Source organism: Bacillus cereus group sp. BfR-BA-01310 (assembly GCF_022664325.1).
GTDB classification, from domain to species: Bacteria; Bacillota; Bacilli; order Bacillales; family Bacillaceae_G; genus Bacillus_A; species Bacillus_A paramycoides.
Window position 1 is genome coordinate 1 of sequence record NZ_JAKUHD010000003.1, and the last position, 56,379, is coordinate 56,379.

A 56,379-nucleotide genomic window follows, 5' to 3' on the forward strand; every position below is an offset into this window, starting at 1 on the left:
AAAAGCACGTCACCCTTTCTCATTAACATAAGAGAATAGTAACGTACTTTCAACTTCAAGAATAGTCTGAATCCTTAAGTTGATGGATGTGGGGTACCGCCACATTGCCATCAAGCTAAGATTTTAAAGTACCCCCTAAATGGAATTTTTTTATAGCACCGAAGTTCATTTTTATGATTTTTGGGGAAGAATGTGCTTCTTAACTTGATACCGCAAAAAAACAAACAGGAATGACTATTAAGTCATTCCTGTTCCTTAAAGAAACCTTCTATGGTACTAGCAACTTCCTTGAATGCTTCACCTTGGAAACTAGAAATTGATAATCCTCCAATTATATTTTTCTACTGTGAATTTACACTATCCCAGTTATCATCCCAATTTTCAGTAATATGCTTATAAGCTTTAAAAGGTTTATCACGACTTGGTGAAACATATTTTAAAGCATCTATCAACTCTACAAACTCCAAAACACTTCAGGCCCTTCTTTTAGAACTGGAGTTACCTCTTCGTTGCGAGATAAAACTTCCATTTAGGTGGTGCTATTAAATTTTAAAAGCTAAAACAAGCATAACCCCGTTCTAAATTTAGGACGGGGTTAAAATATAGTTGTTTAATTTCCGATATAAGATACTTCACTGTACTCAAAAATATAACAATAAAGTCGATTAAAAATCTAAGGTTTATTCAGCAATAGCGCCCGATTGCGGAAGATCAAGAAAATGATTATGATTGCTGCTTATAGCTTGTTGAACTAACGCACCCGTTACTTTAAGTGAATTGATTCACAATCTTACTGGGAATTTACCTAAAAAAGCTGAATTAACTTAATAAAAAAAGGACTCCCTTTTTGGGAATCCAATTCATTCAGTGTCACTTTGGTTAAAGTCTAATCTTCTTGGTTCGCAACACTGTCATTAGCCTCATCGGCACCTTCGCCGACTTTGTTACCCATCGCTCCTCCTGCAACAGCTCCTGCAACGGTACCAAGTGGACCAAGAACAGAACCCAAAGCAGCTCCAGCGACAGCACCGACACCAGTTCCTACCGCTTCGCCAGCATCATTATCGACACGGTTACGTTCGTTTTTATCAGCCACTCATCTCACTCCTTATTTAGAATAGGCAAGTGCATTCCAGCACAATACCTTACATATTTTGACCTATAAGGACAGATTTATGCGAAGTTTCTTAACATATAAAAGGGTGAAGGAATTGTTGTTGAATTTTACGAAGCCTTTAATAATTTTTGTAATTCGTTATACGTCGAAAAGACGAAGTCTGATTGGAGACTTCGTCTTTGTTTATATAGGGCATCAAGCGTTTCGATTCCTTTTATTGTACGTGAAGCATGGCGAAGTGTTAGAATCCTGAGGATCTAGCAAACCGGCGCTTTACATGGCGATGATCTTGTTCTATGTAATTATTGAAATGTTTGATTGTAGAATGAGTAGTACTTTTATAAAAGTCATTCACCTTTAATTTTTTGAGTGAACAAAGTAAAGAAAGGGCCTTATCTGTTGTCAGAACCGTTGGTTCTCCAAAAGTTTGAACGAGTCGTTTCATAAAAGCATACGCAGATTGTGTATTCCGTTTCTTAAGTTGATGGGTATGGGGTACCGCCAGCATTTTGGAAAAAAACACGCTAAGCAAAAAATGTAATGAGCTGCCCATATGGACAGCTCATTTACATAATTATCGATCGCGGAAGTTGAATTTTGTCCTATTTTTCTTTTTATCATATTCTTTTGTTAACCACGGCTTATTCACTTTTATTTTAATTAGCTTTCAGCAATACCGTAAGCAAGCAATGAAATATACCCGATTATACAAATTGCAATAATGTTAAGTATTATTAGTAGCCATTTTATTAAACCTTTTTTTGCTTTTAGTCCCAAGAAAGTTCCTAATAATGGGAACAGAAACATGGAAATAATAAATGGTTTACCTAATGTTCCTAACGACACACCACTCAACATTGTATAAAACAAAACAATGAAGATTACTAAAGTAGCAAGTGAAAAAACACTATATTTATTCATATGGGTTCACCTCCCGAAAGTTAGTTGTTATTTCCAATGTATAATATTCAAATCTTGATACAATTACTATTTAATTCCTTCTACAATGCCATTTAGTTGAACAATATTCTTTTTAACCGCTTATTTTATGTCGGAATTTGCTTAGCGTACAGAATTTGCGCCACACCATTTAGTCTACCTACGGAAATAGGTGGGCTTTATAACGCATAAGGAAAAGACACTCATATAAGAGTGTCTTTTCTGATAGCTTTTTTAGCAGAAGCAAGCAGCTCCAACGATGATTACTTTTGTTTTTAACTAATTTATTCTAAAAAGACTACGGAAATTATCGATGTACAATATGCTTTTAACTTGCCGTGCTGGGGTGTGAGAAATAACCTTTTTGCGGAAGATAATATGAGAAGTTTGTTAGAAGAATGGAGAAGAAGGGGATTACCGATTATTCATATTCAGCATGTGAATAAAGAAAATATGGAGTCAATGTTTTACCCTCATGCAGAACAGTCCATTTTAAAGAAGAAGTGAGGCCAATACTAGGTGAAATCATTATACAAAAGTCTGTTAATAGTGCGTTCATTGGGACAAATTTAGAAGAGCAATTACGAGAGAAAGGCTGCAAATCTGTAGTGATTGTCGGATTAACGACAAATCATTGTGTAGAGACGACAACACGGATGGCAGGTAATTTAGGTTTTTTAACATATTTAGTGAGTGATGCGACGGCTACTTTTAACCGTAAAGGATCAGATGGTAAAGAATATAGTGCAGAAGATATTCATAATATGACGCTTGTGAACTTGCATGATGAATTTGCTACCATCGTTACGACGAAAGAAGTGTTAAAAACTATTTCGATAAAATAATTGCAGAATTATGTAGAAAAAAATAAGAATATTTCGTATAATCTAAGTATAATTATTTTGAAAATAGGGGTGGCAGCATATGGAGCAAATTCCAGTGAAGAAAATAGAAACGGTACTTGTTTTAGCAGAAAACGATAAACAAAAGCAAAAGGAATTTTATGAATTGCTCTTAACAACGGAGTTTTATGTTGCTGGATCAGTAGAGGCAGAAGATGCGGCGACGGAAGGAACACTTCGTTTACGTCATTTCCAAGGAGAAGGCAGATGGATCGTTCCGTTCTTTACACAATTGGAGTTTGTAAAAGATGTGTTGCCAGAGGGAACTCCCCTTATTACGATCCGTGGTCAAGAATTATTTGAAAGCATCGATAAAGATGCAACAGCAGTATTAAATGTCGGTACGGATATTACTAAAACATTTATTCCAGAAGAGATTGCAGATATATCATCAGGACGCATTTTTAACTATTATAAGTAAAAGGAAAAGCTAAATAGCTTTTCCTTTTTAATTTGTGCAAGGTATTGCTATGCCAGAAGAAATAGAAACGGTATTATTGTTTGTATTAATTGTCGCCGGAACACCAAGAGGAATGCCGATATTTGGGTTTATATGTCCAATTGGTAAACCGAATAGTGCAGGAATGTTATACGGTGCGAAATATTCATACAAGATTGATTGAAGGGATTGAGAAGGCTTTGAGGGCATACAATCATGACAGCTAGTAAAAATAACACCAGTGCATGCATTGAACTTTCCTGATAAACGCAACTGATTTAGCATACGATCGATTCGGTATGGCTCTTCTCCAATATCTTCGATTAATAAAATGTTATTGTCTATGTTTATTTCATAAGGTGATCCAATTGTACTAGTTAGAACTGTTAAATTCCCTCCAACTAATGGACCTGTCACTATACAATCAGATGCTACAATGCATTCTGAGGCAGATAAAATAGATGAATACGGAGAAAATAGTTGATGAAAAGAAGAAAGAGAAAGGGAGTCGACACCTTTTCCTAGTTCTTCAATCATCGGCCCATGAAAAGTTACAAGCCCCGCGCGACGTGAAAAAGCAATATGTAAAGCAGTAATATCACTATATCCCCAAAAGACTTTCGGATTCATTCGAATAAGTTCGTATTGAATATGGGGGAGGAGACGAGCGCTTCCATAACCACCTCGTGCACAAAAAATTCCCTTTACGTCAGGACGTGAAAATGCCTCATGTATATCATCAAGACGAATTTGATCACTTCCAGCTAAATAGCCATACTTCTCGTATACGCTCTTACCAATTAGGACAGATAACCCCAGTTCCTTTAATACTTGCACTCCTTTTAATATATTTTCGATTGTTGGTGGGCCTGATGGGGCGATAATCATTACAGTGTCACCTTGTTTTAATGCATTTGGATAAATCATTGTCTTCCCTCCTTCTCTTTCAATATATTCGCGTAGTGATGGTTCAATCCTTGTAAAAGAAGGGGAATTCATGTGATATAAAGAAGGTATAAGGAGAGTAGGAGGGAAAATGATGTTTACAAGCCGAGTTACAGAGATATTACAAGTGAAGTATCCTATCATTCAAGCGGGGATGGCGGGTGCCATTACGACGCCAGAACTCGTTGCAGCTGTAAGTAATAGCGGAGGATTAGGTACGCTTGGAGCTGGCTATATGAGCCCAGAACAAATTCGTGAAGCTATTTATAAGATAAGGGAGTTAACGGATAAACCATTTGGTGTTAATTTACTTTTAACAAAAGAGTTGAAGATAGAAGAAGAAAAGATAAAAGAGGCGAAAGCATTACTTGCGGCGGTGAATAAAGAATTGGGTATAGAGGAAGAGCAGGTGCTAAAGCTGCCGAAAAGCTATAAAGCACAATTACAAGTATTATTAGAAGAAAAAGTACCAGTCGTTAGTTTTGCATTTCAAATGTTAGAAAAAGAAGAAATAGATGCTCTAAAAAGGGAAGGAATAAAGGTCCTCGGAACAGCTACTCATGTTGCAGAGGCGAAAGCACTCGCAGAATTAGAAGTAGATATTATTGTCGGACAAGGCAGTGAAGCTGGTGGGCATAGAGGAACGTTTATCGGTAAAGAACAAGATGCAATGATTGGCACGTTTGCGTTAATTCCGCAATTAGTAGCAGCAATACCAAATATCCCAATTGTAGCAGCTGGTGGCGTGATGAACGGACAAGGCATTGTTGCGGCATTTGCATTAGGGGCAGAAGCTGTTCAAATGGGATCAGCTTTTTTGACGAGTGAAGAAAGTATTACACATGATGCATATAAAGAGGCAGTATTACAAAGTACAGATACGAGCACGACGGTAACGAGAGCATTTTCTGGAAAATATGCAAGAGGTATTCGTAATACATTTATAGAAAAGCACGAAGGGAAAGAAGAAAACTTACCAATGTATCCAGTGCAAAATGTATTATCTTCAAAAATACGTCAAGAATCAGCGAAGCAAAATAATGGAGAATATATGTCTCTTTGGGCTGGACAAGCATCATCATTGGCGCGAATAGAATCAGCCCGGCATGTAGTGGAGCGAGTCATGAAAGAAGCGAAGAACGTAATTGAACAATTACAAAATGTATATAGAAAAAGACCACTTGAGTAATTCAAGCGGTCTTTTCATTAGTTTGCTTTATAAAATTGCTGGATAGCTTCGTCGATGTAAACCCAGCCTTTCCAACCTAAGTGCATATGATCTTTTAAGAAGTACTTATCATACTCATGGTTTGAGAAGTCGGCAATTGGATAACCAGCTTTCTCAATTTGCTCATGAACTTTCTTATAGTACAATTCACGTCGTTCTTTCGGGAATCCAGCATAATCGTACCAAGGACCTTTTACCGGAACAGAAATGAAGAGTGGTTTTGCACCCGATTGTTTTAATAAATCAAGTACAAGTTGTAAATCTTCATATTCTGGCGATTGGTCATAAGCATCATTTTTTAAGTAGCCTTCACGCTGTTTTAACTTCTTCTTAATTTTGCTATTGAAGTAATTGTCTTCGATACCATATTCGTTAGATCCTGATTCTACTGCACCTGTTTGATCAGCATGCTTACGAGCTTCTTCCCAGTTCATTTGTTTCAATGATGGATCAAGAGTTTCTTTATGCGGCTTAATATCAAACATTGCTGTAAATAAATCTTTACGATCTAAAATATTACGATAAATATAAGCGAAAGGTTTAGCAGCAGCTGCTTTTACTTTATGCTTCGTATCATCATAAGCGATACCTTCAAGCGAAATTTTTAATAAAGTTTCTTTCTTAACGATCTCAAAGTTTAATAAACGCTCTGCAATTTGCTTTTTCATTTCAGGTTTTAAATCATCGTTGAAAATGAAGTGATAACCTTGTTGTTTTGAAAAGTTAGGTGCAAAGTGTGTTTCATCAATACCTTGTGGTACAAACCATTGCGGAGAAAGAACGAATATCATTTTCTTATCTTTCAATTGATCCATTGTAGATGCAAAGTTTAATACATGTACAAGGTCTTGTGTTCCGCCTCGTCCAAGCAGGAATGGTGTGAATCCTTCAGGCTTTACTTTGAAATAATTTGATGGATGGAAAGCATCCATACGTGCGAATTCCGATGAACCGTACATCGGAAGATATTTTGGATCTGCTAACATCTTTTGCTGTAAAATCATACTTTGAATTTTTTCTTCTTTTAAAGAAGTCGCAGCTTGTTCTACTTTCTCATCACTTACAAGTGGAAGTAGGAAGCGCGTTGGAATAAGTAAGAATACAGCAAAAAGGGCCAATGCTAAAAGCATCGGACCAAATTTTGCTTTGTTCATCGGATTTCTTCCAACTTCTTAATAACCATATTTGGTGTAGCCCACTCATCACGGTCAAAATCAGAAATAGAAACTTCAATATCTAAACGCTCTTGGAATTCAACTAATAAAGATACTACAGCGAAAGAATCAAGAATACCTTCTTCAAATAATTGAACATCTAAGTTTTCTTTCACAATATCGTTTTCACATACTTCTTCTAAAATATCTAATACTTGCTCTTTGAATTCTGCCATTTTTAAAATCTCCTTTATATCCGAAATATATTATATGTGCAACTTCTTAATAGTATAAGAAGGGTGCATTAAAAGTATCTGTTAAGGTGTCCAGAGAAGATTAGGAAACCGAAACATACAAAGTGGAACGTAATTACAATCGCAAGGACATGCGTAAATTTATTCTTTGGCCAAAACTTAAGCTTCTTGTTTTTTCGTTCGAAAATATCGAATAAGATGAACAGAGCGGCATGGTAAAGACCGTAAATAATATATTGCGCAATGGCACTTCCTTGGATGTGCCAAATTCCCATAACGAAAAAGTTTAAAAATGCACCGATATACGAAATTGTGTATCGGTTTTTAATTAACTTCTTCTTCGTTGCGAAAAAGACGAAACGCATGTAAATAAAGTCGCGGAACCAGAATGATAAACTCATGTGCCAGCGGTTCCAGAAGTCTTTAATGTTACGACTAATGAAAGGCATATTAAAGTTTTCTGGAGTTTTAATCCCCATCATATAACTTACACCGATTACGAATGCGCTATAGCCAGCAAAGTCAAAGAATAAGTATAAACTATAACCATACATGTAAATCATGTTTGAAAGAAATGTATCTTGTTTGGCCATTGCCGTATCGACAATATGCTGATTTAGTAAATAAGCAATAATAAATTTATACAAGAAACCTTGGAAAATACGATTTAGCCCTGTATATAGTAAATTTTGATATTCTTCAGCGCTAGGTGGCTTTTGAATATCTTTTTGGAATCTTCGATAACGATCGATAGGTCCTGTTGAAATCGCAGGGAAGAATAAAACGAATTCCCAGAAGTTAAAGAAAGAAAGTTCTTTAATTAAACCATCACGAACTTCAAATACCATTTGAACTGCTCTAAATGTTACGTAAGATATACCTAGAAAAACAACAAGCTTTAACTCAGGTAAAAACGTTGCAAACGGTGCGATTTTCGCCAAAATAAGAGGCAAAATCGATAAAATAACAGCTATACAAAACGTGAATGTACTATTATTTTGTTTTCTTAAAATTAAATAGCCTTTAATAAGGGCATATTGCCAAATAATAAATGCGGCTAACATCATTGCTTGCTTCGGTTTATCAGAGAAGATAATAGCAAGCATTACTAATGTTAAAACGGCATTATATTTACGCAATATTTTACCTTTTAATCCAGCTATGATAGTAGGTATTAATAAAATGCCCACTATAGCGAAAAAATAAAATGATCCATACGCGGTCATGCTGTAACCTCACTCAATAATTTTTTGCGATCTACCTTTCCATTTGGTGTCATTGGAATAGAAGATTGATACATGAATTTACGTGGAATCATGTAATTTGGTAATCGCTCATTGAGTTCTTTTTTGATTGCAGATGTTAATTTGAATTCTTTTTCAAACGAATGCTCTCCAGGAACAACAACCGCTAATAAGTAATCGTATTTTTCACCTTTTTTAATTGGAACAACAACTGCTCCTTCTACGTAAGAACACGCACGAAGATGATGTTCGATTTCTTCTAATTCCATTCGATAACCATGAAGCTTAATTTGGAAATCAAGACGACCATTATAGAATAGAAGACCATTTTCTACATAGCCAGCATCACCTGTTTTGTAGGCACGCTCACCGTCAATCATGGTAAATACTTTTTCTGTTAATTCAGGGCTTCCTAAATAACCAACGCTTACACTCGGTCCGACGATTACGATTTCACCTTTTTCACCATCTGGTGCAATCGTGCCATCTTCTTTCATAATAAGAAGGCGACAATCTGATTTACAGTAACCAACTGGAAGAGATTTGTATTTATTTACAACTTCTGCTGTAACGTGAATGCCTGTTACAGCAACAGTAGCTTCTGTAGGACCGTACGTATTCATAATTGCTGCTTTCGGGAAACGCTCAATTAATTTTCTAGCCACTTCATTTGGTAACACTTCACCGCAGAATAAGAATGTTTTCATGTTTGGTAGCATACTCTCAGAGAAAGATGCTTCCATTAAACACATTTCTGCAAAAGATGGTGTAGAAGTCCATACTTGTATATCCGATTGCTCTAAAGAAGCAAACAAGTCTTTTGGACGTGCAATCATATCTTTGTCGATTGCCCATAGTGTACCACCTGTTACTAACGACGGGTAAATATCCATTACAGATAAATCGAATGAGAAAGGTGCTTGATTTAAGAATACTTGTCCTGTTTGTAAGTTGAAATCTTCAACAGCCCACTTCGTAAAGCTAACAAGACAATTATAAGTAATCTGAACCCCTTTCGGATTACCTGTGCTACCTGATGTGTAAATAATGTAGAAGTTCTCATCATCTTTTACCGCATGTTCAGGATTTGGAGTGTTCCCTTTATGAGTAAAGAAAATATCTTTTAAGTTGTCTTCAGATACGATGCGAACGGGTAAATCAGCTACAGTTACTTCTACCCCTGATAACAGTAATTTCGCACCAGAACTTTCAGCAATACGTTGTACACGATCAGCTGGGATAGATAAATCTACAGGAATGTATGCATGCCCAGCTTTCACACATCCTAAAAAGTTAATGATCATTTCAGGTTGCATATGGCCATAAACCATAATTGGTGAACGATCATCTGGATACTCAGAAGAAATCCAATGTGCTAACGCATCAGAATCTTCCTTTAATTGTTTGTACGTAATTTTCGCATCTCGCCAAACAAAAGCGGTTTGATCAGGCGTTTCTGCAGCCCACTTTTCAATTTGTTCTAATAACTTCATAACGTTCCCACCCTAAAATTCATTGTAAATAAACGTACTTGTGTTTGTATCATGGAATCCATACAACCAAAGTAATGCAAATAAAATTGCAAGGTAATAAACCGTCTTTGCAACCCATTGTGTGAGTGGTCGAGACCATATCTCTTTTAATCTTTCCATGTCTTTCCCTCTCTTAATGAAATAATAGCTCTTTGTAGGTATCATGTCCTACATTATTGTGAAAAAAACAAAATTCCACATTTTAGGTAAAAATAAGACAAAAGGCTCTTTTTTGATATTAGCACTAAATACTAAAAAAGAAAATCCCTAACTTAGCAATTATATTACATTCAGCATGAATTTGTAATGGATTTATCATGTGAAAAGAAAGTGGTTTGTGTGAATACGTGAAAATACAATTTATGTTATTCCATTTCTGAATTGGCGTGGGTGAATAATCAATGGATACTGAGTAAAGTTTCAAGTTATAGGGCTTTTTAAAGGGAGGGGGAATTATTATGAAGAGAGAGTGGAAAAGTCTTATTTCAGAAGAAAATATTATTAAATGGAGACGGCATTTTCATAAACATCCGGAACTGTCGTTTCATGAAAAAGAAACTTCGCAATTTATATATGATACATTATGTTCATTTTCTTATTTTGAAGTAACAAGACCCACTAATTATAGTGTACTAGCAATTAAAAGGGGCGTGAAAAAAGGAAAAGTAGTTGCTATTCGAGCCGATATAGATGCCTTACCAATTCACGAGGAAACAAGTAAGTCTTATACATCGGTTAATAAAGGTGTAATGCATGCATGTGGACACGATGTACATGCAGCCATTTTATTAAGTACAGCAGAGACGATAGCAAATATGAAGGAAGATTTTGCAGGAGAAATTCGTCTGTTTTTTCAGCATGCAGAGGAAGTGTATCCTGGTGGCGGACAAGAATTGGTGGAGGTCGGCGTTATGGACGGCGTCGATTATGTAATAGGTTTGCATGTTATGTCTGGATTAGAAAGCGGGAAGATAGGAATTGTATATGGTCCAATGATGGCAGCGCCAGATGTGTTTACAATTGAAATTTTAGGAAGGGGTGGTCATGCGGCACGACCAGAGGAAACGATAGATCCAATTGCTATCGGAGCGCAAATCATTACAAATTTGCAACATATTGTATCAAGAAATACAAGTGCCTTTATGCAAAGGGTAGTTTCAGTTACTCAATTTCATGGAGGAATAGCGGATAACATCATTCCAAGTGCAGCAACTTTAATGGGAACGGTTCGATCTTTTAATCAAACATTAAGAGAGGAAGCAGAAGAGAAAATTGAGCAAATCGTGAAAGGAATTACAGAAGCACACGGAGGGGGGTATACATATACGTATCGCTACGGATATGATCCAGTTATTAATAATGAATATATTACGAAAATAGTAGAAGAAAGCGCGATAAAACTGTTTGGAAATCACAGTGTTGTGAAGCTTGAACCTTCTATGGGAGGAGAAGATTTTTCAGCGTATTTAAGAAAAGCACCTGGTTGTTTCATTAAAATAGGGACAGGAAATAAAAATATCGATACTTGTTATCCACATCACCATCCGAAATTTGATGTGGATGAATCAGCCCTAATTTATGGGGTTGAATTATTTCTAGAGACGACTATAAGGTTACTAGAAACGTATAAAGAATAAAAAAAGGCAACTGCGCTCATCGCAGTTGCTTTTATTTCTTCCGTCAGAGAGGGTTGAGAAAGAACTATGCTCATTTATAGTATATGAATAGCTCACGATCAAGCTTGTACATTTTAACTATTTTTTAAAAATAGTTATTGACTTTGATAATCAATTTCAATTAATCTAAATGCATAGTTGGAATTGATTATTATTATCAATTGAATGAATGAGGAATATTAATGAGAAAAACATTTCGCCTTCTACGAAGGGGATTAAAAGATAAAGGTAAAAATGTAGATAAGCATATTGAATGGCAACGAAATGTAATTCGTTCTGAATATGTAGAGGAGAATAGCACAAATAAAACAGAAAAAGCGATACATAGTAAAGGGAGAGATTCAGTTGAGTAAGTTAGTAATGATTTATGCAAGTATGAGTGGAAATACAGAGGAAATGGCCGATCATATTGCGGGTGCAATTCGTGAAACGGAAAATGAGATTGAAGTAATTGATATTATGGATACACCAGAAGCTTCTATCTTAGAACAATATGACGGTATTATTTTAGGCGCTTATACTTGGGGAGACGGTGACCTTCCTGATGATTTTTTAGAATTTTATGATGAAATGGAATCAATTAATTTAACTGGTAAAAAAGCGGCAGTATTCGGTTCTTGTGATTCTGCTTATCCGAAATATGGGGCAGCAGTTGATATTTTAATAGAAAAGCTACAAGAACGCGGGGCAGTGATTGTGTTAGAGGGGCTAAAAGTAGAATTAACGCCAGAAGACGAAGATGTAGAAAAATGTTTACAGTTTGGAGCTGAATTTGTAAAACATCTTTCTTAATGGCGGAAGGGAGATGTAGAGCAATTGCATGAGAAAATCTCAATCAAAACGATGACAGATTATCATTTATACGATTTTATGTGTTGTCCACATAAATTTTATTTCCGTCATATAAAAAGAAGAGAACCATCTTCATTTGAATGGCAACAAATAGCACAAATGATTGTGAATCAAATTATTAATGAATATTACACAGTACCTGCGGGTCAACAAACGAAAATTTTTCTTTTAATACTATTAGAAAAGTATTGGAAAAAAGTAAGGGTTAATATGTTTGCTTCTAAGGCGGAGTACTATATTGTCTTAGCGAAGCTAACGGATCACTTATTACAGTTTGTTGAAAGAGATGAGAGTCAGGTACCACCGTTATTTTTATATGAGAAGTTTCAAACATATATGGAAGAGTTAGGTGTTCATATTTCGTTGACGTTTGAAGTTGGTGAGTGGAGTACAGAATCATTTGTAATTAAAAAGTATGTTGTTGATGCAAATGAGGAAATGCTAGCTCTTTGTCAGAAGCTAATGACTGTTTTCAGTTATAAAGCCTTTGGTGTTATTCCTGGGAAAATTGAAGTTATCAATTTAATAGAAGGTAATAAGTATGAGTACATTCCGAAACAGGAAGATATTATAACTGGAATGGATGATTTATCTAGAATGAAAGAAATGTTGCAACAACCTGAGCACTACACAGAGCGTCATTTTCGTTCTGAGTGCATGAGTTGTGCTTTTCGTAGTGAATGTCAAGTGGAAGCGGTAAAAGAGGAAGCAGCGCAGAAGAAAAATATTGTACATTAAAGGATGCAATTTTGCATCTTTTTTTGTTATTGACATGAAAAGCTTTTCATCATTTACGGTAAATTTGTAGCAGATTTTATAAGAGGAGGAATAAGCAATGAAAGATGAAGCGACGGTATTTCAATGGTTAAAAGAACAAAATGCTCCTTTTGGAATTCAACTGCAAATTTTACAGGCGTTTCAATTGTACGAAGTTATTGTTGAAATGGATAAAAAGTTAATGATGTATGAGGAGAGAGAATATAGGGAGAGAATTTAATCTTGTCCCTGTAATATCGCTTTCAATTGTTCTTTACTCTTGTTAAATTCTATTTCGTTATTTGTCTCAATGTTATAAACAAGATTATGCAGTAAAGGGCTGTATTGATAAAAGGTAGTGATGCGGTGAATGAGTAATGGATCGTGGTGAGAAACAAGTGCACTGTATTGTTCATATACAGATATAGTAAACTCATGACCGAAATCATAATATAGTCCAGCAAAATCAAAAGCAGGATCGCCAATTTGAGCATCACCAAAATCAATAACCCCTGAAATTGTTTTGTTCTGTGTATTAAATAAAATGTGGTGATGTGTAAAGTCAGCATGAATGATTGTATTTTGAAAAGTTGATTTAGTTATACATTCAAAAAATTTTTCAAATAAACTATTTAAGGCCATTTTCTGTAAAGATGTAAGGCTATTAGTAAGATGTTGATTTAATTTCGTTTGTAGGTTTTTCCAGTAGGTAATAGTTTTTTCAGTATGGAATCCTAACGTCTCAATACGTTTTAAAGGAATGTTATGTAAAGCCGCAAGGAAAGTAGCGAGTTGTGTAATAATTGCTTCAAGTTCTTTTTTCTCTAGTTTTGCAACTATTTCAGCTGTTAACGGCTTACCATGAATGAGAGGGTAATAGCTACAAAATGGAACAGTATCACAATTATTCTTATACAATAGGTGATAATTAGGGACTTCGATTTCTTGTAATAAATGAGTAAGAATTGTGCACAGTTCTTTTTCTAACGGAATTCGCTTTGCATATTCAAGTTTTCGCGGGAAACGAAATAGTAGCTCGTCATTTATAATAACCGCTATATTATCCCAACCTTCTTCATTTTGCGTATATGAATGTATAGAAAGATCGGGCAGAGCTTCTTTTATATATTGTTTGTAAGAGTCCATAGTCGTTCCTCGTTTCTAAGTTAAAGTATTCCAATTTATAATATCAGAATTTTCTTTCTATATGTTAAAATGTAACTATCATTATGAAGGAGGGTGGGGTGTATTACGAAGAAAAGAATATTAATCATTTCTATATGTATCGCTTTTGGTTTGTTTTGGTCATATAAAGAGACAGTTTTTGCTGCCTTTAAATCGATAGATCAGTACGAGTTAAATCAGGCAATAAAGAACAAGAGTATAGAAACTTTAACGCATAAAGAAATGAAAAAGGTAGGAGAACACTTTGTCACAGCACAACTATCAGTGTTTGAGTTTGATAATAAAGAAGATGTGAAGACAAAAAGCGAAGAACTATTTGTAAATAAAGGGTATGAACAATTAATGAGAAATTATTATCCAAATCGTTTTCGGGATTTAGAGTATAAATTTACAAACGAGGAGATACATGAAGTGACGGATGAAAGTTTTTGCTATCATGCTGAGGCATATGTTGCTGGTACTGAAAATGGTAAAAGAAACGAAATGAAATTACATTATGACATGAAAATTGTAAAGGTTAATAATTTATTCAGGGTGTTAGAACAAAAACAGTATGTACAATAAATAATCCCTCAAGAAGAAGAGGGATTTTAAAGATTTTCATTTTGTTGACCAATTTCTTTTTGAGCAATGTATAAGTTTCCTTGTTCGACTTGTTTAAGGGTATTAACAGAATCTCCTGCATATCCTTTTTGTGTTTTAACAGTTCTTTTTGAACGATTGGACTCTTGTTTCTTCATATAATAGACCACCTTCCATTAAAAATAAACGAAAATGATGAGTACGAGTAATACGGCTGCGAAAATTGTAATGCCCATTAAAAAAGAGGTGTTTTTATATTTAGGTGGCTTATGTACATCTTGCCTGTATCCAGGTGAAATTTCAGGGGCGAATTCTTCATCGAATGCTTGTTTCTTTTGTTTTTCGTCCATATGTATCCACCTTTCTTTTTCATTATGTTACACGTTACAAGAAAAAATATGCATGAGGAAAACAGCCGCTATAACATTAGCAGCTGTTTTGCGTTGTATATTTTCTTTGTACTTGAAAGAGACGGATAAGAAGGAAACTTGCGCCAAATGCTAGACCGATAATAAGACCGATCCAATAACCTTTTGCGGCCCAGTCAGTATAAGTTGCTAATAGGTAGCCAAGAGGTAGGCCTATTACCCAATAAGCGATCAATGTCATAATTAAGGTAACATTTACGTCTTTATAACCACGCAACGCTCCTTGTACTGGAGTTGCAATTGCATCTGAAATTTGAAATAAAATCGCGAATATAAGAAATTCTTTTGCTAAATGGTGAACATTTGCATCTGTCGTATAAATAGAAGCAATTTCATCATCAAAGAAATAGAGGAGAATTGAATATAAAAGAGCGAAAGCAAGGGCTAACCCAATGCCGATAAATCCATATTGTTTCGCATTATTGTATCGTTTTGCTCCAACTTCAAATCCAACGGCTATCGTCATTGCCATTGCTAAACTTAAAGGGGTCATATATAACAAGGAAGCAAAGTTCATAGCTGCTTGATGTGCTGCTATTGTTGTCGTACTAAAATTACTCATCATAAGTGTTACAGCAGCAAAAATACTCGTTTCAAAAAAGATAGCAAATCCGATAGGGACGCCGAGTTTTAAAAATTCTTTCCAACTCGAAAGAGAAGGGCGATATAACTGCTTAAAAATATTGAAAGATGCGAAAGGCTCTTTCGTACGAATGATAATGACGGTAATAATTAAAATACACCAATATGTTGCTGCAGAAGCGATTGCCGCACCAACACCACCGAGTTTTGGAAAGCCAAAGTGGCCAAAAATTAATAAATAATTTAATACTACGTTAATTGGTAATGATAGTAATGTAATAATCATCGTTGTTCGAGTTTTCCCTAACGCATCAATAAATCCACGTAAGACTGTGTAAGTAAATAAAGGGATAATTCCAATTGCGATAATACTTAAAAATTGTGCTGCAATACGTTCTACAGGTTCTTCTAAACGCATGCCGTTTAAAATAGGTGAAACAGCGAAGAAACCGATAAGGATGACAACGAAACTAGCACAAATTGCTAAATATACTGCTTGTATGACAACGTGGGGAACGTCCTCTTTTTTCTTTGATCCAACGAGCTGTGCAACAATAGGAGTAGTAGCCATTAAAATTCCTGTTAATCCCGTACTAACTGGAATCCATATACTCGTTCCGATAGCAACACCCGCTAAATCAATAGGACTTGCATGTCCTGACATTGTCGTATCAAAAAAGCTCATCGCAAATAATGACATTTGCGTTACGAAAATCGGGAAAAATAGTAGTACAAATTGCTTTAACTTTTGTGAGAATGAAGTAGTTTCTTTCATAAAATCCCCTTTCAGCATAAAAAACAAACTCTTACTATCATACAATTTAATCAAAAAATAGAAAAGAAATACGCGCATGCAACATATGCAATCGATAAAAAAAGGATGCACTTTGAAAAGGGATAAGGTATTATGATAAGGTGTGAAAAAATTACATATTCGTTATTAAGGAGGCACTACTCGTGGCTGATTGGTTAATTGGATTAATCATGGGTGCTGTTGAAGGTTTAACAGAGTTTTTACCAGTTTCATCAACAGGACATATGATTTTAACAGGTCATTTACTTGGATTTGAAGATGAGAGAGCGAAAGTTTTCGAAGTTGTTATCCAGTTGGGATCGATTTTAGCAGTTGTTGTTATATTTTGGAAACGTTTATGGTCATTAGTTGGAATAGGGAAAGTAACAGATGGGCCATCGTTAAATTTATTACATATTATTATCGGGATGATTCCTGCCGGAATTCTTGGTGTATTATTCCATAGTGCAATTAAAAAAGTTCTATTCGGTCCAGGGCCGGTTGTTATTAGCTTAGTAGCTGGTGGTATTTTAATGATTGTTGCTGAGAAGTTTTCAAAACCAAGTACAGCAAGAACGTTAGATGAAATCACATATAAGCAAGCATTTACAATCGGGATGTTCCAATGTTTAGCACTTTGGCCAGGATTTTCTCGTTCTGGATCGACAATAAGTGGTGGTTTATTAGCTCGCGTTTCGCATACAGCGGCAGCGGAATATACATTTATTTTAGCCGTGCCGATGATGGTAGCTGCAAGTGCTTTAGATTTATTTAAAAGCTGGGATGTATTAAGTGCAGCAGATATACCGTTATTTGCAACTGGATTTATTACAGCATTCGTTGTTGCGATGCTTGCAATTGTTTCATTCTTAAAATTATTAGCTCGTGTAAAACTAACACCGTTTGCTTATTATCGTTTCATTTTAGCAGCGGTATTCTATTTCTTCCTTATGTAATAAAAAACCTGCCGGACTCGGCAGGTTTTTTATTTTACTACTTTTTCAATCATGCTTTCCATTACGTGCTCCCAAAGCGAAGTATCATCAGCTAATGTAGCGCGGAAATTAGTATACATTTCTTTTTGTTTTTCCTCGAATGTTGGATCTTCTTTTTCTGGCAATGTAGCACGCATAGAAGTTACTAATTCTTGTACTTTTGGAGCGCGTGGTCCCCAAACAGCTTGTTCATTTCCGTCTTTATCAATGAAAATAAAGATTGGAATTGCACGTGCAGTCCCGTTTGTTAAGTATTGATCCATTAATTCTAAATTTTCATCGCGAATTAATAGTCTCATATCAATATTTGCAACCTCAGAAATTCGTTTCATAACGGGTACACATAAAAGAGCATCGCCACACCAGTCAGCTGTTAATACGATAACACGCCAGTCATCATTTTGACGTTCTTCTAGAACGGGAAGTAATTCATTTGGAATTAAAAAGTTATTGTAGATGTGTAATAGTTCATATTGGTTTACTTTCATTTCATTTACATATGTATCAAAGGACATGCCTTTATCAGCCCATTGTTGTAAATTCATAATTAACACCTCTTTAGTATGATTTGCTTTCATTGTACCAATTTTTATATAGAAAAGCTTGTATTCTTACTCTGTCTTATCGCTTAATAATTTATTTAAGATGAACAAGAATAGTACGACACATAATTCAGCTATGTTGGACATTTGTACGCTTTCTATCCAATCATCGGCAGTATGAATGACGAACCAATCTAGCGTAATTTCGATGATTGAGAAAAGAGAAAGTGAGAGCCAATTTGGCATATTTGTCGTCATTGGATATAACAGTACTTTAAAGAAGATTAAGATAAAGTATGTAATGCCATCTAAGAGAAGGATAAATAAAAAAAAGAGTAGTAAAGCAGTTCGTGATGAGTATTCTATACCTGTAATTTGAAAGATTCCTACATATACAAAAAATATAAATGCAAAAAATATAATGAGAAAAAGAGCAATAATACTAATGATAATTGTTTTATCTTTTAGGCTGAAATTAGAGAACTTTTCCTCCTCCTCCATTAAAATCACTCCTTTTTCTGGAAAATCAATTTCATTGTATCATGAAATATATTCTAAAAAACTGCGAATTATGGGAAAATAAGATGACAAAAAGTAAGATTTCATGTAGAATTATTAATAAGGTTTTTATTTAACTAAATTAAATAAAAGGGGCTGTCAAAATTGTCTCAAAATCGAGAGCAATTAATGGAAGAACTATCGACAAATGTTTTTTCTATGTTCCGCACGTTGCGTAATGATATTGGAAGAATATTTGGTGGTTACATACCGTGGAATGAGTTCATTGTCCTTAGAATATTGAACCGCACGAATAAAGAAATGGTATCACGTGTAGCTAATGAGTTAAATGTATCGAATAGCCATATTACAGCTGTCACAGAAAAACTAATTAATAAAGGCTTTGTAACCCGTTCACGTTCTACATCAGATCGCCGTGTTGTATATTTAGAGATTACAGAACAAGGAAAAGATTTAGTTTCAAAAATGGAAAGTGAGAAAAAGAAATATTTACAGGAAAGATTTTCCGCACTTTCAGAAGAAGAAATGAATGTAATGATTTCTATTTCCAAAAAACTTATTTAAGTAATTACAAATGAGAAAACGCTTACCTATGAAAAAGAGGACCTTCCTTAAATGTGGAAGGTCCTCTTTTTCATAATAGATTATAAAATGAAACTTTAGTTAGTAGTGGCCATCCTTGCTGATTATTAGCCACACCAATCGGGATACAAAATAAAATGTGTATGAAAAAAGATAGAGCGCCATACTACTAATAAAGGAAGGAGGGGAAAATATGACGAATCGTAATGGTAGTAAAGGAAGCGGTAATCAAGGTTCACCGAAATCAGGGCAATTTCAACAGGAGTTTAGTACTGAATTTGAAACTGGTAATGATAACAAAGGAAAAGAATATCGTTCTAAAAAAGGAAGTAAATCAAAAAAGGAGTGACATTAGTCACTCCTTTTTTGATTTAGGAGGCTATAGAGCTAGAAGTACTGAACCAAATGGTTATGACTGGCTCAAAATGTTTGATAAAGCGGTGTGAATAGTATTTTGTATTTGGACAAAAAAATAAGACCATCACATATCGGATGGTCAAAGGAAGGGGACAATTTATGTCAATTTAATTAGGGATGGAAGCTATTCAAGACACTGGGGAATGTCTTATAAATTAGGGAGGAACAGCTTCGATACCTATACTATAAAAGATAGATGTGACCTGAATGTGAACATAGAGTGAAAGAGAAAGGGATTTTTTTAGTGAGAAGAAAGGGAGAACAAAAAATAAGACCATCACATATCGGATGGTCAAAGGAAGGGGACAATTTATGTCAATTTAATTAGGGATGGAAAGCTGTTCAAGACACTGGGGAATGTCTTATAAATTAGGGAGGAACAGCTCCGATACGTATACTATAAAAGACGGATGTGACTTTGATGTGAACATAGCGTGAAAGGGAAAGGAATTTAAAAGAAAATATAAATGAATTAGTTGTTACTATATTAGTTATCGAGTTATGAATGCTATGAAGTTAGAATATAAATAAAAGTTGAAATCTATGAAAAAAAGGATTATGCTCAACTATATTATGAGAGTATAGGGATTTATCCTGCTATTCATAGTTTCTTTCTAAGTTAGTCGGATAAAAGCTTCACTTAAATTAAGGGAGTTAATGACATGGAAGTAGCAAAAAAACAAGGGTTGTATAATCGTTTTATACGATTAAATCCACCGCAAATTTTAGCATTAGGCTTTTTTTGTTTAATTGTGGTCGGGGGTTTGTTATTAAAGTTACCGTTTGCAACGAAAGTACATATTAGTTGGGTAGACGCTTTCTTTACGGCAACGTCAGCAGCGACTGTAACAGGATTAGGTGTTGTAGATACTGCAAGTACGTTTACGATGTTTGGTCAAATTGTTATTATGTTTTTAATTCAAACAGGTGGTCTCGGTCTTATGACGATAGCCATTTTAATTGTTTGGGTACTAGGTAAAAAAATTGGTTTGCGCCATCGATTATTAATTGGAGAAGCATTTAATCAAACAAGTATTGGTGGTCTTGTGAAATTAGTGAAACGAGTTTTTATTTTTTCTATTTGTATTGAGCTGATTGGAGTCATCTTTTTATCGATTCGATTTATTCCAGAGTTTGGATTTGGAAAAGGTTTGTACTATAGTATTTTTCACGTTGTTGCGTCATATAATAATGCTGGCTTTGCTCTTTGGTCAGATAATTTAACAAGATATGTAGGAGATCCTATTATTAATATTGGGATTTGCTCGTTAATTGTAATAGGAGGATTAGGGTTTACCGTATTAATCGATATATGGTATAGCCGTAGTTTCCGAAAACTATCGCTTCACTCAAAAATCATGATTGTTGGAACGATAGCCCTTAACATTATTGCGATGATTGTGATTTTTGTATTGGAATATAATAATGTGAAAACATTAGGGAACTTACCTTTAAATGAAAAGTTATGGGCTTCTTTCTTCCAAGGAATTACACCTCGTACAGCTGGCTTTAACACGATTGATTATGGCGGTATGGAAGAGTCATCGATATTATTTACGATGGTATTAATGTTTATTGGTGCAGGAAGTGTATCGACAGGTGGTGGAATTAAGTTAACGACATTCGTTATTTTAATTACATCAGTCATTTCCTTCTTTAAAAAGAAGGAGGATTTTGTATTATTTCAGCGTACTGTCAAAATGTCGACAGTAACAAGAGCGTTAGCAATTGTCGTTGCTAGTCAAATCCTTATTTTTACAGCAGTATTTTTGTTAATGCTTACAGAAAATTTCAGTTTTATTCAATTGTTATTTGAGACGATTTCAGCGTTTGGAACAGTTGGATTAACAATGGGGATTACTGCAAAGCTAACGGCAGTTGGAAAATGTATTATTATGTTTGTTATGTTTTGTGGATTAATTGGCCCGTTAACACTTGTGTTCTCTTTGGCACGACCAGCGAAACAAAAAATTAAATATCCATCAGAAGATGTATTTACAGGATAAGGTATCTCGCATAATGCGAGATACCTTTTTCATTTTAAAAAAGAGAGAACAATAAGCCAATAATCGCCGCTCGGAATAAAATTGCAATGAGTGCAGCGATACCACCAATAATCGCTGCGGTACCACCAGTTACTGTAGCTCCACGATTATAAGCGTAAATGCCTAGTAGTACAGAAACAAGACCAAATAGTGTTGGGAAGGTGAAGAGTGATAATATAGATAAGGCAAGAGCGATAAAGCCAGCAGTTGATCCAGCGGCGGACGATCTTACATCATCTTTATCGTCTTTATCATAATCAATGCGCTGTGGTGCAACTTCAGCTGCGTATTCTTCTTTATAGTCACTATAATCACTATCTATTCGATCTCTTTTTTTATACTCATCAAATTTCTCAGTCAAAGTAATGACTCCTTTCATAACAAGGTTCGATAATAGTATGTATCTCTTTACCGTTTTTATCCGGGTGTGGACAGGGAGTGATATCCAATTAGAAGATGAAAATTGTTTTTTCGAAATAGGAAAACTTAGTATGACTTCCTCTATTTTGGAAAGTATAAAAAAGAATAATGAGGAAAGGGTGCTGTACATAATGGAACATCCAATTGAAAATTTAATGAAAACAGCAATGACAAATTTAAAAGAGATGGTAGATGTAAATACGATTGTTGGAAGTCCGGTTTCAACAGCCGATGGAAATGTAGTATTAACAGTATCCCAAGTTGCTTTCGGGTTTGGAGCTGGGGGAAGTGATTTTAAGGGGGATTTTTCTCATGAGAAAAATAGTGGTGGACATGGGCAACAAAAAGAGATAAAACAAGGGCATCCTTTTGGAGGTGGAAGTGGTGCTGGTGTTTCCATTAGTCCGGTGGCTTTTTTAGTTGTAGGTTCTAATGGGGTGCAAGTATTACATTTAAATAGTAGCACGCATTTAATCGAAAAAGCTTTAAATGTTGTACCAAGTACTGTAGATAAATTTGTGAACGGTCGCTAAAGGTGAACTTGCATTTTTTAGGAATTGTGATATATTAGAAAAAGTGTGCTTAAGGACGATGGAAATAATTGAAATGTAAATATATATGATGTGCGAAATAAGGGAGAGGAATTTATGATTAATATCAAAAATTTGGTAGTCGGCTTATTTATGCTAGTAAGCGGATTTGTTGTATATGTAATAAAAGAAAAAGCTCCATTTTAAAACAGACAAACCGTTGATGTCTGTTTTTTATTTGCGAAAATAGTTGACAGTTTATCTTATTGGTGTTAGAATTTTAATTCGTGTCTCGGTTACAGCTAGTGTAAAGTGAATATCTCTTATGAATACAATATGAAAAGTTTGCGAAAGATCGGGTAATCTTATCAACAACTTTTGTGAACAAACCCTATAAATTGTATTTGTAAGCTTTATATGTATACTAGTGAATCAAGGAGCGGTCAGTGGAACCGTAATGATGAGAGAGAGGTAGGGCTTTCATCCAGTATATGTTACTTTCCCGTTAGGTGAATATAAAAAAGAGGGCTCCTTGTGAAAAGGAGCCCTCTTTCTTTTGTGTATTGTGATTTGTAAAAATTTAAATGCGACTTTCAACCTGCTGACAAATTTCATCTGTTGTTAAACCATGAGCTGTAATTACTGATCCTTTTATTGATGTATCTGCAATACCCATCATATTAGAATCTTGCCCAGTTACAACACAACAATCGCACCCTTGTGCATCATGTTCTGAGTTAAGTGTAACGACTTCATGTCCATGTTGCTGAAGAGCTTGTTGAACATCTGTTAATGAGTTTTCAACGCCAATTCTAGCCATAATTCTCACCTCCTACCATCTAGTTACTAGTATGCTCAAGTTTTTAGCATATATTATAAAAAGATGGTAGAAGAGTATATGTGTTTAGTCGTTATATACGCCAGTAAGCATTTGACTAACGAATTGATCATTTAATGTATCTTGTGCTGAAGCGTTATTAGAATGAATATCAATTGAAGCAGTAAAGTTATTATATTCTCTGTTACTAGGCTCTACCTCTACGTAATTGTTGAATTTACAAAGCCCTTTCGTATCCATTAGATCAAATAGTTGCAGCATTTCTACTACCTCTTGTCTTGTTCCTTTAATTTGTACACACGCCATTTTTATTTCCTCCTTCATTTTGACAAATTGTTTTTTAAAAATAGGATTATGATTGCGAAATGAAAAATATGAATGTTATTTTTAGACAGCGTTATTTTTGTTATTTTCCCCCTTTTTCACCAAAAGTCGTTGTTTATTCCCGAATATATAAAATCGGACGTCCGTTTATTGAATACAATAGATTCGCACCATTTACCGAAAATCCTTCTCTTAAACAAATATTTTTTTTAGTGGAAATTAGCGAAAAAAATATTTTGACTTTTTGTAAACGTTAACAACGTTGTTAAATCAATATAATTAAAGATGTATGTACGATTAAAAATTATAAATTTTCTAAAAATTCACTTGATTTATTTGAAAAGGAGAGTAAACTAGGAAACAATAAAAAATTCATAGAACATAGGGGGCGCTTTCAAGTGAACGAGCAGTGGATTTTCTTAAATGGAGAATTTGTTCCAAAAGACGAAGCAAAAGTTTCAGTATATGATCATGGCTATTTATATGGCGATGGGGTGTTCGAAGGAATTAGAGTATATAGCGGTAATGTTTTCCGTTTGAGAGAGCATCTTGTCCGGTTATATGAATCAGCGAAATCCATCATGTTAGAAATTCCATATACGTTAGAAGAAGCGACGAAGATCGTTGTTGAAACGATTCAACAAAACAAACTATCTAATGGATATATTCGACTCGTTGTATCAAGAGGACCAGGGAATCTTGGATTAGATCCTGATTCTTGTACGAAACCAAATGTAGTAGTAATTGCAGAACAATTATCTTTATTCCCACAAGAATATTATGAAAAGGGAATTCCGATTGTAACAGTTGCAACGCGTCGCAATCGCCCAGATGTTTTATCACCTCAAGTAAAATCTTTAAATTACTTAAATAATATTTTAGTTCGCATTGAAGCGAAACTAGCTGGAGTACAAGAAGCACTTATGTTAAATGATCAAGGATACGTAGCTGAAGGCTCTGGCGATAACGTATTTATTGTAAAAGGAAATAAATTAATTACACCACCAAGTTCTGCTGGAGTGTTAGAAGGTATTACGCGAAACGCAATTTTAGAAATCGGTGAAAAACTTGGGTATGACGTAAGAGAAGAATTATTTACAAGGCACGATGTATATGTAGCTGATGAAGTATTTTTAACAGGAACAGCTGCTGAAGTAATTGCTGTTACGACAGTAGATGGAAGAACGATTGGTTTAGGAAGAACAGGGCCACATACGAATCGTTTATTAGAAGAATTCCGTAAATTAGTTGTAGAAGATGGAGAGAAAATTTACGAAGAAAATAAAGTTGGATAATAGCTCTTTACGACATGATAAAGCGTTGAAAGGGAGGAGTAGTTGACTGTGAAGCCTCACAGAGAGTCGGTGGTTGCTGGAAACCGATGGTTCACGTCGACGAACATCACCCTTGAGTGCTAAGCTGAAGCGTTTGTTTAGGCTTAGACGGTAGCTCCGTTATTAGCTAGACTCATCCCGAGTCACTGAGGCAAGAGTATATTCTTGCAAAGAAGGGTGGTACCGCGAAATCTTTCGTCCCTTCAGCACATAGCTGGAGTGTGGGCGTAGGATTTTTTTATTTTATAAATGTTTTAAAAAAGGGGGCTTATAAGAAAAATGTCTTCAAAAACGGAAGAGAAACTGGTAACTGGTGCACAGCTATTGTTAGAAGCGCTAGAAAAGGAAGGAGTAGAAGTAATTTTCGGTTATCCGGGTGGTGCTGTTTTACCTCTATATGATGCACTTTATGATTGTGAGATTCCGCATATTTTAACGAGGCATGAACAAGGTGCGATTCACGCTGCTGAAGGATATGCAAGAATTACAGGAAATCCAGGAGTTGTAATTGCAACAAGTGGACCGGGCGCTACAAATGTTATTACGGGTCTAGCTGACGCGATGATTGATTCATTGCCACTTGTTGTATTTACAGGGCAAGTAGCAACAACGTTAATCGGAAGTGATGCTTTCCAAGAAGCGGATATTATGGGGCTTACGATGCCGGTGACAAAACATAATTATCAAGTGCGAAAAGCATCGGATTTACCTCGAATTATTAAAGAAGCATTTCACATCGCTAGAACAGGAAGACCGGGACCAGTCGTAATTGACCTTCCGAAAGATATGGTAGTAGAGCAAGGCGAGCGATGTAGCGACGTACAAATGGATTTACCAGGATACCAGCCTAATTACGAACCGAATCTACTACAAATAAACAAATTATTACAAGCGATTGAGACTTCAAAAAGGCCGTTAATTTTAGCTGGAGCAGGTGTATTGCATGCGAAAGCATCGAAAGAATTAACAAATTTTGCCCGTAAATATCATATTCCAGTTGTTCATACATTACTTGGTCTTGGTGGGTTTCCACCAGATGATGAACTATTTCTAGGGATGGGAGGAATGCACGGTACATACACCGCAAACATGGCGTTATATGAATGTGACTTACTTATTAATATAGGTGCAAGATTTGATGATCGTCTTACTGGGAATTTAACTTATTTTGCTAAAGAAGCGATTGTCGCGCATATAGATATTGATCCAGCGGAAATCGGGAAAAATGTTCCGACTGAAATTCCAATCGTTGCGAGTGCGAAGCAAGCATTAGAAGCTCTACTTAAATTTAAGGAAGGGGAAGTAAACCACAATGATTGGCTCACGCTATTAAATAGTAGAAAAGAAAAATATCCTTTTTCTTACAAAGAACATGCGGAACGTATTAAGCCTCAATATGCAATTGATATGCTATATGAAATTACGGAAGGGAAAGCGATTGTAACAACAGATGTTGGGCAACATCAAATGTGGGCAGCCCAATATTATCCGCTGAAAGATCCAGATAAATGGGTAACCTCGGGAGGATTAGGAACGATGGGCTTCGGGTTTCCGGCAGCAATTGGTGCACAAATCGCAAAGCCTGAAGAATTAGTTATTGCAATCGTCGGTGATGCTGGATTTCAAATGACGCTACAAGAACTTAGTGTATTAAAAGAGCATTCTTTACCAGTTAAAGTTTTTATTTTAAATAATGAAGCTTTAGGGATGGTAAGACAATGGCAAGATGAATTTTATAATGGGCGATATTCGCACTCTTTACTTTCGTGTCAACCAGATTTCGTTGCGCTTGCCAATGCTTATGGCATAAAAGGTGTTCGTATTGAAGACCCACTTTTTGCAAAGCAACAATTAGAGGAAGCGATTGAATTAAGAGAGCCAGTTGTAATTGATTGCCGCGTACTTCAATCCGAAAAGGTAATGCCGATGGTTGCCCCAGGAAAAGGCGTTCATCAAATGGAGGGAGTGGAAAAAAGGTGAAGAGAATTGTTACAGCGACAGTTCGAAATCAAAGCGGTGTGTTAAATCGAATTACAGGTGTTATGACACGAAGACATTTTAATATTGAAAGTATTTCGGTAGGCCATACGGAATCATCGGATATTTCGAGAATGACGATTGTTGTACACGTTGAGAGTGAACAGCAAGTTGAGCAGTTAATTAAACAACTTCATAAACAAATCGATGTACTGAAAGTATCAGATATTACAGAAGAAGCGATGATTGCTAGAGAACTTGCACTTATTAAAGTAGCAACTTCTGTCGCAAGAGCAGAATTATATAGTTTAATTGAACCATTTCGAGCCACTGTAATAGATGTTGGGAAGGATTCCATAGTGGTGCAAGTAACAGGTACTCAGGAGAAAGTAGAAGCGTTAATTGAATTACTTCGTCCATACGGTTTGAAAGAAATTGCAAGAACAGGTGTAACGGCTTTTACGCGCAGTATGAAAAAGCAAGATAAACAAGTTATGTTAATTCAATAATCATTTAAATATAGGGGGAAAAGAAAATGGCGAAAGTTTATTATGAAAAAGATGTAACGGTAAATGTATTAAAGGAAAAGAAAGTAGCAATCATCGGATACGGATCACAAGGTCATGCGCACGCGCAAAACTTACGTGATAACGGATTTGATGTAGTAGTTGGACTGAGAAAAGGAAAGTCATGGGATAAGGCGAAAGAAGATGGATTTTCTGTATATACAGTAGCGGAAGCAGCAGAAAAAGCGGATGTAGTAATGGTTCTACTACCTGATGAATTACAGCCAGAAGTATATGAAGCCGAAATTGCATCAAATTTACAGGCTGGAAATTCCCTCGTATTCGCACATGGCTTTAATGTTCACTTTGATCAAGTAAAACCGCCAGCTAATGTAGATGTATTTCTAGTAGCACCGAAAGGTCCGGGACATCTAGTACGTCGTACGTTTGTTGAAGGGGGAGCCGTTCCTGCATTATTTGCAGTATATCAAGATGCAACAGGAGTTGCGACTGAAAAGGCACTTTCATATGCAGATGGAATTGGGGCGACGAGAGCAGGTGTATTAGAAACAACGTTTAAAGAAGAAACAGAAACAGATCTATTTGGAGAGCAAGCTGTACTTTGCGGCGGAGTGACTGCACTTGTAAAAGCAGGGTTTGAAACGCTAGTTGACGCAGGATATCAGCCTGAACTTGCATATTTTGAATGTTTACATGAACTAAAACTAATTGTTGACCTTATGTATGAAGGCGGACTTGAAAATATGAGGTATTCAGTTTCAGATACAGCGCAGTGGGGTGACTTCGTATCGGGACCACGTGTCGTGACAGAGCATACGAAGAAAGCGATGGGGGAAGTGTTAGCAGAAATTCAAGATGGTACATTTGCAAGAGGGTGGATTGCCGAGCATAAAGCAGGAAGACCTCATTTCCAGGCGACAAATGAGAAAGAAAACGAACATCAAATCGAAGTAGTTGGGCGTAAATTACGTGAGATGATGCCATTTGTACAGCCGCGAGTAAAGGTAGGGATTAAATAATATGAAGCAAATTTTGTTCATGGATACGACGCTTCGTGATGGCGAACAATCACCTGGAGTTAATTTAAATGAACAAGAGAAGTTGCAAATTGCAAGGCAACTAGAGAAGCTTGGAATTAATGTAATGGAAGCTGGATTTGCAGCGGCTTCTGAAGGGGATTTTCAATCGGTAAAGCGTATCGCAAATACAATTCAAAATGCTACGGTTATGAGTTTAGCTAGAGCGAAGGAAAGCGATATTCGAAGAGCATATGAAGCAGTGAAAGGTGCTGTATCTCCTCGTTTACACGTGTTTTTAGCTACAAGTGATATTCATATGAAATATAAGCTTTGTATGTCAAAAGCAGATGTATTAGATAGTATTCATCGCTCGGTTATGCTCGGGAAATCATTATTTCCGACAGTACAATTTTCAGCAGAAGATGCGACAAGAACATCGAGGAACTTTCTAGCTGAAGCAGTAGAAGTTGCGATTAGAGCAGGAGCGAATGTAATCAATATTCCTGATACAGTTGGATATACGAATCCAGAAGAATATTATTCTCTCTTTAAATATTTACAAGAATCCGTTCCTTCTTATGAGAAAGCAATTTTCTCTTGTCATTGTCACGATGATCTTGGGATGGCAGTAGCGAATTCATTAGCTGCGGTTGAAGGCGGAGCGTTACAAGTAGAAGGAACCATTAATGGAATTGGAGAAAGAGCGGGGAATGCAGCTCTAGAAGAAGTCGCGGTTGCTCTCCATATTAGAAAAGATTTCTATGAAGCAGAGTCCTCTATGACGTTAAAAGAGATTAAAGCGACAAGTACATTAGTAAGTCGTTTAACAGGTATGGTTGTACCAAAAAATAAAGCGATTGTTGGAGCAAATGCATTCGCCCATGAGTCAGGTATTCATCAAGATGGTGTTTTAAAAGAAGTGACGACATATGAAATTATTGAACCGGCGCTTATAGGTGAATCTCAAAATCTATTTGTACTTGGAAAACATTCTGGACGTCACGCATTTACGGAAAAAATGAAAGAACTAGGCTATGAATTTACAAACGAAGAACGAGATGCGGTGTTTGAAGCATTTAAAAAATTAGCTGATCGAAAAAAGGAAATTACAGAAGAAGATTTGCGTGCGCTTATGCTTGGTGAAGCAGCATTTTCGGCGCAACAATATAGCATTACGCAATTGCAAGTACATTTCGTATCAAATAGTACCCAGTGCGCAACAGTTGTACTGAAAGATGAGGAAGGAAATATATACGAAGATGCAGCAACTGGTTCTGGAAGTATTGAAGCGATCTATAATGCAATTCAAAGAATTTTAGGGTTAGAATGTGCCTTAGCGGATTATCGCATACAATCTATTACGCAAGGTCAAGATGCACTTGCACATGTTCATGTTGAATTAAAAGAAGGAACTCATCAAGTATCAGGTTTTGGTGTTGCGCAAGACGTATTAGAAGCATCGGCGAGAGCGTATGTCCATGCGGCTGGAAAATTGAAATCTTTTATAACTGTTGTGAAATAAGTGTTTGATAGGTGAGGAATTCTTTCCCCACCTATCAAAATAAAGTTCTGAAAATTCTGTCAAAGGGGTGCTCAAATTGGAAAAACGTATCGTTTGTTTAGCTGGTGATGGTGTTGGTCCAGAAATTATGGAAAGCGCAAAAGAAGTATTGTATATGGTAGAGAGGTTATACGGTCATCGTTTTTATTTACAGGATGAGCACTTTGGCGGAGCTGCCATTGATTTAACTGGGCAACCATTACCACAACGAACACTTGCCGCTTGTTTAGCGAGTGATGCGGTTTTACTTGGAGCAGTTGGTGGACCGCGATGGGATAGTGCGAAAGAAAGGCCGGAGAAAGGACTATTAGCTTTAAGGAAAGGACTTGGTGTATTTGCAAATGTTCGCCCTGTAACGGTAGAAAGCTCAACTTCGCATTTATCACCATTAAAAAACGCTGATGAAATTGACTTCGTTGTCGTTCGTGAATTAACAGGTGGTATTTATTTTTCTTATCCGAAAGAGCGCACGGAAGAAGTAGCAACAGATACTCTTACGTATCATCGCCATGAAATTGAACGTATCGTTTCTTATGCTTTTCAATTAGCGAGTAAGAGAGAGAAAAAAGTAACGTCTATTGATAAGGCGAATGTTTTAGAATCTAGTAAATTATGGAGAACTGTTACGGAAGAAGTAGCTCTTCGTTATCCTCATGTTGAATTAGAGCACATTTTAGTAGATGCAGCTGCTATGGAGTTAATTCGGAACCCGAGGAGATTTGACGTTATCGTAACAGAAAATTTGTTTGGTGATATTTTAAGTGATGAAGCGTCTGTATTAGCAGGATCGCTAGGAATGCTTCCATCAGCGAGTCATGCGGAAAACGGACCGTCTTTATATGAACCTATTCACGGATCAGCACCAGATATTGCTGGAAAAAATAAAGCAAATCCAATTGCAATGATGCGTTCGGTTGCAATGATGCTTGGACAGTCGTTTGGATTAACAAGAGAAGGAAATGCGATTGAAGAGGCCATTTCTGCAGTTCTTCAAACTGGAAAATGTACAGCGGATATTGGCGGAGATGAGACGACAACTTCATTTACGAAGGCGGTTATTCAAGAAATGGAAGAGCAGGCGCTAGTAGGGAGAGGACGATAATGGGAAAAAGATTACTAGATAAGCTTTGGGAAAGACATGTAGTTGCAACAAATGAAAATGGATTGGATTTATTATATATCGATCTTCATCTCGTTCACGAAGTAACTTCACCGCAAGCCTTTGAAGGCTTGCGGCTTGCAAATCGAACTGTTCGGAGACCGGAATTAACGTTTGCAACGATGGATCATAATATTCCAACGAAAGATGTTTGGAATATTACCGATCGCATTGCGAAGCAGCAGTTGGATACACTTCGTGACAATTGTAAACAATTTCAGGTGCGATTAGCTGATATTGGTGATGAAGAGCAAGGAATCGTTCATGTTATCGGACCGGAGCTTGGACTCACACAGCCAGGGAAAACAATTGTTTGTGGTGATAGCCATACAGCAACCCACGGTGCTTTCGGTGCTTTAGCGTTTGGTATTGGTACGAGTGAAGTAGAGCATGTATTAGCAACGCAAACGTTGTGGCAACGAAAACCGAAAGCGATGGGGATTGAATTAAAAGGAAAGTTACCGAAAGGCGTTTATGCAAAGGATATTATTTTGCATCTTCTCTCAAAGTACGGTGTAGCGGTTGGAACAGGGTATGTAATGGAATTCTATGGAGAGACGATCCATGATATGGATATGGAAGAGCGAATGACACTTTGCAATATGGCAATTGAAGGAGGAGCGAAAGCAGGCATTATCGCACCGGATGAAAAAACATTTTCTTATGTAAAAGGGCGTAAGTATGCACCGAAAGACTATGAATCTTTCAAGAAAAAATGGTCGGAGCTTTATACAGATTCAGATGCGATTTATGATTTACATATTTCAATAGATGTTACGGATTTAGCGCCGTACGTCACTTGGGGAACAAATCCAAGTATGGGTGTTCGTATTGATGAAAAATTACCAGAAAAACAGGATGGAAATGATGAAAGAGCATTTTCTTATATGGGATTGAGCCCTGGACAAAGTACTTTTGAAATTCCTGTTAAGCATGTCTTTATTGGTTCTTGTACAAATTCACGTTTATCTGATTTAGAAATTGCCGCAGCTGTTGTAAAAGGGAGAAAAGTAAAAGAAGGTGTGCGAGCACTCGTTGTGCCTGGATCTAAAAGGATAAGAGAAGCGGCGATGCAAAAAGGATTACATCACATATTTGAAGAAGCTGGATTTGAATGGAGAGAGCCTGGATGTTCAATGTGTCTTGGGATGAATCCAGATCAAGTACCTGAAGGAGAACATTGTGCTTCTACTTCAAATCGTAACTTTGAAGGAAGACAAGGGAAGGGAGCGAGAACACATTTAGTAAGCCCAGCTATGGCAGCAGCGGCTGCATTATATGGGCATTTTGTTGATATTAGAAAGGAGAGTTATGATGGAGCCATTTCGTATTCATAAAGGTACGGTCGCTGTACTTATGAATGATAATATTGATACAGATCAAATTATTCCGAAGCAATACTTAAAGAGAATTGAAAGGACGGGATTTGGAAAGTATTTATTTGATGAGTGGCGTTACGATAATGAGCGTCATGAAAATCCTAATTTCCCCCTTAATGATCTAGACAGAAAAGGAGCAAGTATATTAATTACAGGTGATAATTTTGGATGTGGTTCTTCAAGAGAACATGCTCCTTGGGCGCTTGCTGATTACGGTTTCCGCGTTATTATCGCTGGAGGATTTGCAGATATTTTTTATATGAATTGTATGAAGAATGGTATGTTACCGATTGTAATGGATAAAGAGATGCGTGAACAACTTGCCAAAACGAATGCGAGAGATCAAATAGAAGTTGATTTAGAGAATGAAGTAATTACAACGAATACGCACAGGATTCATTTTACAATTGAGAAAATGTGGAAAGAAAAATTATTAAATGGTCTAGATGAAATTGCCATTACGATGCAATATGAACAAGAAATTGGAGAGTATGAAAGAAAAGTAGCTTCATATTAAGAAATAACGGAGTATTAAAAATGTATTTACATTCAGAATTATCTGTTATATACTATGTAAAAATCAGAGGAGAAAGGGAGTAAGTGTTATGAATACAATACAATCTATTAAAATGCTTACACAACTACATCATCATACATGAAACCCTTGAACCTAACGTGAAAACGTGTAGGTACAAGGGTTATTCCCGTTGTACCTACACTCTACTAAAAAGAGCCTTGTAGGTATTTTGTCTACAAGGCTCTTTTTATTTTCGGTTTGGGTGAATGGAATGGGCATATATTAAAGAGGGAAGGGTGTGTGAATTCAGATGACAAAGTGGAAGCGGGCAAATCCGAATGGAACGAGAGATTACTTATTCGAAGAATGTACGTTAATTGAAGAAGTGGAACAAAAATTAAGACGTACATTTTTAGAGAGAGGTTATGAAGAAATAAGGACACCTACAATTGAGTTTTACGATGTTTTTGCATTTCAAAACAGGCCGATAGATGAAGAAAAGATGTATAAGTTTTTTGATGAAAAAGGACGGATTATCGTTTTGCGCCCAGATATGACGATTCCTTTAGCAAGAGTAATTGGAACACAGAGAGGGGATATTCCTCTTAAAGTAACGTATAGCGGGAATGTATTTCGGGCGAATGAGTCTCTTACTGGGAAATATAATGAAATAGTGCAAAGTGGTATTGAAATTATCGGAATTGATAATGTAAGGGCTGAAATTGAATGTGTGATAAGCGTAATTCAAGCACTTCAAAAATTGAAGGTGCAATCTTTCACAATTGAGATTGGGCAAGTGCAGTTATATAAATGTATTGTAAAAAAGCTCTCCATTAATGATGAAGAAGAAAAGTCACTTAGGACGTATATTGAAAGTAAAAATTATGCCGCACTCTCACGTTTTATCGGAGAAAAGAAATTAAATCGGTGTGATGAAACAGTAAGATTACTTGAGAAATTACCAAGATTATTTGGGAATTTAGAAGTCATTGAGGAAGCGGAAAAACTTGCTTCAAGTAATGAAATGAAAAAGGCAATTGCAAGGGTGAAAGAAATGTATGAAACAATTGAAAAGTTAGGATATGGCTCTTACATATCAATTGATTTAGGTATGATTCAACATTTGGATTATTATACGGGTGTTATTTTCAAAGGGTATATATATGAAATTGGAGAAGAAATCGTTAGTGGCGGAAGATACGATGAGTTAATTAGCAATTTTGGAGAAATGATGCCAGCGGTGGGACTCGCGGTGCAAGTAAATCAAATTGTTAAGGCACTTCAAGAGCAGCAAAAACCATATAAACGAAAGCAAATAGATATTATGATTCATTATGAGTTAAATAGTTTAGCAGAAGCAGAAAGATTACGAAATTTACTTCAAAAGGACGGAAAGAAAGTGGAGTTATCTCTATTCTCTAATTTAAACGACAGTTTTCAATTTGCAAAAAAGAATAAAATAATGACGGTCGTTGAGACGAAGAGTGAGTCATTGGTGGAATATGTATGGAGAGAGAAATGGATCATCCAGAAAGAAGGGGAGGCTTCATGCGTAACATTCAAATTGCGTTAACGAAAGGTAGATTAGAAAAGCATGTTATTCCACTGTTTGAGAAAATTGGAATTGATTGTTCAGAGCTCAAAGATAAAGGAAGGAAACTGGTGTTTAAAAGTAAAAACACAAATATTTCATTTATTTTAGTGAAAGCGGTGGATGTTGCTACTTATGTGGAACATGGCGTAGCTGATATTGGAGTCGTTGGAAAAGATATTTTAATGGAATGTGAGAAAGATATATATGAGATGGTGGATTTAGGAGTAGGTGTGTGTAAATTTTGTGTCGCTTCTATTCCTACGTATAATCCGAAGAGTTACCGAAAGAAACGAATTGCTACGAAATATCCGCACATTACTTCCACTTATTTTCATGATAAAGGGGAGGATGTAGAAATTATTAAAATAGAAGGATCCGTAGAGATTGCTCCGCTTCTGGGATTGGCAGATGCGATTGTTGATATAGTTGAAACAGGAAAAACATTACAAGAAAACGGATTAATTGTATTTGAAGAAATGTGTTCTATATCAGCTCGGATGATTGTGAATAAGGCTGCGTTGAAAACTAAAAAAGACGAAATATTCAGCGTTATAAATAAGATGGAGCAAGAAATTTTGTCAGGGAAATAGGGGGACTTGAAATGGAGATAGTGTATGAAGATTTCCGAGAGGCGTTATCGAAAATAAAATTGCTACGAGAAAGCGCTAATATAATAGAAGAAACTGTTCAAAGAAGTGTAAGAGAAATTGTTCAAAACGTAAGGGAGAGTAAAGATGAGGGTGTATCGTTCTATACAAAAAAGTTTGATGGGGTAGAGATAAAAGATTTTCGTGTAAGTGAGCAAGAAATAAAACAAGCAAGTAAGTTTGTAGAACATTCTTTTTTAGAAGCGTTAAAAGAAGCGAAGAAAAACATTGTCTCGTATCACGAAAAGCAAAAAAGACAATCTATGTTCGATTGTGAAAGTGAAGGGGTAATTAGAGGGCAGCTCATTCGGCCGTTAGAAAATGTAGGTGTGTATGTGCCAGGTGGAACAGCTTCGTATCCTTCATCAGTATTAATGAATGTATTGCCAGCAAAACTCGCAGGTGTAAAAAAAATTGTAATGGTAACACCGCCGAGACAAGGAGGAATTGATCCGCATATATTAGCTGCTGCAAGCCTTGCAGGTGTAGATGAAATTTATATGGCCGGTGGTGCTCAAGCAATTGCTGCTCTAGCATACGGAACAGAATCGATTCCTAAAGTAGACAAAATAGTTGGGCCAGGGAATTTGTATGTCGCTCTAGCGAAGCGAGAAGTATACGGGATAGTAAATATAGATATGATTGCTGGACCGTCAGAAATTGTAGTTATAGCAGATGAAACAGGAAATGCCAATTATATTGCTGCAGATTTATTATCACAAGCAGAACATGACGAAAGGGCGACAGCTATTTGTATTACAACGAATATACAGCTTGCGAAAGAAGTAGAAAGAGAAATAGAAAGACAGTTAGAGACGTTGCCAAGAAGTGAAATCGCTCGTGAATCAATAAAAAGAAATGGAGCAATTTTTATTGTTCCTTCTTTAGAAGAGGCGTTTCAATTATCAAATGAAATTGCTCCAGAACATTTAGAGTTACATATAAAAGAGCCAATGAATGCTCTAGCTTATGTAAAGCATGCAGGATCAATTTTTCTTGGCCCATATGCACCTGAACCGCTCGGAGATTATTTGGCAGGACCGAATCACGTATTACCGACAAGTGGAACGGCAAGGTTCTTCTCTCCGTTATCTGTCGATGATTTTGTGAAAAAATCAAGCTTTATTTCTTATACGGAAGAAGCGTTAAAAAGTGTACAACATCATATTGTAGAACTCGCAAATAAAGAAGGTTTACATGCACACGCGAGAGCGATTCAAATTAGGTTTAAGGAGGAAGAATAATGCGCCAATCTAGTCAAGTACGTGAGACGACGGAAACGAAAATTAAATTAAGTTTGCAACTTGATGAAAGTACGAATGTTTCTGTGCAAACGGGAGTTGGATTTTTTGATCATATGCTAACTTTATTTGCAAGGCACGGAAGATTTGGTTTGCAAGTTGAAGCTGAAGGTGATGTATTCGTTGATGCTCATCATACAGTTGAAGATGTTGGAATTGTACTCGGAACTTGCTTGAAAGAAGCATTGCAAAATAAAGAGGGAATTAACAGGTACGGATCGGCATATGTGCCAATGGATGAGTCTTTAGGATTTGTCGCAATTGATATAAGCGGGCGCTCATATATTGTGTTTCAAGGTGAATTAACAAATCCGAAGCTTGGAGATTTTGACACAGAACTAACGGAAGAATTTTTTAGAGCAGTTGCCCATGCTGCAAATATTACATTACATGCTCGCATACTATATGGAAGCAATACACATCACAAAATTGAAGCTTTATTTAAAGCATTCGGTCGAGCGCTTAGAGAAGCAGTCGATAAAAATGACAAGATTACTGGCGTAAATTCAACGAAAGGAATGTTGTAATTGATTGCAATTATAGATTATGGAATGGGAAATATTCGCAGTGTGGAACAGGCATTAAAATATATTGGAGCAGAGTATATCGTAACGGATGATATAGAAGAAATATTGAGAAGTGATGGAGTTATTTTACCAGGAGTAGGTGCATTTCCGAAAGCGATGGACGTTTTAGAAAAAAAAGATTTAGTATATGTGCTAAAAGAAGTTGGAAGTTCAGGGAAACCGCTTCTGGGCATTTGCTTAGGAATGCAGCTTTTATTTGAAAAAAGTGAGGAACTACAAAACTGTAACGGATTAAATTTATTGCCAGGTGTCATCCGAAAGTTAAAAGTTCCTTATAAAATTCCACATATGGGGTGGAATGAATTAAAAAAAGAAGGAGAAATATCGCTTTGGAATGGAGTAGAGGACGGTTCTTTCGTATATTATGTTCACTCTTATTATGCAGATTGTCCAAATGAGATTGTATATGGCGCAAGTGAGTATGGAGTGAAAGTACCTGGTTTTGTAGCAAAAGGAAATATATTCGGTGCACAGTTTCATCCTGAAAAAAGTGGCGAAATTGGGATGCAAATGTTAAAAAATTTCAAAGAGGTGGTAGAAGCATGGAAATCTTCCCAGCTATCGATTTAAAAGAAGGACGATGCGTCAGGCTATATCAAGGAGAATTTAGTAAAGAAACGGTGATGAATGAAGATCCGGTTGCGCAAGCGATTGTATTTGAAAAACTTGGAGCGAAAATATTGCACATCGTTGATTTAGATGGAGCAATTGCTGGGGAAGCAGTAAATTTGCCTGTTATTGAAAAAATATGCAGGGCGGTACGTATTCCGGTGCAAGTTGGAGGGGGAGTTCGGTCACTTGCGGTGGTGGAGAAGCTATTATCAGTAGGTGTAGAAAAAGTGATTTTAGGGACTGCTGCACTGTATGATAAATCATTTTTAGAAGAAGCCGTTCGTCTATATAAAGAGAAAATTATTGTTGGAATTGATGCGAAAAATGGTTTCGTAGCAACGAGGGGTTGGTTAGATTTATCTGAAATTTCTTACATCGATTTAGCGAAGCAAATGGCAAGTTTAGGTGTTCAAACGATTGTGTTTACAGACATATCGAAAGACGGGACGCTTGCAGGACCAAATTTTGAACAATTAGAGTTACTGCAAAAAAATGTGGGCATTCGTGTAATTGCATCTGGAGGTGTAGCATCTATTCAAGATGTGAAAAGATTAAATGATATGAATATATATGGCGTCATCATTGGGAAGGCACTTTACGAGAAAACGATTGATTTAGAAGAAGTGTTAGAGGTTATAAAGTTATGTTAGCGAAACGAATTATTCCATGTCTAGATGTAAAAGAAGGTCGAGTAGTAAAGGGAGTGAATTTTATAGGATTACAAGACGTCGGTGATCCTGTTGAAATAGCAGCTTTATATAATGATGCGGGGGCAGATGAAATCGTATTTTTAGATATTACTGCGACGCATGAAGGGCGAAAAACGATTATAGATGTTGTAGAAAAAACTGCTTCAAAAGTATTTATTCCTCTTACAGTTGGCGGGGGGATTGCAAATGTTCAAGATATGTATAATCTTCTAAGAGCTGGAGCGGATAAAGTTTCAATTAACTCAGCTGCAGTGCGAAATCCAAAGCTAATCCAGGCAGGTGCAGAACATTTTGGATCGCAATGTATTGTCGTAGCAATCGATGCTAGAAAAGTAGCGGAAGATAAATGGAATGTATACGTAAATGGCGGAAGAATTGATACGGGAATGGATGCAATAGAATGGGCGAAGCGTGTCGTTAAGCTCGGAGCAGGAGAAATTTTGCTGACGAGTATGGATGCAGATGGAACAAAAAATGGATATGACCTTCGTTTAACAGAGGCAATTTCAAACAGCGTTTCCGTCCCAGTAATCGCATCAGGGGGATGTGGTCATGCGGATCACATTTTAGAAGTATTTCAAAAGACAACAGTTGATGCAGCATTAGCAGCATCAATCTTCCATTATGGTGAAGCGACTGTACAGGATGTAAAGAAAAGATTAAGAGAAGCAAACGTTGAGGTGCGGTTATGAAACCTAATTTTTCAAAAGGTTTAATACCGGTAGTTGTTATCGAGGAAGATACGAACGAAGTTTTAATGCTAGCTTATATGAATGAAGAAGCGTATGAAAAGACGCTGGAAACGAAAAGAACATGGTTTTATTCCCGCTCGAGACAATCGTTATGGAATAAAGGAGGAACATCGGGAAATGTCCAATATGTTCAATCCCTTTATTTAGATTGTGATCAAGATTCAATTGTTGTTGTTGTAAAGCAAGTAGGACCAGCTTGTCATACGGGAGAGAAAACGTGTTTTCACTACAAAATTATATAGGGGGATACATATGGAAGATATCTTTAAGTTATTATTTGAAACAATTGAAGAACGAAAGAAAAATCCACTTCCTGAATCATATACTAATTATTTATTTTCGAAAGGAGAAGATAAAATTTTAAAGAAAATTGGTGAGGAATGTGCCGAAGTAATCATTGCTTCTAAAAATAATGATAAAGAAGAACTAATAAAAGAAATGGTTGATGTGTTTTATCACTGTTTTGTTCTATTAGCTGAAAAAAATATTTCATTAGAAGATGTCATGCAAGAAGTGACAGAAAGAAATGGAAAGCTTTCAAGAGTAGGGGACCGAAGAGAAATAGATACATTATAAGGGGGAATATGGATGAAAGTGGACTACCACCTTCATTTAGAAGAAGGGCCGTATTCAATAGGTTGGCTTGCTAAAATAAATGAAGCACTACAATATTATGAACCACTTAAAGAAGAAAAGCATTCAATAGGCTGGCTTGTGAAAACACAAGAACGCCTGCAAAGACGTGTGAAGGAAGGTCCATTTACAACGAAATGGATTGATTTATATTTAGAAGAAGCTTTGCGAAAAGGTATAAAAGAAATTGGTATTGTCGATCACTTATACCGTTTTCATGAAGCGAAAGGATATTATGAAAAGTATGTAGATATTAGTGATTCTAAGCTTGGTCGTTTACAAAAAGAATGGTTAGATCAAGTAAGAGTAACGTCTATTTATGATTTTACAAAGGCGATTGAAGAGGCAAAAGAGCGATGGAGAAAACGAGGGATAACGCTCAAACTTGGAATTGAAGCAGATTATTTTATCGGTGGTGAACAAGAGTTAAAAGGCTTACTAGCATTAGCAGATTGGGATTATGTAATCGGCTCGGTCCATTTTATAGATGGATGGGGATTTGATAATCCAGATACGAAAGAGTATTTTGATACGCATGAGTTACATACTTTATATCATACGTTTTTCGCTACAGTTGAAAGTGCTGTTCGTTCCGAGCTTTTTGATATTATAGCTCACCTCGATAACATAAAAGTATTTAATTATCGATTGGATGAGAATGAACAGCTTTCTTATTATAAGGACATTGCTCGTGCGTTAGTGGAAACAAATACAGCAACAGAAATAAATGCGGGGTTGTACTATCGCTATCCAGTGCGCGAAATGTGTCCAAGTGCGCTTTATTTACAAGTATTAGCTAAGCATGGAGTTCCAATTACTCTATCCTCAGATGCCCATTATCCGAATGATTTAGGAAAGTATGTGGAAGAGAATATAAAGACATTACGCAATCATGATATTTCTCATATAGCTACATTCACGAAACGAGTAAGAACGATGAGAGTGCTTGAAGAAGAAGTAACAATTTCAAAATGAACCACGATTTTTTGATGAAAACCACCCTTTTTGTTCAAAATAAGAAGGAATGAAAAGGAGGGTGAAAAATGGCGAAACAACAAAATAAACAAAATGTTCAAGTGGCGGATCAAGCTTATACTTCTGAAACGAATAATACAGCTAACTCTGTTATTGAGGAACAAATTAGCGATACAGTTGCAGAAGGAACAATCGATGCGAAGCTTGGGAAAGAATCGCAAGAAAAAGCGTAAGAAGAGAGGAGAGAAAGATCTCCTCTTTTCTTATGGGAAAAAGTGTCGATTTTCAAAACTATAATCAAATTCCTTGGTTTTTATATGTGGATTTCTTACAATAAAATATAAGAGATATCTTATTTTATATAGAAGAGGTGTTAGTAGTGGCGAAAATATTAGTGGCAGGAAATATTCCAGAAATCGGATTAGAATTATTAAAAAATCATGATGTAGAAATGTATAATAAAGAAGAATTAATTAGTGTAGAAGAGTTAGCGGAACGTGTAAAAGATAAAGATGCACTTTTAAGCTTACTTTCTACGAAGGTAACGAAAGAGGTTATTGATGCAGCACCAAACTTGAAAATTATTGCAAACTATGGCGCGGGTTACGATAATATTGATTACACATATGCTGGAGAAAAGGGGATTGCTGTTACAAATACACCGAAAGTATCTACAGAGGCAACAGCGGAGTTAACATTTGCAATTCTTTTAGCTGCAGCAAGACGAATTCCTGAAGGGGATACATTATGTCGTACAACTGGATTTAATGGTTGGGCACCACTATTTTTCTTAGGCCGAGAAGTATATGGTAAAACAATTGGAATTATTGGTCTTGGAGAAATTGGGAAAGCAGTAGCAAAACGTGCGAAAGCATTTGGAATGAATGTTTTATATACGGGGCCAAATCGTAAGCCTGAAGCTGAGAATGAGCTAGAAGCGACATATGTAACGTTAGAAGAACTATTACAAACAGCAGATTTTATTACAATTAACTGTGCGTATAATCCAAAGCTGCATCATATGATTGATAAAGAACAATTTAAAATGATGAAGAAAACAGCGTATATCGTAAATGCTGCACGTGGTCCAATTATGAATGAATCTGCACTTGCGCATGCACTAGAAACAAATGAGATAGAAGGTGCAGCTCTCGATGTATTCGAATTTGAACCGAAAATTACAGAGAAATTAAAAGGATTGAAAAACGTAGTACTTACTCCTCATGTAGGAAATGCAACATTTGAAACGCGTGATGCGATGGCTGAAATGGCAGTTAGAAATATTTTAGCTGTATTAAAAGAGGAAGAACCTGTAACACCTGTAAATCAAAAAGTTTTAGTTGAAAAATAAAAAGAAACCTTCCGAATTCGGAAGGTTTTTCTTATTTTTCTTTATTTGCTTTTTTAGACGGTCTTTGTCTAATAAATTGAGATAGCATATACAAAATATATAGTGGAATGGCAATGAATAAGAAAACAGAAAAATTACCAAAACCTGTTTGGTACATTGTGATAATGATGCCAACTAAAAATAGTGTAATAATTATGCTATATCGTGGAATTGGTACATCTTTTAAACTTGGGATACGAATGCGGCTCACCATTAAAAATGCGAACGTTACAAATACTGTAATAAGAACGATTTTTGGAATGGTATGTGAAAATAATGTTAAGAAGGCGACAAGCCCTCCTGCTGCAGTAATCGGAACTCCAGTGAAATATTTCATAGAAGTAGAAGATGGTGTTACATTAAATCGTGCTAAGCGATATGCTCCGAACAGAGGGAATAATCCCGCTATGTATAGTCCAATGATTCCGTAGTTGGAAAAAGACGTGTAATACATTAAAACAGCAGGTGCTGCACCAAATGTTACAACATCCGCGAGTGAATCAAGCTCTTTTCCCATTTGTGAATCAACGCGTAATAAACGAGCAACACGACCATCAAGACTATCTAACATCATCCCGATAAGTACTAAAATAGCAGCTGATTTATAATATCCTAAAGATGCATAGCCGATTGATAAAAATCCGCTATATAAATTTCCGAGCGTAAATAAGTTTGGAATAGCTGCTCTATACAAAATCTGATCCCTTGCTTTCTGTTATAAATTCTTAATTAGTGTATGAAAGTTTACTTATTTTATCATACCATAAATTTCTTCCCCGTACGAAAGAAATTCCCAATTTGTGAAAGATTTGAAGCGTAAGAAAAAAAGAAGCAACTTTTCATAAAGTTGCTTCTCACCTTATTCGAATTTTGTTGTCATCGTTCCAGTTTTATATCGATTGTTAGGATCAAATCGTAATAAATCTCCATAAATCAGTTTGTCGGAGAATTTTAATTCTGTTTTGGCTTTTTCGATATATGGCTGGCATAGTGCTATGTCAGCCTCTTCACCTGAGCTTCTTTTGTAGCATATATTTTTTGTATAAACATAATCTTCTGTTACAAAGCTACCATCGCGCATTACCATAAGTGGATCCTTTTCTTTTATAAATAAGTCAGTTCCAAATTCAATTGATTGATTTGTTTTAATACCAAGTAAATGAAGAAGCGTTGGTTTAATATCAATTTGTCCTGATACTTTAGAAATGACTTTTCCTTCTTGACCAGGTACATGAATGATGAGAGGGACGCGTTGTAATTGCATAGAATCAAACGGTGTAATAGCGTCTTTCCCAAGGAATTGAGCCATAGCTGCATTATGGTTTTCAGAAATACCATAATGATCACCATAAATGACAATAACGGAATTATCGTATAACCCTTCTTCTTTCAATTGATTAATGAATAATTTAAGAGCTTCATCCGTGTAGCGGACCGTTGGGAAATAGCGGTTTAGAACACCGCTTTCCGAATTAAACTCATCAACATATTTATCTTCTGGACTTAGAATAAATGGAAAATGATTTGTTAAAGTAATAAATTTTGTATAGAACGGTTGCGGTAAAGATTTTAACTTTGGAATAGATTGTTCAAAGAACTCTTTATCTTTTAATCCCCAACCGACAGACATTTGTTCAGTGCCTACGTAATCATTTAAATTAAAATAACGATCATATCCAAGTGCAGGATACATTACATCACGATTCCAAAATGTTTTATCGTTTGAATGGAACACCGCAGAATAATAACCGTATTTTTTTAATTGCTCTGGTGTCGCGGTATATTCATTGTTAGCATGAGTAAAGAATACAGAGCCACGGTCTAATGGATAAAGGGAGTTTTCCACGATAAATTCAGCATCAGAAGTTTTACCTTGTCCCGTTTGATGATAGAAGTTATCGAAGTAAAAACTATCTTTTATAAACTGATTTAAAAATGGAGTAATCTCTTTCCCATTTATTTTTTTATTAATAACAAAACTTTGTGTAGATTCCATTGAAATTAAAATTACATTTTTACCTTTTGCAGCTCCGAATAAGTTTTTATCAACTTGCTTATCTTTTGCGTCTACGTAGTTTTTAATTTCTGAAAATCCATCTCCGCTTGCAAATACACGTTCAGCCGAAGATTTGGATTGAAGTGTAATATCAAATAGATGATATGTGTATAAACCTAAATTTTTCACGACAGTTTGACGATCAAATGAGCGTGAGAACATTTGTGGTTTATAAATAACTGAAACAACAATTTGCAGTGCTAATAGCGCTGTTACACCACTAAAGAAAGTTCGCTTCTCAGAACGAGAAAGTGGCGTTGTATCACAAAATGATGGGAATTTACGTGAAATAAACATTAAAATAATTGCATCTGCAAATAAAAGTAATGTTTTGTACGTAAAGAGCTCTTTAATGCTCGTTCCTAAGTCAGCCATATTATTTGTTTGGAATAAAACAGGGAATGTAACAAAATCGTTATAGAACCCGTAAAACATTGCATTTCCAAATAAAATAAATGACAGTATAAAACTAATACCAATAATAATTCGATTTCGGTACTTAGATGCAAGTAAAGCTAAACCGAAAAATAAAAGTAATGAAGCTAGTGGATTAATAAAAAGCATAAATTCTTCAAAGAAGTTATCAATTTTAATATCAAATGCTAGCTTGTACACAATATATGTTTTAATCCATAATAAAACGACTGCAACGAGTGCAAATCGTAATTTTGGAAACAGATGTTGTAGCATAATATACTCCTCTCCTGAAAGCATGACAGTTCTTGTGAAGTTAATTGAAGTTATCCTCACTTTATATATACGAACAGTCCTTTATTATTATGATTATTATACTATGAGTATCATTATACGAAAATAAAAGAGGATTGTGGGCTTTTTTTGCAACAATTGAGTAGAAAAAGGGAAGTGGGAGACAATAAAATGGAATTTCTATGTATGATTATTATCATTTGCTAAACATAGAAAGTATTGCGTAATGATGCGGAGGTTATAATGCGAAATTTATTATACGTTATAGTATGCAGTAGTTTTATGTTTTTTGCTTCACCGAATGTATCAGTAGCACAATATGATGCGCCGCTCATGGAAGATGCGCTTTATTCTGTTTTATTTCCAAAAATAAATAGAGCGATTGAAAAACAGTATGGGGGCTTGAAACCATATGAGTGTCCGAGAATTATTAGTTTAAAAAAAATGTATAGTGGTACATATTTATTTCAAGCAGTTATCGAAGTAACGAAATATGAACGAGTTGGTGGGAAAATTGCTCCGCCATTTGAAAAAGTAACAATTACGTTTAATAATGAGGAAGGCGAATGGGAAGTAACAAAGGTTGTAGTAAAACGTTTACCAAATGACACCAAATTAAACTGTAAAAAAACAATTTGAAAAATTGTTTGACAAATAAAATGTTCCTTTGGTATTGTTAATAGCAACATTAGATGTTTGAAAATTAAATAGACTTACCTCATCTACTCTCAAAGGTAGAGGCCGCGATAGGAAAGAGTAAGCTATGGGAGATTTAGTGGAATCTGTGATCATAGGTTGAAAGGGACTATTGCCGAAATATAAGAATGACCACGTTATTCATATATTGGGACTGCATTGAATAAATGTAGTACTGTCATAAGATTTATTTTATGGAGAGCTATTTGGAGATGTTGATGCGGTTTCTTATTTGAGAAGATAACAACTCGTTTATTTTTTCAATATATATTTTTCCTAATAAGAAACGCGTGTGAACATTGTTCCGCGCGTTTTTTGTCTATCTAAAAGCGTGCTGCAATGAATAGAAGATTGGGGTTATGAGTTTTAGAGGAAATAAGGGAGGAATTCAAATGTATTTACACGGCACAAGCCGAATCAATGGGCAAGGACACTTAGAAATTGGAGGGTGCGATACGACGCAGCTAGCAAAACAATACGGAACACCACTTTATGTATACGATGAAGAGTTTATTAGAGAGAAATGTCGTGCGTTTCATCGTGCTTTTAAAGGAAGTGGTTTCTCTTATCAAGTAGCATATGCAAGCAAGGCGTTCTTGTGCATGGAGATGTGCCGAGTAGCTCGTGAAGAGAATATGTCTTTAGATGTTGTTTCTGGAGGGGAATTATATACTGCGCTCCAAGCGGGTTTTCCGGCATCTCGTATTCATTTTCATGGAAATAATAAAACAGAAGAAGAAATTATTATGGCTCTTCAGGCAAATATCGGTTGTTTTGTAGTAGATAATTTCTTAGAATTAGAAATCTTACATGACTTAGCAATTCAACATGGGAAATTTGTGAACATATTAATCCGTGTAACGCCTGGAGTAGAGGCACATACACACGAATATATAACAACAGGGCAAGATGATTCGAAATTTGGATTTGGTGTTTCAAATGGTCAAGCGATGCAGGCAATTGAGCTTGCCTTGCAAAAATCAAATTATAATGTATTAGGAATTCACTCGCACATTGGATCACAAATATTTGAAACGGCTGGTTTTGTTCGAGCAATTGAAGTACTACGTCAATTTTTAGAAGAAGTGAGAGAGCGAACAAACTATGTAGTGAAAGTATTGAATGTGGGCGGAGGTTTCGGTATACGTTATACGGAGTCTGACACACCGTTAACACTTGAAACGTATGTGCACGCTGTAACAAGTACGGTAAGAGAGCAGTTTACATTATGTGAATATCCGCTTCCGGAAATATGGATTGAACCAGGCCGTAGTATCGTAGGTGATGCCGGAACAACAATTTATACAGTCGGAGCGGTGAAAGAGATTCCTGGTATTCGGAAATATGTTTCAGTCGATGGTGGGATGACGGATAATTTAAGACCGGCGCTATATGGAGCTCGTTATGAGGCGATGTTGGCGAATCGAGGGAATGATGAAAATGAGGAACTCGTTTCGATTGCTGGGAAATGCTGTGAAAGTGGAGATATGCTTATTTGGGATATTAATCTCCCGAAAGTTGCCTCTTCTGATTTACTAGCAATTTCTTGTACGGGTGCGTATGGTTACTCGATGGCTAATAATTATAATCGTATTCGTAGACCAGCTGTAGTCTTTGCAAAAGGCGGGACGTCACAAATTGTTGTAGAACGTGAAACATATGAAAATATTATTGGGAACGATCGCATACGTATTAAAGAGCTTGTTTAAATGTGAAAAAGGAGTTGCTCAGGGTGGGCAATTCCTTTTTTAAAAAACAAAATAATTAAAATATATCGGAAAACTAGGATTGAAAAAAATCAGAATTGTGATAAAATACAAATACAAAGCTTATCAAGAGAAGCGGAGGGAACTGGCCCTACGAAGCTCGGCAACCTGCTTATAGAAAGCAAGGTGCTAAATCCAGCAAAATGGAATCCATTTTGAAAGATAAGGTAAAATATATTACCGAACAGTCTTTTCGAAATGGGAAAGATTTTTTTTATGAATAAAAAGGGGGCTGTTTGCGTGGGAGTACGGGAACATTTTGATGAAGTGTCCGAAAAAATTCAAACGATGCTTGCGGATATGAAATATGGTTCAATCACAATTGTTGTGCAAGATGGAAAAGTGATTCAATTGGAAAAAAGTGAAAAGGTCCGATTAAAGTAAAAAGCGCTGACTAGAAAAACTAGAGGCGGTTTTAATCTATTTTATTAGATTAAAACCGTCTTTTTACTGTTACAGGGGGAAAAAACATGTTGACGTACGAAACGTGGGAAGAAAATAGTGTTTCATTTTCTGAAGAAGATGAAACGAAGGGTGCGTTATCGGTATTAAGCTGGGCTTATAGAGAGTATAAAGATGAAATTGTATATGCATGTAGCTTTGGGGTGGAGGGAATGGTTTTATTGCATCTTATAAACCAAGTAAGTCCATCTGCTAAAGTTGTATTTTTAGATACAAATGTTCATTTTCAAGAAACGTACGAATTAATTAAAAAGGTACGCGAGAGATTTCCTTCATTAAATATTATAGAAAAACAGCCTGAGTTTACACTTGAAGAACAGGCGAAGCTTCATGGAGAGAAATTATGGGAAAGTAATCCGAATCTTTGTTGTAATATTAGAAAAATTTTACCGTTAGAAAAATCATTAGCAGCCGAAAAAGCGTGGATATCAGGCTTGAGAAGAGAACAATCAGAAACGCGTAAGCATACACAGTTTATAAATCAAGATCGTCGTTTTCAATCTATTAAAGTTTGTCCGCTCATTCATTGGACTTGGAAAGAAGTTTGGCGATATGTATACAAACATAGTTTGCCATATAATCCGCTACATGATGTTGGCTATCCGAGTATTGGGTGTGAGAAATGTACATTGCCTGTAGGAGATGGTGGCGACTCAAGAGATGGAAGATGGGCTGGGAAAATGAAGACAGAATGCGGACTTCATTTTCAATAAGATAGATTTTGAAATAAAGCTAAGAGGGGATATAAAAAGATGAGTACAACAAATGAAGTAGTAAACCGTATTGATGAAACATATGACATATCGAACATTGTAAAAGAAATCGAGCTAGACAAAATTGCACTTAGTGATTTAGAACTTCTGGCGACAGGAGGATATAGCCCTCTTACGGGATTTTTAGGGAAGAGAGATTATGACTCAGTTGTAGAAACGCTTCGTTTAGTAAACGGTAGTGTTTGGAGTATACCGATTGCATTACCAGTAACGGAAGAAGAAGCAGAAAGATTGAAAGTTGGAGAAGAAGTAAAGCTTGTTAAAGATGGAGCTGTATATGGTGTTATTCAAATAGAAGATATTTTTGTACCTGATAAAGAAAAAGAGGCGTTACTCGTATATAAAACGACGGATGAGGCTCATCCAGGGGTGAAAAAATTGTATGATCGGCCGAACGTTTACGTTGGAGGCGCTATTATTTTAATACAACGCTCTGAAAATGATCAGTTTGCTTCTTATCATTTAGATCCAATCGAAACAAGAGCGGAATTTAAAAAGCGCGGATGGAAAACGGTAGTTGGGTTCCAAACACGCAATCCTGTACATCGTGCGCATGAATATATTCAAAAATCTGCACTTGAAATTGTCGATGGTCTCTTTTTAAACCCGCTCGTTGGTGAAACGAAATCAGATGATATTCCTGCTGATGTGAGGATGGAAAGTTATGAAGTATTACTACAGAATTATTATCCAAAAGATCGTGTTTTCTTAGGGGTATTTCCTGCAGCGATGCGATATGCAGGTCCACGTGAAGCGATATTTCATGCATTAGTAAGAAAGAATTTTGGCTGTACTCACTTTATTGTCGGGCGTGATCATGCAGGAGTAGGAGATTATTACGGAACGTATGAAGCGCAGGACATCTTTAAGAATTTTACAGTAGAAGAGTTAGGGATTACGCCGTTATTTTTTGAACATAGTTTTTATTGCATCAAATGTGAAGCGATGGCTTCAACGAAAACATGTCCGCACGGAAAAGAAGACCACGTCATTTTATCAGGTACGAAAGTAAGAGAAATGTTAAGAAATGGTGAGATTCCGCCAAGTACATTTAGTCGTAAAGAAGTAGTGGAAGTGCTAATTAAAGGTTTGAAAAAAGAAGTAGTAACAGAATAGGGAGAGAACGAGATGGATACGAATATTACTTGGCATACAGCTTCGGTTTCAAAAGATGAGAGAAGAGTGAAGAATGGGCATCACAGTTTTGTAGTTTGGTTTACTGGTTTATCAGCTTCGGGTAAATCTACAGTAGCCAATGCGGTTGCTCGTAAACTATTTGAAAAGAATATTGGAAATTATGTGTTAGATGGGGATAACATTCGTCACGGTTTAAATAAGGATTTAGGATTTTCTGAAAGTGATCGTATGGAAAATATAAGACGCATTGGTGAAGTGGCGAAGTTATTTGTAGATCAAGGTACTGTTGTCCTTACAGCTTTCATTTCACCATTTCGAGTAGACCGTAAACAAGTTAGAGACCTTTTGGCAGCAGACGAATTTATTGAAGTCTTTGTAAAGTGTCCGATTGAAGAATGTGAGAAACGTGATCCGAAAGGGCTTTATAAAAAAGCGAGACAAGGTGATATTAAGCAGTTTACTGGTATTGATTCACCTTATGAGGAACCGGAACAAGCAGAATTAATCGTAGAAACGCACAAGAATTCTATTGAAGAATGTGCAGAACAAATTGTGAAGTACTTACAAGAGCGTAGTTTCATATAGGGGGATTTAAAATGAGTTATGAAAAAGTATGGGCTAATAATGAAAAATTAAATCAGACTGAGAAAAACAAATTGAAAAAAGATGGTTTGGAAATCTTTAATGATATTCCTTACTATGCGGAAAATGGATTTGAATCTATTCCGAAAGAAGAGTGGGACTCCTTTAAATGGGCCGGATTGTATTTGCAACGACCGAAAGAAGCTGGCTATTTTATGATGCGTGTTAATATTCCTTCTGGGATTATTACAAATGCACAGGCAGAAGCACTTGCTTCAATCGCTGAAGACTATGGGCGTGATGTGTTAGATATTACGACGAGACAGGCGATTCAGTTTCATTGGCTAGAAATTCAGCAAATTCCGGATATTTTTAAAAGATTAGCGAGAGTAGGGTTATCTTCAGCGGGGGCGTGCGGTGATATTACACGTAATATTACAGGGAATCCACTTGCTGGAATTGATGCGAACGAACTATTTGATACAACGTTGATTGTTAAAGAGATATATGAATACTTCCAACATAATGAAGAGTTTTCTAATCTACCTCGTAAATTTAAAATGTCTATTAGTTCTAACATTTATAATTCAGCAAATGCTGAAATTAACTGTGTGGCATTTACACCTGCTACGAAAGAAATAGATGGTGAGAAAAAAGTTGGTTTTCATATAAAAGTAGGTGGAGGATTATCTGCGCGCCCTTACTTAGCGGAAGAATTAGATGTATTCGTTTTACCAGAAGAAGTGAAGGCAGTATCGATTGCAATTGCTACTATATTCCGTGATTTTGGATATCGTGAAAAACGCCACTTAGCACGTTTGAAATTTCTTGTTGCTGACTGGGGAGCTGAGAAATTTAAAGAGAAACTAGTAGGATACACAGGACCCTTGCAAAGTAAAGGAGAAAGTGCGCTCAAAGGATGGAATGCCGGATATTTTTATGGCGTACAAGATCAAAAACAAGAAGGATTAAAATATGTCGGTTTTAATGTGCCGGTAGGGCGTTTACATGCAGAAGAGATGTTTGAGATTGCAAGAATTGCAAAGCAATATGGAAATGGACAAATTCGTACTTGTAACTCACAAAACTTCATTATTCCGAATGTTCCGCCAGAAAATGTTGAAGGATTATTAAGTGAACCGTTGTTTGAAGCAATTTCTGCAAACCCAAAATCGTTTATCGGCCATGCGGTTTCATGCACTGGTATTGAGTATTGTAATCTTGCATTAGTAGAAACGAAAGAAAGATTACGCAAAATCGCAGAATACTTAGATACACAAATTGCACTTGATGTTCCAGTTCGAATTCATATGGTAGGATGCCCGAACTCCTGTGGTCAACGTCAAATTGCTGATATTGGTTTGCAAGGAGTAAAACTGAAAACAAAGGAAAAGGGAATCGTTGAGGCATTTGAAATATATGTGGGCGGAACGCTATTGGATGGAGGAGCATATAACGAAAAATTAAAAGGGAAAATAGATGGTGAAGATTTACCGGATGTTCTCGTGTCCTTTTTACGTTATTTCCAAAAGAATAAATTACTAGCTGAAACGTTTTATGATTTCGTAGGGCGTGTTGGAGTGGCAGAATTACAAATTGTACTAAATCGCGTATTAGAAGAAGTAATAGCGTCTTAGGAGGGACAAAATGGATTTATATCGATTTGAAGCTGTATTAGTGAATAGTGTTGTTCCTATAGTCGTTGTTGCTCAAAGTGAAGAGCAAGCGTTTAAGCTTGCGGAAATAGAGCTGGAAAAGTATTTTTTACCGCTACCAGAAGTGAAAGAAATCTCCTTATATGAAAAAAAGAAGATTCGAAAAGGAGCGGCGTTTGTTATTCATGAGTAGGGAACATTGTAATACGAAATAGTAGTAACTTCCATTCGTATATAAGGATGGAAGTTTCACTTTAATAATAGAAATGAGGAGAGATGATGGGGAAGGTTTATATCGTGGGAGCGGGTCCTGGTGATCCGGATTTAATTACTGTTAAAGGGTTGAGATGCATCGAGAAGGCTGATGTTATATTGTACGACCGTCTTGTAAATAAAGAATTGCTTTCTTATGCAAAGCCTGAAGCGGATTTAATTTATTGCGGGAAACTCCCAAATTATCACACGATGAAGCAAGAAACGATTAACACATTTCTTGTTAAATATGCGAAAAAAGGAAAAGTTGTAACGAGACTAAAGGGCGGGGATCCATTTGTATTTGGAAGAGGTGGAGAAGAAGCTGAAGCATTGGCAAAGCAAGGTATCTCATTTGAAATTATTCCCGGTATTTCAGCAGGCATAGCTGCTCCTGCTTATGCTGGCATTCCAGTGACGCATCGCGATGCAAGTGCAAGTTTTGCCGTTGTGACGGGACATAGAAAAGAAGGTGCTGAGGAAGAAATGAAATGGGAGAACTTAGCGAAAGGTGTAGATACATTAGCTGTCTATATGGGGGTTAGTAATTTACCCTACATATGTGAACAACTTATAAAGTACGGAAAAGAAAAGAGTACACCTGCTGCTATTATTGAGTGGGGGACGACATCTATGCAACGTACGGTTACAGGGACGTTAGGAACGATAGTAGAAGTTGCTAAAAAAGAACAAATTCAAAATCCAAGTATGATTGTTATTGGAGAAGTTGTCCGTTTTAGAGAAAAGATACATTGGTTTGAGAAGCAAGCGGAAAATGCATATCAAGTAAGCGGAGTGTTGTGATATGAAAGCCGTCTTATATATATGTCACGGAAGCCGTTTGAAAGCGGCAAAAGAAGAGGCAATTCAATTTATTACGTCATGTATGAGCCGTGTAGAGGCAAATATTCAAGAAGTTTGTTTTTTAGAGCTAGCGAGTCCATCTATTGATGAAGGATTTCGTACATGTGTGAAGCGTGGTGCTACAGAGATTGTCGCGATCCCTGTTTTTTTATTAGCGGCAGGACATGTGAAGGAAGATATTCCGCTTGAATTACGAAAGTTAAACGAGCAATATCCGAATATCAAAATAGTGTATGGTAATCCATTTGGTGTATCAGAAGTGCTTGTAAAGGCGGTGTATAACGGAATGGGTATTAAAGAAGAAATAACACTTTTGCTCGTTGCACGAGGAAGTAGTGATCCTCAAACTTTACAAGATATAAAGTGGATTTCTTCTTTATTTCAAAAAGAAAAGAACATTATAAAGGTGGAAGTTTGTTATTTAGCAGCCGCGGAGCCAAAGTTTGATGAGAAGTTGAAAGAAATTGTAGAACAAAAAGAACGGAACATTGTTGTGTTACCTTACTTATTATTTACAGGCTTGCTCATGAAACATATTGAGAAAGAAGTGCGTCAATATGAGTCGGAAGAGATAAAAACAATTCCATATTTAGGGAAGAATGTAGCGTTTCGAGATATGTTAATTCAGAAAACAGAGGAAATATTGAAGGGAGATCAATATGTATCCACTTACAGTGCGAGTTGATAAGAAACGTGTTGTTGTCATTGGCGGGGGAAAAGTAGCAGGATTTAAAATTATTCCTTTACTAAAACAAGGTGCGGATATCGTTGTGGTAAGTACAGAATTAGATACGAATTTAGTAAAATTTGTAGAAGAAAAGCAAATTCGTTGGTATCAAAGGGAATATGAAAAAAGTGATATTAAAGATGCTTTTTTAGTAGTCGCGGCGACTAGCGATTCGGTACTAAATGAACAAATTGCTAAAGATGCTGCAGTGAATCAATTGGTAAATGTTATTACAAATCCGGAAAGTGGAAATGTTCATTTTCCAGCAGCGTTTCATCGTGGGCTACTTAATGTAGCTGTTTCTACAGGCGGAGCAAGCCCGAAACTTGCGAAAAAAATTCGTGACGATATCGCAAATAAATATGATGAGACGTATGAAACGTATCTTGATTTTTTATATGAAGTAAGAATAAGAGTGAAAGAATTACAAGTAGAGAAGCGACAGAGAAATATATTATTACAAGAAGTATTAAAGGCGGTATATGTTCAAAATGAACAAAAAAGAGAATTGTTTTTACAAGAATTAGAGAGAAAAGTTCATATAGGATAATGAGTAAATTGTACTTTACAACTATAAGAATATAATTTATAATCACAAGTAACTTCAATAGATGAAATCGATGAGCAAGAAGAGTACGTATATTTGATGCGTTCAGAGAGCTGGGGTAAGGTGTGAGCCCGGTACGATAAAATATACAGAATGGGCTTGCGAGAGGTATGCTGAACATTGCAGTAGGCAACCCGGGTTCCGCCGTTAAAAGGATAGAGTATCGGAATTTTCCTGTACTTGAACAAGTGGGATTTATCAATCCAATTGAGGTGGTACCACGGTATTTACATTACATATATCGTCCTCTACATGCATATTTGCGTGTAGGGGACTTTTTTATTTTCTAAAGGAGGTGTGCGAGTATGAAATGAAAGTGTATAATTAATAAAAGTTTAAATATTCAGAAAAGGAGAATTTATGATGAAAGAAACACAGCAATGGACGTCGAAAATAGGCTTTGTACTCGCAGCAGCCGGAGCCGCAGTAGGTCTTGGGGCAATATGGAAATTCCCGTATGTTGCAGGTAATGGCGGGGGAGGCGCATTCTTCCTTGTATTTTTACTATTAACTTTATTTATAGGTATGCCTCTTCTTCTAGCCGAGTTTGTTATCGGGCGTAGTACCCAAAAAGAGGCGGTTACAGCTTATAAACTATTAGTACCAAATAGCAAGTTATATCCTTGGATTGGTCGTATGGGAGTTGTTACTTGTTTTAGCGTACTATCTTTCTATAGTGTTGTAGGTGGATGGATTTTACTTTATTTATACTATAGTGTCACAGGTAGCTTCTGGAACGGAGTAGTAGATTATGGGCAATTGTTTGGTGAAACAATTTCAAATCCAGTAAGTGCTATTGGAGCGCAATTCATCTTTATGCTTTGTACCATTTTTGTTGTTAGTAAAGGTGTGGAAAAAGGCATAGAAAAAGCAAGTAAGTACATGATGCCGCTATTATTTATTTTATTTATTGCTATCATTGTTCGTGCGTTAACACTCGATGGTGCTTTTGCTGGGGTAGAGTTCTTCTTAAAACCAGATTTTTCAAAGCTTACAGCAGATACGATTTTATATGCGATGGGACAATCTTTCTTCTCATTAACGGTAGGTGCCTCCGTAATGGTAACGTATAGCTCGTATTTAAAGAAAGAAGAGCACTTAGCTAAGTCAGCAACATCTATTGTAAGTTTAACTATTTTTATTACAGTACTTGCAGGGTTAGCAATTTTCCCAGCGATTTTCGCATTAGGGGTTAAGCCGACCGAGGGACCAGGGCTGCTATTTATCGTCCTTCCTGCTGTATTTGCAAAAATACCATTTGGACAATTTTTCTTTATTATGTTTTTAGTGTTATTCTTCTTTGCGACTTTAACATCTGCGATTTCAATGCTTGAAATTGTAGTAGCATCTGTTGCGAAAGATAATGAGAAGAAGCGTCCGTCAGCATCGTTATTAATTGGTATTCTTATTTTTGCAGTTGGAATTCCATCGGCATTATCGTTTGGAGTTATGAGTGATGTGAAAATATTTGGGAAGACATTCTTTGATTTCGTTGATTTTTCGGTAAGTAATGTACTGCTGCCGTTAGGGGTACTAGCCATTTCGCTATTCGTACCAAATAAAATGAGTAAAGAGTTATTAATGAAAGAATTAGAAGTTA

Annotated in this window: 66 protein-coding genes, 3 pseudogenes, 2 riboswitches and 2 other annotated features (1 of these 73 only partly in view); of the genes and pseudogenes, 48 read left to right on the top strand and 21 right to left on the bottom strand. The window is 36.2% G+C overall.

Annotated features, from left to right (window positions below):
* Nucleotides 1–242: 242 nt before the first annotated feature.
* From MR109_RS30185 to MR109_RS07990, 4 genes and pseudogenes are all read right to left on the bottom strand, one after another.
* Nucleotides 243–452, bottom strand: a pseudogene (locus tag MR109_RS30185) (hypothetical protein).
* Between the two features lie 434 nt (nt 453–886).
* The gene (locus MR109_RS07980; protein ID WP_098308755.1) at nt 887–1,096 is read right to left on the bottom strand and encodes a glycine zipper domain-containing protein; all 210 of its coding nucleotides are present in this window, start codon (nt 1,094–1,096) and stop codon (nt 887–889) included.
* Nucleotides 1,097–1,224: 128 nt separating this feature from the next.
* Nucleotides 1,225–1,595: pseudogene (locus MR109_RS07985) on the bottom strand (DDE-type integrase/transposase/recombinase); the annotation flags it as partial.
* A gap of 182 nt (nt 1,596–1,777) precedes the next feature.
* A complete protein-coding gene (locus tag MR109_RS07990; protein ID WP_002171023.1) occupies nt 1,778–2,038 on the bottom strand; it encodes a hypothetical protein in 261 nt (86 codons plus the stop codon).
* A gap of 396 nt (nt 2,039–2,434) precedes the next feature.
* On the opposite strand from MR109_RS07990, the pseudogene MR109_RS07995 reads away from it, so the two are divergent.
* A pseudogene (locus MR109_RS07995) lies at nt 2,435–2,901 on the top strand (cysteine hydrolase family protein).
* Nucleotides 2,902–2,980: 79 nt separating this feature from the next.
* Nucleotides 2,981–3,379, top strand: a complete 399-nt coding sequence (locus MR109_RS08000; protein ID WP_242271696.1) for an SseB family protein — start codon at nt 2,981–2,983, stop codon at nt 3,377–3,379.
* Between the two features lie 27 nt (nt 3,380–3,406).
* On the opposite strand, the gene MR109_RS08005 is transcribed toward MR109_RS08000, so the two are convergent.
* Complete coding sequence (locus MR109_RS08005; protein ID WP_071717502.1) at nt 3,407–4,324, bottom strand: S66 peptidase family protein; 918 nt, start codon at nt 4,322–4,324, stop codon at nt 3,407–3,409.
* 109 nt (nt 4,325–4,433) lie between these two features.
* On the opposite strand from MR109_RS08005, the gene MR109_RS08010 reads away from it, so the two are divergent.
* The gene (locus MR109_RS08010) at nt 4,434–5,531 is read left to right on the top strand and encodes an NAD(P)H-dependent flavin oxidoreductase (RefSeq protein WP_242271697.1); all 1,098 of its coding nucleotides are present in this window, start codon (nt 4,434–4,436) and stop codon (nt 5,529–5,531) included.
* 17 nt (nt 5,532–5,548) lie between these two features.
* Here the strand turns inward: MR109_RS08010 and dltD are convergent, their stop codons facing one another.
* From dltD to MR109_RS08035, 5 genes are all read right to left on the bottom strand, one after another.
* Complete coding sequence (gene dltD, locus MR109_RS08015; protein WP_098308747.1) at nt 5,549–6,724, bottom strand: D-alanyl-lipoteichoic acid biosynthesis protein DltD; 1,176 nt, start codon at nt 6,722–6,724, stop codon at nt 5,549–5,551.
* On the bottom strand, nt 6,721–6,960 hold the full coding sequence (gene dltC / locus MR109_RS08020; protein ID WP_000807310.1) for a D-alanine--poly(phosphoribitol) ligase subunit DltC: 240 nt from the start codon (nt 6,958–6,960) through the stop codon (nt 6,721–6,723). The genes dltD and dltC overlap by 4 nt, the downstream gene beginning before the upstream one ends.
* Before the next feature lie 68 nt (nt 6,961–7,028).
* Nucleotides 7,029–8,204 (bottom strand): D-alanyl-lipoteichoic acid biosynthesis protein DltB, encoded by a 1,176-nt coding sequence (gene dltB / locus MR109_RS08025; RefSeq protein WP_242271699.1) that lies wholly within the window; start codon nt 8,202–8,204, stop codon nt 7,029–7,031.
* Nucleotides 8,201–9,715 carry a D-alanine--poly(phosphoribitol) ligase subunit DltA gene (gene dltA, locus MR109_RS08030; protein WP_242271701.1) on the bottom strand — a complete coding sequence of 505 codons (1,515 nt, stop codon included), beginning with the start codon at nt 9,713–9,715 and terminating at the stop codon, nt 8,201–8,203. Before dltA ends, dltB begins: the two co-directional genes overlap by 4 nt.
* A 12-nt stretch (nt 9,716–9,727) precedes the next feature.
* Nucleotides 9,728–9,874 (bottom strand): teichoic acid D-Ala incorporation-associated protein DltX, encoded by a 147-nt coding sequence (locus tag MR109_RS08035; RefSeq protein WP_000440293.1) that lies wholly within the window; start codon nt 9,872–9,874, stop codon nt 9,728–9,730.
* 338 nt (nt 9,875–10,212) lie between these two features.
* Here MR109_RS08035 and MR109_RS08040 point away from each other — a divergent pair, with 338 nt between their 5' ends.
* The 5 genes from MR109_RS08040 (at nt 10,213) to MR109_RS08060 (ending at nt 13,279) form a co-directional block, all read left to right on the top strand.
* Nucleotides 10,213–11,391: an amidohydrolase gene (locus MR109_RS08040; RefSeq protein ID WP_242271703.1), complete on the top strand. Its 1,179-nt coding sequence runs from the start codon at nt 10,213–10,215 to the stop codon at nt 11,389–11,391.
* Nucleotides 11,392–11,612: 221 nt separating this feature from the next.
* Nucleotides 11,613–11,783 carry a hypothetical protein gene (locus tag MR109_RS08045; protein ID WP_165615142.1) on the top strand — a complete coding sequence of 57 codons (171 nt, stop codon included), beginning with the start codon at nt 11,613–11,615 and terminating at the stop codon, nt 11,781–11,783.
* Nucleotides 11,776–12,222, top strand: coding sequence for a flavodoxin (locus tag MR109_RS08050; protein ID WP_048370582.1), 447 nt, complete (start codon nt 11,776–11,778; stop codon nt 12,220–12,222). Before MR109_RS08045 ends, MR109_RS08050 begins: the two co-directional genes overlap by 8 nt.
* A 24-nt stretch (nt 12,223–12,246) precedes the next feature.
* On the top strand, nt 12,247–13,020 hold the full coding sequence (locus MR109_RS08055; RefSeq protein ID WP_242271704.1) for a hypothetical protein: 774 nt from the start codon (nt 12,247–12,249) through the stop codon (nt 13,018–13,020).
* Between the two features lie 97 nt (nt 13,021–13,117).
* Nucleotides 13,118–13,279: a hypothetical protein gene (locus tag MR109_RS08060; protein ID WP_002171036.1), complete on the top strand. Its 162-nt coding sequence runs from the start codon at nt 13,118–13,120 to the stop codon at nt 13,277–13,279.
* On the opposite strand, the gene MR109_RS08065 is transcribed toward MR109_RS08060, so the two are convergent.
* Entirely contained in the window at nt 13,276–14,184 is a 909-nt protein-coding gene (locus MR109_RS08065) for an aminoglycoside phosphotransferase family protein (RefSeq protein ID WP_242271706.1), read from the bottom strand. The genes MR109_RS08060 and MR109_RS08065 overlap by 4 nt on opposite strands.
* A 93-nt stretch (nt 14,185–14,277) precedes the next feature.
* Here MR109_RS08065 and MR109_RS08070 point away from each other — a divergent pair, with 93 nt between their 5' ends.
* Nucleotides 14,278–14,787 carry a hypothetical protein gene (locus MR109_RS08070; protein ID WP_048370578.1) on the top strand — a complete coding sequence of 170 codons (510 nt, stop codon included), beginning with the start codon at nt 14,278–14,280 and terminating at the stop codon, nt 14,785–14,787.
* A 26-nt stretch (nt 14,788–14,813) separates the two neighbouring features.
* Here the strand turns inward: MR109_RS08070 and MR109_RS08075 are convergent, their stop codons facing one another.
* The 3 genes from MR109_RS08075 to MR109_RS08085 all read right to left on the bottom strand — a co-directional run bounded on the left by MR109_RS08075 (nt 14,814) and on the right by MR109_RS08085 (nt 16,590).
* Entirely contained in the window at nt 14,814–14,963 is a 150-nt protein-coding gene (locus tag MR109_RS08075) for a hypothetical protein (RefSeq protein ID WP_002171039.1), read from the bottom strand.
* An 18-nt stretch (nt 14,964–14,981) separates the two neighbouring features.
* Nucleotides 14,982–15,155, bottom strand: a complete 174-nt coding sequence (locus MR109_RS08080; protein ID WP_242271708.1) for a 2-isopropylmalate synthase — start codon at nt 15,153–15,155, stop codon at nt 14,982–14,984.
* A gap of 76 nt (nt 15,156–15,231) precedes the next feature.
* Entirely contained in the window at nt 15,232–16,590 is a 1,359-nt protein-coding gene (locus MR109_RS08085) for an MATE family efflux transporter (RefSeq protein ID WP_242271709.1), read from the bottom strand.
* Nucleotides 16,591–16,772: 182 nt separating this feature from the next.
* On the opposite strand from MR109_RS08085, the gene uppP reads away from it, so the two are divergent.
* A complete protein-coding gene (gene uppP, locus MR109_RS08090; RefSeq protein WP_048370575.1) occupies nt 16,773–17,564 on the top strand; it encodes a bacitracin resistance undecaprenyl-diphosphatase in 792 nt (263 codons plus the stop codon).
* Between the two features lie 29 nt (nt 17,565–17,593).
* On the opposite strand, the gene MR109_RS08095 is transcribed toward uppP, so the two are convergent.
* A complete protein-coding gene (locus MR109_RS08095; protein WP_116500262.1) occupies nt 17,594–18,181 on the bottom strand; it encodes a thioredoxin family protein in 588 nt (195 codons plus the stop codon).
* Between the two features lie 33 nt (nt 18,182–18,214).
* A complete protein-coding gene (locus tag MR109_RS08100; protein WP_071717491.1) occupies nt 18,215–18,646 on the bottom strand; it encodes a regulatory YrvL family protein in 432 nt (143 codons plus the stop codon).
* A gap of 162 nt (nt 18,647–18,808) precedes the next feature.
* Between MR109_RS08100 and MR109_RS08105 the strand changes: the two genes are divergently transcribed.
* The 3 genes from MR109_RS08105 to MR109_RS08115 all read left to right on the top strand — a co-directional run bounded on the left by MR109_RS08105 (nt 18,809) and on the right by MR109_RS08115 (nt 21,669).
* Nucleotides 18,809–19,228, top strand: coding sequence for a MarR family winged helix-turn-helix transcriptional regulator (locus MR109_RS08105; RefSeq protein WP_071717490.1), 420 nt, complete (start codon nt 18,809–18,811; stop codon nt 19,226–19,228).
* 211 nt (nt 19,229–19,439) lie between these two features.
* Nucleotides 19,440–19,595: a hypothetical protein gene (locus MR109_RS08110; protein ID WP_000184933.1), complete on the top strand. Its 156-nt coding sequence runs from the start codon at nt 19,440–19,442 to the stop codon at nt 19,593–19,595.
* A 730-nt stretch (nt 19,596–20,325) separates the two neighbouring features.
* Nucleotides 20,326–21,669 carry a TrkH family potassium uptake protein gene (locus tag MR109_RS08115; RefSeq protein ID WP_178940457.1) on the top strand — a complete coding sequence of 448 codons (1,344 nt, stop codon included), beginning with the start codon at nt 20,326–20,328 and terminating at the stop codon, nt 21,667–21,669.
* A 34-nt stretch (nt 21,670–21,703) separates the two neighbouring features.
* Here MR109_RS08115 and MR109_RS08120 read toward each other — a convergent pair whose 3' ends face one another.
* Nucleotides 21,704–22,069 carry an imidazole glycerol phosphate synthase gene (locus MR109_RS08120; protein ID WP_142322750.1) on the bottom strand — a complete coding sequence of 122 codons (366 nt, stop codon included), beginning with the start codon at nt 22,067–22,069 and terminating at the stop codon, nt 21,704–21,706.
* Nucleotides 22,070–22,199: 130 nt separating this feature from the next.
* Between MR109_RS08120 and ytfJ the strand changes: the two genes are divergently transcribed.
* Together ytfJ and MR109_RS08130 are read left to right on the top strand one after the other, a co-directional pair.
* Nucleotides 22,200–22,661, top strand: coding sequence for a GerW family sporulation protein (gene ytfJ / locus MR109_RS08125; RefSeq protein WP_048370566.1), 462 nt, complete (start codon nt 22,200–22,202; stop codon nt 22,659–22,661).
* A gap of 114 nt (nt 22,662–22,775) precedes the next feature.
* Nucleotides 22,776–22,865, top strand: a complete 90-nt coding sequence (locus tag MR109_RS08130) for a hypothetical protein (protein ID WP_000608227.1) — start codon at nt 22,776–22,778, stop codon at nt 22,863–22,865.
* Nucleotides 22,866–23,238: 373 nt separating this feature from the next.
* On the opposite strand, the gene MR109_RS08135 is transcribed toward MR109_RS08130, so the two are convergent.
* Nucleotides 23,239–23,478: a YkuS family protein gene (locus tag MR109_RS08135; RefSeq protein WP_002149532.1), complete on the bottom strand. Its 240-nt coding sequence runs from the start codon at nt 23,476–23,478 to the stop codon at nt 23,239–23,241.
* A gap of 84 nt (nt 23,479–23,562) precedes the next feature.
* The gene (locus MR109_RS08140; RefSeq protein ID WP_025147315.1) at nt 23,563–23,802 is read right to left on the bottom strand and encodes a DUF3911 family protein; all 240 of its coding nucleotides are present in this window, start codon (nt 23,800–23,802) and stop codon (nt 23,563–23,565) included.
* A gap of 59 nt (nt 23,803–23,861) precedes the next feature.
* Here MR109_RS08140 and MR109_RS30190 point away from each other — a divergent pair, with 59 nt between their 5' ends.
* The 21 genes from MR109_RS30190 to MR109_RS08240 all read left to right on the top strand — a co-directional run bounded on the left by MR109_RS30190 (nt 23,862) and on the right by MR109_RS08240 (nt 42,455).
* A complete protein-coding gene (locus tag MR109_RS30190; RefSeq protein WP_082147767.1) occupies nt 23,862–24,077 on the top strand; it encodes a hypothetical protein in 216 nt (71 codons plus the stop codon).
* A 141-nt stretch (nt 24,078–24,218) separates the two neighbouring features.
* Nucleotides 24,219–25,115, top strand: a complete 897-nt coding sequence (ilvE, locus tag MR109_RS08145; protein ID WP_242271710.1) for a branched-chain-amino-acid transaminase — start codon at nt 24,219–24,221, stop codon at nt 25,113–25,115.
* Nucleotides 25,116–25,131: 16 nt separating this feature from the next.
* Nucleotides 25,132–25,360: a binding site (T-box leader), on the top strand.
* A gap of 73 nt (nt 25,361–25,433) precedes the next feature.
* Entirely contained in the window at nt 25,434–27,134 is a 1,701-nt protein-coding gene (gene ilvB / locus MR109_RS08150) for an acetolactate synthase large subunit (protein WP_242271712.1), read from the top strand.
* Complete coding sequence (ilvN, locus tag MR109_RS08155) at nt 27,131–27,640, top strand: acetolactate synthase small subunit (protein ID WP_048370559.1); 510 nt, start codon at nt 27,131–27,133, stop codon at nt 27,638–27,640. The genes ilvB and ilvN overlap by 4 nt, the downstream gene beginning before the upstream one ends.
* Nucleotides 27,641–27,666: 26 nt before the next feature.
* Nucleotides 27,667–28,677, top strand: coding sequence for a ketol-acid reductoisomerase (gene ilvC, locus MR109_RS08160; protein ID WP_025147312.1), 1,011 nt, complete (start codon nt 27,667–27,669; stop codon nt 28,675–28,677).
* Nucleotide 28,678: 1 nt separating this feature from the next.
* Nucleotides 28,679–30,199: a 2-isopropylmalate synthase gene (gene leuA, locus MR109_RS08165; RefSeq protein WP_242271714.1), complete on the top strand. Its 1,521-nt coding sequence runs from the start codon at nt 28,679–28,681 to the stop codon at nt 30,197–30,199.
* Between the two features lie 76 nt (nt 30,200–30,275).
* A complete protein-coding gene (leuB, locus tag MR109_RS08170; protein WP_002171054.1) occupies nt 30,276–31,340 on the top strand; it encodes a 3-isopropylmalate dehydrogenase in 1,065 nt (354 codons plus the stop codon).
* Entirely contained in the window at nt 31,340–32,734 is a 1,395-nt protein-coding gene (gene leuC, locus MR109_RS08175) for a 3-isopropylmalate dehydratase large subunit (RefSeq protein ID WP_098304319.1), read from the top strand. Before leuB ends, leuC begins: the two co-directional genes overlap by 1 nt.
* Complete coding sequence (leuD, locus tag MR109_RS08180) at nt 32,712–33,293, top strand: 3-isopropylmalate dehydratase small subunit (RefSeq protein ID WP_242271716.1); 582 nt, start codon at nt 32,712–32,714, stop codon at nt 33,291–33,293. The genes leuC and leuD overlap by 23 nt, the downstream gene beginning before the upstream one ends.
* Nucleotides 33,294–33,603: 310 nt before the next feature.
* A complete protein-coding gene (locus tag MR109_RS08185) occupies nt 33,604–34,866 on the top strand; it encodes an ATP phosphoribosyltransferase regulatory subunit (protein ID WP_242271718.1) in 1,263 nt (420 codons plus the stop codon).
* On the top strand, nt 34,842–35,477 hold the full coding sequence (hisG, locus tag MR109_RS08190; RefSeq protein WP_025147307.1) for an ATP phosphoribosyltransferase: 636 nt from the start codon (nt 34,842–34,844) through the stop codon (nt 35,475–35,477). The genes MR109_RS08185 and hisG overlap by 25 nt, the downstream gene beginning before the upstream one ends.
* Before the next feature lie 11 nt (nt 35,478–35,488).
* Nucleotides 35,489–36,778: a histidinol dehydrogenase gene (gene hisD / locus MR109_RS08195; protein ID WP_098789153.1), complete on the top strand. Its 1,290-nt coding sequence runs from the start codon at nt 35,489–35,491 to the stop codon at nt 36,776–36,778.
* Nucleotides 36,778–37,362: an imidazoleglycerol-phosphate dehydratase HisB gene (gene hisB / locus MR109_RS08200; RefSeq protein WP_025147305.1), complete on the top strand. Its 585-nt coding sequence runs from the start codon at nt 36,778–36,780 to the stop codon at nt 37,360–37,362. Before hisD ends, hisB begins: the two co-directional genes overlap by 1 nt.
* Nucleotides 37,363–37,992 carry an imidazole glycerol phosphate synthase subunit HisH gene (gene hisH / locus MR109_RS08205; protein WP_071721243.1) on the top strand — a complete coding sequence of 210 codons (630 nt, stop codon included), beginning with the start codon at nt 37,363–37,365 and terminating at the stop codon, nt 37,990–37,992.
* Nucleotides 37,965–38,684, top strand: a complete 720-nt coding sequence (gene hisA / locus MR109_RS08210; RefSeq protein ID WP_242271720.1) for a 1-(5-phosphoribosyl)-5-[(5-phosphoribosylamino)methylideneamino]imidazole-4-carboxamide isomerase — start codon at nt 37,965–37,967, stop codon at nt 38,682–38,684. The genes hisH and hisA overlap by 28 nt, the downstream gene beginning before the upstream one ends.
* Entirely contained in the window at nt 38,678–39,436 is a 759-nt protein-coding gene (hisF, locus tag MR109_RS08215; protein ID WP_098304322.1) for an imidazole glycerol phosphate synthase subunit HisF, read from the top strand. The genes hisA and hisF overlap by 7 nt, the downstream gene beginning before the upstream one ends.
* The gene (hisI, locus tag MR109_RS08220; protein WP_002171064.1) at nt 39,433–39,738 is read left to right on the top strand and encodes a phosphoribosyl-AMP cyclohydrolase; all 306 of its coding nucleotides are present in this window, start codon (nt 39,433–39,435) and stop codon (nt 39,736–39,738) included. Before hisF ends, hisI begins: the two co-directional genes overlap by 4 nt.
* A gap of 10 nt (nt 39,739–39,748) precedes the next feature.
* Complete coding sequence (hisE, locus tag MR109_RS08225) at nt 39,749–40,072, top strand: phosphoribosyl-ATP diphosphatase (RefSeq protein WP_002171065.1); 324 nt, start codon at nt 39,749–39,751, stop codon at nt 40,070–40,072.
* A 12-nt stretch (nt 40,073–40,084) separates the two neighbouring features.
* Nucleotides 40,085–41,104 carry a histidinol phosphate phosphatase domain-containing protein gene (locus MR109_RS08230; protein WP_048370537.1) on the top strand — a complete coding sequence of 340 codons (1,020 nt, stop codon included), beginning with the start codon at nt 40,085–40,087 and terminating at the stop codon, nt 41,102–41,104.
* Nucleotides 41,105–41,172: 68 nt separating this feature from the next.
* Nucleotides 41,173–41,337 (top strand): YozQ family protein, encoded by a 165-nt coding sequence (locus MR109_RS08235; protein WP_053081327.1) that lies wholly within the window; start codon nt 41,173–41,175, stop codon nt 41,335–41,337.
* 137 nt (nt 41,338–41,474) lie between these two features.
* A complete protein-coding gene (locus tag MR109_RS08240; protein ID WP_242271722.1) occupies nt 41,475–42,455 on the top strand; it encodes a 2-hydroxyacid dehydrogenase family protein in 981 nt (326 codons plus the stop codon).
* A 31-nt stretch (nt 42,456–42,486) separates the two neighbouring features.
* Here the strand turns inward: MR109_RS08240 and pssA are convergent, their stop codons facing one another.
* Both pssA and MR109_RS08250 read right to left on the bottom strand, forming a co-directional pair.
* A complete protein-coding gene (pssA, locus tag MR109_RS08245) occupies nt 42,487–43,188 on the bottom strand; it encodes a CDP-diacylglycerol--serine O-phosphatidyltransferase (RefSeq protein ID WP_000285417.1) in 702 nt (233 codons plus the stop codon).
* Between the two features lie 165 nt (nt 43,189–43,353).
* The gene (locus MR109_RS08250) at nt 43,354–45,240 is read right to left on the bottom strand and encodes an LTA synthase family protein (RefSeq protein WP_098472937.1); all 1,887 of its coding nucleotides are present in this window, start codon (nt 45,238–45,240) and stop codon (nt 43,354–43,356) included.
* Between the two features lie 261 nt (nt 45,241–45,501).
* Here MR109_RS08250 and MR109_RS08255 point away from each other — a divergent pair, with 261 nt between their 5' ends.
* From MR109_RS08255 to MR109_RS08310, 12 genes are all read left to right on the top strand, one after another.
* Entirely contained in the window at nt 45,502–45,897 is a 396-nt protein-coding gene (locus MR109_RS08255; protein WP_048370530.1) for a DUF3888 domain-containing protein, read from the top strand.
* A gap of 88 nt (nt 45,898–45,985) precedes the next feature.
* Nucleotides 45,986–46,167: riboswitch (Lysine riboswitch) on the top strand.
* A 179-nt stretch (nt 46,168–46,346) separates the two neighbouring features.
* Complete coding sequence (gene lysA, locus MR109_RS08260) at nt 46,347–47,663, top strand: diaminopimelate decarboxylase (RefSeq protein ID WP_098304325.1); 1,317 nt, start codon at nt 46,347–46,349, stop codon at nt 47,661–47,663.
* A 117-nt stretch (nt 47,664–47,780) separates the two neighbouring features.
* A riboswitch (SAM riboswitch) is annotated at nt 47,781–47,889 on the top strand.
* 71 nt (nt 47,890–47,960) lie between these two features.
* Nucleotides 47,961–48,104, top strand: a complete 144-nt coding sequence (locus MR109_RS08265; RefSeq protein WP_002171072.1) for a YezD family protein — start codon at nt 47,961–47,963, stop codon at nt 48,102–48,104.
* An 86-nt stretch (nt 48,105–48,190) separates the two neighbouring features.
* A complete protein-coding gene (locus MR109_RS08270) occupies nt 48,191–48,895 on the top strand; it encodes a phosphoadenylyl-sulfate reductase (RefSeq protein WP_242271725.1) in 705 nt (234 codons plus the stop codon).
* A gap of 39 nt (nt 48,896–48,934) precedes the next feature.
* On the top strand, nt 48,935–50,071 hold the full coding sequence (sat, locus tag MR109_RS08275) for a sulfate adenylyltransferase (protein WP_098789159.1): 1,137 nt from the start codon (nt 48,935–48,937) through the stop codon (nt 50,069–50,071).
* Between the two features lie 12 nt (nt 50,072–50,083).
* Nucleotides 50,084–50,677, top strand: a complete 594-nt coding sequence (gene cysC, locus MR109_RS08280) for an adenylyl-sulfate kinase (protein WP_242271726.1) — start codon at nt 50,084–50,086, stop codon at nt 50,675–50,677.
* Between the two features lie 11 nt (nt 50,678–50,688).
* On the top strand, nt 50,689–52,311 hold the full coding sequence (locus MR109_RS08285; protein WP_242271727.1) for a nitrite/sulfite reductase: 1,623 nt from the start codon (nt 50,689–50,691) through the stop codon (nt 52,309–52,311).
* Between the two features lie 10 nt (nt 52,312–52,321).
* On the top strand, nt 52,322–52,522 hold the full coding sequence (locus MR109_RS08290) for a DUF3906 family protein (RefSeq protein ID WP_002064460.1): 201 nt from the start codon (nt 52,322–52,324) through the stop codon (nt 52,520–52,522).
* Nucleotides 52,523–52,608: 86 nt separating this feature from the next.
* The gene (cobA, locus tag MR109_RS08295; protein ID WP_242271728.1) at nt 52,609–53,385 is read left to right on the top strand and encodes a uroporphyrinogen-III C-methyltransferase; all 777 of its coding nucleotides are present in this window, start codon (nt 52,609–52,611) and stop codon (nt 53,383–53,385) included.
* Between the two features lies 1 nt (nt 53,386).
* The gene (locus tag MR109_RS08300; protein ID WP_242271730.1) at nt 53,387–54,130 is read left to right on the top strand and encodes a sirohydrochlorin chelatase; all 744 of its coding nucleotides are present in this window, start codon (nt 53,387–53,389) and stop codon (nt 54,128–54,130) included.
* Nucleotides 54,105–54,722: an NAD(P)-binding protein gene (locus tag MR109_RS08305; RefSeq protein WP_002171080.1), complete on the top strand. Its 618-nt coding sequence runs from the start codon at nt 54,105–54,107 to the stop codon at nt 54,720–54,722. The genes MR109_RS08300 and MR109_RS08305 overlap by 26 nt, the downstream gene beginning before the upstream one ends.
* A gap of 61 nt (nt 54,723–54,783) precedes the next feature.
* Nucleotides 54,784–55,031 (top strand) — a binding site (T-box leader).
* A gap of 111 nt (nt 55,032–55,142) precedes the next feature.
* On the top strand, nt 55,143–56,379 hold the 5' portion of the coding sequence (locus MR109_RS08310; RefSeq protein ID WP_002171081.1) for a sodium-dependent transporter. Its footprint extends 119 nt past the window's final position; only the first 1,237 of its 1,356 coding nucleotides appear in the window; the start codon lies at nt 55,143–55,145; its stop codon lies off the right edge, out of view.

Bases quoted from the DNA above. Each gene is read 5' to 3' on its own strand.
- MR109_RS07990 (WP_002171023.1), bottom strand. From the start codon at position 2,038: ATGAATAAATATAGTGTTTTTTCACTTGCTACTTTAGTAATCTTCATT.
- MR109_RS08000 (WP_242271696.1), top strand. From the start codon at position 2,981: ATGGAGCAAATTCCAGTGAAGAAAATAGAAACGGTACTTGTTTTAGCA.
- MR109_RS08005 (WP_071717502.1), bottom strand. From the start codon at position 4,324: ATGATTTATCCAAATGCATTAAAACAAGGTGACACTGTAATGATTATC.
- MR109_RS08010 (WP_242271697.1), top strand. From the start codon at position 4,434: ATGATGTTTACAAGCCGAGTTACAGAGATATTACAAGTGAAGTATCCT.
- dltD (WP_098308747.1), bottom strand. From the start codon at position 6,724: ATGAACAAAGCAAAATTTGGTCCGATGCTTTTAGCATTGGCCCTTTTT.
- dltC (WP_000807310.1), bottom strand. From the start codon at position 6,960: ATGGCAGAATTCAAAGAGCAAGTATTAGATATTTTAGAAGAAGTATGT.
- dltB (WP_242271699.1), bottom strand. From the start codon at position 8,204: ATGACCGCGTATGGATCATTTTATTTTTTCGCTATAGTGGGCATTTTA.
- dltA (WP_242271701.1), bottom strand. From the start codon at position 9,715: ATGAAGTTATTAGAACAAATTGAAAAGTGGGCTGCAGAAACGCCTGAT.
- MR109_RS08035 (WP_000440293.1), bottom strand. From the start codon at position 9,874: ATGGAAAGATTAAAAGAGATATGGTCTCGACCACTCACACAATGGGTT.
- MR109_RS08040 (WP_242271703.1), top strand. From the start codon at position 10,213: ATGAAGAGAGAGTGGAAAAGTCTTATTTCAGAAGAAAATATTATTAAA.
- MR109_RS08045 (WP_165615142.1), top strand. From the start codon at position 11,613: ATGAGAAAAACATTTCGCCTTCTACGAAGGGGATTAAAAGATAAAGGT.
- MR109_RS08060 (WP_002171036.1), top strand. From the start codon at position 13,118: ATGAAAGATGAAGCGACGGTATTTCAATGGTTAAAAGAACAAAATGCT.
- MR109_RS08065 (WP_242271706.1), bottom strand. From the start codon at position 14,184: ATGGACTCTTACAAACAATATATAAAAGAAGCTCTGCCCGATCTTTCT.
- MR109_RS08075 (WP_002171039.1), bottom strand. From the start codon at position 14,963: ATGAAGAAACAAGAGTCCAATCGTTCAAAAAGAACTGTTAAAACACAA.
- MR109_RS08080 (WP_242271708.1), bottom strand. From the start codon at position 15,155: ATGGACGAAAAACAAAAGAAACAAGCATTCGATGAAGAATTCGCCCCT.
- MR109_RS08085 (WP_242271709.1), bottom strand. From the start codon at position 16,590: ATGAAAGAAACTACTTCATTCTCACAAAAGTTAAAGCAATTTGTACTA.
- MR109_RS08095 (WP_116500262.1), bottom strand. From the start codon at position 18,181: ATGAAAGCAAATCATACTAAAGAGGTGTTAATTATGAATTTACAACAA.
- MR109_RS08100 (WP_071717491.1), bottom strand. From the start codon at position 18,646: ATGGAGGAGGAGGAAAAGTTCTCTAATTTCAGCCTAAAAGATAAAACA.
- MR109_RS08110 (WP_000184933.1), top strand. From the start codon at position 19,440: ATGACGAATCGTAATGGTAGTAAAGGAAGCGGTAATCAAGGTTCACCG.
- MR109_RS08115 (WP_178940457.1), top strand. From the start codon at position 20,326: ATGGAAGTAGCAAAAAAACAAGGGTTGTATAATCGTTTTATACGATTA.
- ytfJ (WP_048370566.1), top strand. From the start codon at position 22,200: ATGACTTCCTCTATTTTGGAAAGTATAAAAAAGAATAATGAGGAAAGG.
- MR109_RS08130 (WP_000608227.1), top strand. From the start codon at position 22,776: ATGATTAATATCAAAAATTTGGTAGTCGGCTTATTTATGCTAGTAAGC.
- MR109_RS08135 (WP_002149532.1), bottom strand. From the start codon at position 23,478: ATGGCTAGAATTGGCGTTGAAAACTCATTAACAGATGTTCAACAAGCT.
- MR109_RS08140 (WP_025147315.1), bottom strand. From the start codon at position 23,802: ATGGCGTGTGTACAAATTAAAGGAACAAGACAAGAGGTAGTAGAAATG.
- MR109_RS30190 (WP_082147767.1), top strand. From the start codon at position 23,862: ATGAAAAATATGAATGTTATTTTTAGACAGCGTTATTTTTGTTATTTT.
- ilvB (WP_242271712.1), top strand. From the start codon at position 25,434: ATGTCTTCAAAAACGGAAGAGAAACTGGTAACTGGTGCACAGCTATTG.
- ilvC (WP_025147312.1), top strand. From the start codon at position 27,667: ATGGCGAAAGTTTATTATGAAAAAGATGTAACGGTAAATGTATTAAAG.
- leuA (WP_242271714.1), top strand. From the start codon at position 28,679: ATGAAGCAAATTTTGTTCATGGATACGACGCTTCGTGATGGCGAACAA.
- leuC (WP_098304319.1), top strand. From the start codon at position 31,340: ATGGGAAAAAGATTACTAGATAAGCTTTGGGAAAGACATGTAGTTGCA.
- leuD (WP_242271716.1), top strand. From the start codon at position 32,712: ATGGAGCCATTTCGTATTCATAAAGGTACGGTCGCTGTACTTATGAAT.
- MR109_RS08185 (WP_242271718.1), top strand. From the start codon at position 33,604: ATGACAAAGTGGAAGCGGGCAAATCCGAATGGAACGAGAGATTACTTA.
- hisG (WP_025147307.1), top strand. From the start codon at position 34,842: ATGCGTAACATTCAAATTGCGTTAACGAAAGGTAGATTAGAAAAGCAT.
- hisD (WP_098789153.1), top strand. From the start codon at position 35,489: ATGGAGATAGTGTATGAAGATTTCCGAGAGGCGTTATCGAAAATAAAA.
- hisB (WP_025147305.1), top strand. From the start codon at position 36,778: ATGCGCCAATCTAGTCAAGTACGTGAGACGACGGAAACGAAAATTAAA.
- hisA (WP_242271720.1), top strand. From the start codon at position 37,965: ATGGAAATCTTCCCAGCTATCGATTTAAAAGAAGGACGATGCGTCAGG.
- hisF (WP_098304322.1), top strand. From the start codon at position 38,678: ATGTTAGCGAAACGAATTATTCCATGTCTAGATGTAAAAGAAGGTCGA.
- hisI (WP_002171064.1), top strand. From the start codon at position 39,433: ATGAAACCTAATTTTTCAAAAGGTTTAATACCGGTAGTTGTTATCGAG.
- hisE (WP_002171065.1), top strand. From the start codon at position 39,749: ATGGAAGATATCTTTAAGTTATTATTTGAAACAATTGAAGAACGAAAG.
- MR109_RS08230 (WP_048370537.1), top strand. From the start codon at position 40,085: ATGAAAGTGGACTACCACCTTCATTTAGAAGAAGGGCCGTATTCAATA.
- MR109_RS08235 (WP_053081327.1), top strand. From the start codon at position 41,173: ATGGCGAAACAACAAAATAAACAAAATGTTCAAGTGGCGGATCAAGCT.
- MR109_RS08250 (WP_098472937.1), bottom strand. From the start codon at position 45,240: ATGCTACAACATCTGTTTCCAAAATTACGATTTGCACTCGTTGCAGTC.
- MR109_RS08255 (WP_048370530.1), top strand. From the start codon at position 45,502: ATGCGAAATTTATTATACGTTATAGTATGCAGTAGTTTTATGTTTTTT.
- lysA (WP_098304325.1), top strand. From the start codon at position 46,347: ATGTATTTACACGGCACAAGCCGAATCAATGGGCAAGGACACTTAGAA.
- MR109_RS08270 (WP_242271725.1), top strand. From the start codon at position 48,191: ATGTTGACGTACGAAACGTGGGAAGAAAATAGTGTTTCATTTTCTGAA.
- sat (WP_098789159.1), top strand. From the start codon at position 48,935: ATGAGTACAACAAATGAAGTAGTAAACCGTATTGATGAAACATATGAC.
- cysC (WP_242271726.1), top strand. From the start codon at position 50,084: ATGGATACGAATATTACTTGGCATACAGCTTCGGTTTCAAAAGATGAG.
- MR109_RS08285 (WP_242271727.1), top strand. From the start codon at position 50,689: ATGAGTTATGAAAAAGTATGGGCTAATAATGAAAAATTAAATCAGACT.
- MR109_RS08290 (WP_002064460.1), top strand. From the start codon at position 52,322: ATGGATTTATATCGATTTGAAGCTGTATTAGTGAATAGTGTTGTTCCT.
- cobA (WP_242271728.1), top strand. From the start codon at position 52,609: ATGGGGAAGGTTTATATCGTGGGAGCGGGTCCTGGTGATCCGGATTTA.
- MR109_RS08300 (WP_242271730.1), top strand. From the start codon at position 53,387: ATGAAAGCCGTCTTATATATATGTCACGGAAGCCGTTTGAAAGCGGCA.
- MR109_RS08305 (WP_002171080.1), top strand. From the start codon at position 54,105: ATGTATCCACTTACAGTGCGAGTTGATAAGAAACGTGTTGTTGTCATT.